The organism is Bradyrhizobium sp. AUGA SZCCT0222, from assembly GCF_018130205.1.
Classification (GTDB): domain Bacteria; phylum Pseudomonadota; class Alphaproteobacteria; order Rhizobiales; family Xanthobacteraceae; genus Bradyrhizobium.
Map to the genome: position 1 here is coordinate 1 of NZ_JAFCLX010000024.1, position 57,502 is coordinate 57,502.

At 63.0% G+C, this 57,502-nt stretch carries 53 protein-coding genes (1 of these 53 cut by a window edge); 36 read left to right on the forward strand and 17 right to left on the reverse strand.

Features of this window, described 5'->3' with window-relative positions; genetic code table 11:
• Positions 1-558 precede the first annotated feature (558 nt).
• The 7 genes from JQ629_RS20990 (at position 559) to JQ629_RS21020 (ending at position 8,085) form a co-directional block, all read left to right on the forward strand.
• Complete coding sequence (locus JQ629_RS20990) at positions 559-1,368, forward strand: ABC transporter permease (RefSeq protein WP_212414288.1); 810 nt, start codon at positions 559-561, stop codon at positions 1,366-1,368.
• 132 nt (positions 1,369-1,500) lie between these two features.
• A complete protein-coding gene (locus JQ629_RS20995; protein WP_409363626.1) occupies positions 1,501-2,487 on the forward strand; it encodes an ABC transporter substrate-binding protein in 987 nt (328 codons plus the stop codon).
• Between the two features lie 118 nt (positions 2,488-2,605).
• Positions 2,606-3,454 (forward strand): ABC transporter ATP-binding protein, encoded by an 849-nt coding sequence (locus JQ629_RS21000; protein WP_212414289.1) that lies wholly within the window; start codon positions 2,606-2,608, stop codon positions 3,452-3,454.
• Positions 3,455-3,467: 13 nt separating this feature from the next.
• Positions 3,468-4,871: a mandelate racemase/muconate lactonizing enzyme family protein gene (locus JQ629_RS21005; protein WP_212414290.1), complete on the forward strand. Its 1,404-nt coding sequence runs from the start codon at positions 3,468-3,470 to the stop codon at positions 4,869-4,871.
• Positions 4,868-6,019: a Gfo/Idh/MocA family protein gene (locus tag JQ629_RS21010; RefSeq protein WP_212414291.1), complete on the forward strand. Its 1,152-nt coding sequence runs from the start codon at positions 4,868-4,870 to the stop codon at positions 6,017-6,019. The genes JQ629_RS21005 and JQ629_RS21010 overlap by 4 nt, the downstream gene beginning before the upstream one ends.
• 9 nt (positions 6,020-6,028) lie before the next feature.
• The gene (locus JQ629_RS21015) at positions 6,029-7,222 is read left to right on the forward strand and encodes a dihydrodipicolinate synthase family protein (protein ID WP_212414292.1); all 1,194 of its coding nucleotides are present in this window, start codon (positions 6,029-6,031) and stop codon (positions 7,220-7,222) included.
• Positions 7,222-8,085, forward strand: a complete 864-nt coding sequence (locus tag JQ629_RS21020) for a sugar phosphate isomerase/epimerase family protein (RefSeq protein ID WP_212414293.1) — start codon at positions 7,222-7,224, stop codon at positions 8,083-8,085. The genes JQ629_RS21015 and JQ629_RS21020 overlap by 1 nt, the downstream gene beginning before the upstream one ends.
• Before the next feature lie 183 nt (positions 8,086-8,268).
• On the opposite strand, the gene JQ629_RS21025 is transcribed toward JQ629_RS21020, so the two are convergent.
• A complete protein-coding gene (locus JQ629_RS21025) occupies positions 8,269-8,760 on the reverse strand; it encodes a hypothetical protein (protein WP_212414294.1) in 492 nt (163 codons plus the stop codon).
• Between the two features lie 190 nt (positions 8,761-8,950).
• On the reverse strand, positions 8,951-9,088 hold the full coding sequence (locus JQ629_RS21030) for a hypothetical protein (protein ID WP_192737226.1): 138 nt from the start codon (positions 9,086-9,088) through the stop codon (positions 8,951-8,953).
• Positions 9,089-9,278: 190 nt separating this feature from the next.
• Here JQ629_RS21030 and JQ629_RS21035 point away from each other — a divergent pair, with 190 nt between their 5' ends.
• Positions 9,279-9,470 carry a hypothetical protein gene (locus JQ629_RS21035; RefSeq protein WP_211997564.1) on the forward strand — a complete coding sequence of 64 codons (192 nt, stop codon included), beginning with the start codon at positions 9,279-9,281 and terminating at the stop codon, positions 9,468-9,470.
• Positions 9,471-9,482: 12 nt separating this feature from the next.
• Here JQ629_RS21035 and JQ629_RS21040 read toward each other — a convergent pair whose 3' ends face one another.
• Positions 9,483-10,721 carry a cytochrome P450 gene (locus JQ629_RS21040; RefSeq protein ID WP_212414295.1) on the reverse strand — a complete coding sequence of 413 codons (1,239 nt, stop codon included), beginning with the start codon at positions 10,719-10,721 and terminating at the stop codon, positions 9,483-9,485.
• 336 nt (positions 10,722-11,057) lie between these two features.
• Between JQ629_RS21040 and JQ629_RS21045 the strand changes: the two genes are divergently transcribed.
• The 7 genes from JQ629_RS21045 to cnbZ all read left to right on the forward strand — a co-directional run bounded on the left by JQ629_RS21045 (position 11,058) and on the right by cnbZ (position 21,315).
• Complete coding sequence (locus JQ629_RS21045; protein ID WP_212268483.1) at positions 11,058-11,759, forward strand: TetR/AcrR family transcriptional regulator; 702 nt, start codon at positions 11,058-11,060, stop codon at positions 11,757-11,759.
• Between the two features lies 1 nt (position 11,760).
• Complete coding sequence (locus JQ629_RS21050; protein ID WP_212268481.1) at positions 11,761-12,954, forward strand: efflux RND transporter periplasmic adaptor subunit; 1,194 nt, start codon at positions 11,761-11,763, stop codon at positions 12,952-12,954.
• 98 nt (positions 12,955-13,052) lie between these two features.
• Positions 13,053-16,148 (forward strand): MexW/MexI family multidrug efflux RND transporter permease subunit, encoded by a 3,096-nt coding sequence (locus JQ629_RS21055; RefSeq protein WP_212414296.1) that lies wholly within the window; start codon positions 13,053-13,055, stop codon positions 16,146-16,148.
• A 121-nt stretch (positions 16,149-16,269) separates the two neighbouring features.
• On the forward strand, positions 16,270-18,855 hold the full coding sequence (locus tag JQ629_RS21060; protein ID WP_212414297.1) for an ATP-binding protein: 2,586 nt from the start codon (positions 16,270-16,272) through the stop codon (positions 18,853-18,855).
• Between the two features lie 60 nt (positions 18,856-18,915).
• Positions 18,916-19,305: a response regulator gene (locus JQ629_RS21065; protein ID WP_212268458.1), complete on the forward strand. Its 390-nt coding sequence runs from the start codon at positions 18,916-18,918 to the stop codon at positions 19,303-19,305.
• A complete protein-coding gene (locus tag JQ629_RS21070) occupies positions 19,302-20,552 on the forward strand; it encodes an adenylate/guanylate cyclase domain-containing protein (RefSeq protein ID WP_212414298.1) in 1,251 nt (416 codons plus the stop codon). The genes JQ629_RS21065 and JQ629_RS21070 overlap by 4 nt, the downstream gene beginning before the upstream one ends.
• A gap of 19 nt (positions 20,553-20,571) precedes the next feature.
• Positions 20,572-21,315 (forward strand): 2-amino-5-chloromuconate deaminase CnbZ, encoded by a 744-nt coding sequence (cnbZ, locus tag JQ629_RS21075; RefSeq protein ID WP_212414299.1) that lies wholly within the window; start codon positions 20,572-20,574, stop codon positions 21,313-21,315.
• Positions 21,316-21,449: 134 nt separating this feature from the next.
• Here cnbZ and JQ629_RS21080 read toward each other — a convergent pair whose 3' ends face one another.
• From JQ629_RS21080 to JQ629_RS21135, 12 genes are all read right to left on the reverse strand, one after another.
• The gene (locus JQ629_RS21080) at positions 21,450-22,337 is read right to left on the reverse strand and encodes an ABC transporter permease (protein ID WP_212414300.1); all 888 of its coding nucleotides are present in this window, start codon (positions 22,335-22,337) and stop codon (positions 21,450-21,452) included.
• A 3-nt stretch (positions 22,338-22,340) separates the two neighbouring features.
• Entirely contained in the window at positions 22,341-23,282 is a 942-nt protein-coding gene (locus JQ629_RS21085) for an ABC transporter permease (protein ID WP_192737237.1), read from the reverse strand.
• A 172-nt stretch (positions 23,283-23,454) separates the two neighbouring features.
• The gene (locus tag JQ629_RS21090) at positions 23,455-24,966 is read right to left on the reverse strand and encodes an ABC transporter substrate-binding protein (RefSeq protein ID WP_212414301.1); all 1,512 of its coding nucleotides are present in this window, start codon (positions 24,964-24,966) and stop codon (positions 23,455-23,457) included.
• A gap of 17 nt (positions 24,967-24,983) precedes the next feature.
• Complete coding sequence (locus JQ629_RS21095; protein ID WP_212414302.1) at positions 24,984-26,090, reverse strand: ABC transporter ATP-binding protein; 1,107 nt, start codon at positions 26,088-26,090, stop codon at positions 24,984-24,986.
• Positions 26,087-27,139 carry an ABC transporter ATP-binding protein gene (locus JQ629_RS21100; protein WP_249135186.1) on the reverse strand — a complete coding sequence of 351 codons (1,053 nt, stop codon included), beginning with the start codon at positions 27,137-27,139 and terminating at the stop codon, positions 26,087-26,089. Before JQ629_RS21100 ends, JQ629_RS21095 begins: the two co-directional genes overlap by 4 nt.
• Complete coding sequence (locus JQ629_RS21105; protein ID WP_212414303.1) at positions 27,136-27,855, reverse strand: DUF1028 domain-containing protein; 720 nt, start codon at positions 27,853-27,855, stop codon at positions 27,136-27,138. The genes JQ629_RS21100 and JQ629_RS21105 overlap by 4 nt, the downstream gene beginning before the upstream one ends.
• Before the next feature lie 28 nt (positions 27,856-27,883).
• Positions 27,884-29,689: a gamma-glutamyltransferase family protein gene (locus tag JQ629_RS21110; RefSeq protein ID WP_212414304.1), complete on the reverse strand. Its 1,806-nt coding sequence runs from the start codon at positions 29,687-29,689 to the stop codon at positions 27,884-27,886.
• Positions 29,690-29,777: 88 nt separating this feature from the next.
• The gene (locus JQ629_RS21115) at positions 29,778-30,776 is read right to left on the reverse strand and encodes an ABC transporter ATP-binding protein (protein WP_212414305.1); all 999 of its coding nucleotides are present in this window, start codon (positions 30,774-30,776) and stop codon (positions 29,778-29,780) included.
• The gene (locus tag JQ629_RS21120) at positions 30,773-31,771 is read right to left on the reverse strand and encodes an ABC transporter ATP-binding protein (protein ID WP_212414306.1); all 999 of its coding nucleotides are present in this window, start codon (positions 31,769-31,771) and stop codon (positions 30,773-30,775) included. The genes JQ629_RS21115 and JQ629_RS21120 overlap by 4 nt, the downstream gene beginning before the upstream one ends.
• Positions 31,768-32,739 (reverse strand): ABC transporter permease, encoded by a 972-nt coding sequence (locus JQ629_RS21125; RefSeq protein ID WP_212414307.1) that lies wholly within the window; start codon positions 32,737-32,739, stop codon positions 31,768-31,770. The genes JQ629_RS21120 and JQ629_RS21125 overlap by 4 nt, the downstream gene beginning before the upstream one ends.
• 14 nt (positions 32,740-32,753) lie before the next feature.
• Positions 32,754-33,734: an ABC transporter permease gene (locus JQ629_RS21130; RefSeq protein ID WP_212268443.1), complete on the reverse strand. Its 981-nt coding sequence runs from the start codon at positions 33,732-33,734 to the stop codon at positions 32,754-32,756.
• A 106-nt stretch (positions 33,735-33,840) separates the two neighbouring features.
• Positions 33,841-35,436 (reverse strand): ABC transporter substrate-binding protein, encoded by a 1,596-nt coding sequence (locus JQ629_RS21135; RefSeq protein ID WP_212414308.1) that lies wholly within the window; start codon positions 35,434-35,436, stop codon positions 33,841-33,843.
• A gap of 194 nt (positions 35,437-35,630) precedes the next feature.
• Between JQ629_RS21135 and JQ629_RS21140 the strand changes: the two genes are divergently transcribed.
• From JQ629_RS21140 to JQ629_RS21170, 7 genes are all read left to right on the forward strand, one after another.
• Entirely contained in the window at positions 35,631-36,884 is a 1,254-nt protein-coding gene (locus JQ629_RS21140) for an NAD(P)/FAD-dependent oxidoreductase (protein ID WP_212414309.1), read from the forward strand.
• Between the two features lie 99 nt (positions 36,885-36,983).
• Positions 36,984-37,238, forward strand: a complete 255-nt coding sequence (locus JQ629_RS21145; protein ID WP_209843454.1) for a DUF6489 family protein — start codon at positions 36,984-36,986, stop codon at positions 37,236-37,238.
• On the forward strand, positions 37,238-38,035 hold the full coding sequence (locus tag JQ629_RS21150; protein ID WP_212414310.1) for an alpha/beta hydrolase: 798 nt from the start codon (positions 37,238-37,240) through the stop codon (positions 38,033-38,035). Before JQ629_RS21145 ends, JQ629_RS21150 begins: the two co-directional genes overlap by 1 nt.
• 102 nt (positions 38,036-38,137) lie before the next feature.
• The gene (locus JQ629_RS21155; RefSeq protein WP_212385792.1) at positions 38,138-39,685 is read left to right on the forward strand and encodes a WS/DGAT/MGAT family O-acyltransferase; all 1,548 of its coding nucleotides are present in this window, start codon (positions 38,138-38,140) and stop codon (positions 39,683-39,685) included.
• A 9-nt stretch (positions 39,686-39,694) separates the two neighbouring features.
• On the forward strand, positions 39,695-40,690 hold the full coding sequence (locus JQ629_RS21160) for an alpha/beta fold hydrolase (RefSeq protein ID WP_212385791.1): 996 nt from the start codon (positions 39,695-39,697) through the stop codon (positions 40,688-40,690).
• 206 nt (positions 40,691-40,896) lie between these two features.
• A complete protein-coding gene (locus JQ629_RS21165) occupies positions 40,897-44,133 on the forward strand; it encodes a bifunctional cytochrome P450/NADPH--P450 reductase (protein ID WP_212414311.1) in 3,237 nt (1,078 codons plus the stop codon).
• 189 nt (positions 44,134-44,322) lie between these two features.
• Positions 44,323-44,997: a spermidine synthase family protein gene (locus JQ629_RS21170; protein WP_212414312.1), complete on the forward strand. Its 675-nt coding sequence runs from the start codon at positions 44,323-44,325 to the stop codon at positions 44,995-44,997.
• A 114-nt stretch (positions 44,998-45,111) separates the two neighbouring features.
• Here JQ629_RS21170 and JQ629_RS21175 read toward each other — a convergent pair whose 3' ends face one another.
• Positions 45,112-45,576 (reverse strand): nuclear transport factor 2 family protein, encoded by a 465-nt coding sequence (locus JQ629_RS21175; protein WP_212414313.1) that lies wholly within the window; start codon positions 45,574-45,576, stop codon positions 45,112-45,114.
• 104 nt (positions 45,577-45,680) lie between these two features.
• Positions 45,681-46,598 carry an alpha/beta fold hydrolase gene (locus tag JQ629_RS21180; protein ID WP_212414314.1) on the reverse strand — a complete coding sequence of 306 codons (918 nt, stop codon included), beginning with the start codon at positions 46,596-46,598 and terminating at the stop codon, positions 45,681-45,683.
• Positions 46,599-46,853: 255 nt separating this feature from the next.
• On the opposite strand from JQ629_RS21180, the gene JQ629_RS21185 reads away from it, so the two are divergent.
• From JQ629_RS21185 to paaK, 14 genes are all read left to right on the forward strand, one after another.
• Entirely contained in the window at positions 46,854-47,234 is a 381-nt protein-coding gene (locus JQ629_RS21185) for a hypothetical protein (RefSeq protein WP_212414362.1), read from the forward strand.
• Positions 47,231-48,316, forward strand: coding sequence for an alpha/beta fold hydrolase (locus tag JQ629_RS21190; RefSeq protein WP_212268425.1), 1,086 nt, complete (start codon positions 47,231-47,233; stop codon positions 48,314-48,316). The genes JQ629_RS21185 and JQ629_RS21190 overlap by 4 nt, the downstream gene beginning before the upstream one ends.
• The gene (locus JQ629_RS21195; RefSeq protein ID WP_212414315.1) at positions 48,313-48,906 is read left to right on the forward strand and encodes a GNAT family N-acetyltransferase; all 594 of its coding nucleotides are present in this window, start codon (positions 48,313-48,315) and stop codon (positions 48,904-48,906) included. Before JQ629_RS21190 ends, JQ629_RS21195 begins: the two co-directional genes overlap by 4 nt.
• Positions 48,907-49,153: 247 nt before the next feature.
• The gene (locus JQ629_RS21200; protein WP_212268421.1) at positions 49,154-49,630 is read left to right on the forward strand and encodes a phasin; all 477 of its coding nucleotides are present in this window, start codon (positions 49,154-49,156) and stop codon (positions 49,628-49,630) included.
• Positions 49,631-49,845: 215 nt separating this feature from the next.
• Positions 49,846-51,132, forward strand: a complete 1,287-nt coding sequence (locus JQ629_RS21205) for a DUF445 domain-containing protein (RefSeq protein ID WP_212268419.1) — start codon at positions 49,846-49,848, stop codon at positions 51,130-51,132.
• 188 nt (positions 51,133-51,320) lie between these two features.
• A complete protein-coding gene (locus JQ629_RS21210) occupies positions 51,321-52,091 on the forward strand; it encodes an esterase/lipase family protein (RefSeq protein ID WP_212414316.1) in 771 nt (256 codons plus the stop codon).
• Positions 52,092-52,173: 82 nt separating this feature from the next.
• Entirely contained in the window at positions 52,174-53,043 is an 870-nt protein-coding gene (gene paaX / locus JQ629_RS21215; RefSeq protein ID WP_212414317.1) for a phenylacetic acid degradation operon negative regulatory protein PaaX, read from the forward strand.
• Positions 53,044-53,118: 75 nt separating this feature from the next.
• On the forward strand, positions 53,119-54,111 hold the full coding sequence (gene paaA / locus JQ629_RS21220) for a 1,2-phenylacetyl-CoA epoxidase subunit PaaA (RefSeq protein ID WP_212414318.1): 993 nt from the start codon (positions 53,119-53,121) through the stop codon (positions 54,109-54,111).
• Positions 54,112-54,121: 10 nt separating this feature from the next.
• Entirely contained in the window at positions 54,122-54,409 is a 288-nt protein-coding gene (gene paaB, locus JQ629_RS21225) for a 1,2-phenylacetyl-CoA epoxidase subunit PaaB (RefSeq protein WP_192737264.1), read from the forward strand.
• Positions 54,409-55,185: a 1,2-phenylacetyl-CoA epoxidase subunit PaaC gene (gene paaC, locus JQ629_RS21230; RefSeq protein WP_212414319.1), complete on the forward strand. Its 777-nt coding sequence runs from the start codon at positions 54,409-54,411 to the stop codon at positions 55,183-55,185. The genes paaB and paaC overlap by 1 nt, the downstream gene beginning before the upstream one ends.
• Positions 55,179-55,682 (forward strand): 1,2-phenylacetyl-CoA epoxidase subunit PaaD, encoded by a 504-nt coding sequence (gene paaD, locus JQ629_RS21235; RefSeq protein ID WP_212414320.1) that lies wholly within the window; start codon positions 55,179-55,181, stop codon positions 55,680-55,682. The genes paaC and paaD overlap by 7 nt, the downstream gene beginning before the upstream one ends.
• A 2-nt stretch (positions 55,683-55,684) precedes the next feature.
• Entirely contained in the window at positions 55,685-56,764 is a 1,080-nt protein-coding gene (gene paaE / locus JQ629_RS21240) for a 1,2-phenylacetyl-CoA epoxidase subunit PaaE (RefSeq protein WP_212414321.1), read from the forward strand.
• Between the two features lie 168 nt (positions 56,765-56,932).
• On the forward strand, positions 56,933-57,385 hold the full coding sequence (gene paaI, locus JQ629_RS21245) for a hydroxyphenylacetyl-CoA thioesterase PaaI (protein WP_212414322.1): 453 nt from the start codon (positions 56,933-56,935) through the stop codon (positions 57,383-57,385).
• A gap of 29 nt (positions 57,386-57,414) precedes the next feature.
• Positions 57,415-57,502: the beginning of a phenylacetate--CoA ligase PaaK gene (gene paaK, locus JQ629_RS21250; RefSeq protein WP_212414323.1), read on the forward strand. Its footprint extends 1,244 nt past the window's final position; 88 of the gene's 1,332 nt are visible here — the first part of the coding sequence; it begins with the start codon at positions 57,415-57,417; its stop codon lies off the right edge, out of view.

Genomic DNA, 57,502 nt, shown 5'->3' on the forward strand with positions numbered 1-57,502 from the left:
GAAGACCGGGTGCGCGCTGCACCCGCGGTCTCGCGTGCGGTTTGCACAAAACAAAATGCACATGAGCATACAGGGCAGCGGAGAACATCCGACATTCCCTGCGCAATGGCTTTACGGCTTATGCCGTGCTCTCCCCGGAGACGAGTTCTTGGTTGACTCCGTCGCTGCCGTTCCCGCTTGCGCTTCTCCGACAGCTTGACGCCTGCAACGGGCGCCAGGACCACACGGTTTTGCCGTACGCTTATCCACGCCGTCGTCGAGGCGTAAACCAGCGTCCACCGCATCCCGCCGCGCGTTCGTGACGTGCGCACGCCCCTCTTGTCGGGCGGGACGCGACAATTCAAACCGCTGATTTGCCCGACGAGGGAAGCGGAATTTTGCCCGTCGGGTTAATTTGTCGCAGCGCGAGCAATCCATCCGCTGTCATTCCCCGATGCGCAATTGCGCATCGGGGAATGACGAAGAAACACGGCTCAAAATGTCACAGGGAAGCCACTGGACAGTATTTATCCAACGGGTTAATTTCTCGCCGACAAGAACCTGATCAGGGAGCGAGACGTGGCCGAACCGAAGGGCCCCAGCGGCGTGACCAAAGCGCTCAACGCGGCGTGGGTGCGGCCGTTTTTGTTCCTGATTTTCATCGTCGTGATCTGGGACCTGACCATCCGCGTGTTCCGGATTCCCGCCTACCAGATCCCGGCGCCCGGCGATGTCGTCGCCGTGCTGTGGACCGATTGGCCGGAACTGCTGCGGCAGGCCTGGCCTACCACCTACGCCACCATTTGCGGGTTCCTGCTCTCGGCCGTGTTCGGCATTCCCATCGCCATGCTGATCGCGGGATCGAAGACGGTGGAAAGCTACGTCTATCCGCTGCTGGTGTTCTCCCAGTCCGTGCCCAAGATCGCGATCGCGCCGCTGTTTGTGGTCTGGTTCGGCTTCGGCATCATCCCGAAAGTGATCTCGGCGTTTCTGCTGGGCTTCTTCCCGGTCGTGGTGTCGGCGGTGCAGGGCTTCAAATCGGTCGATCCTGACATGGTCGATCTGGCGCGCGCGATGCAGGGCAGCCGCTTCAGGGTATTCTGCGCCGTCAACCTGCCGCATGCGATGCCGGCGATCTTCTCCGGATTGAAAGTGTCGATCACGCTGGCCGTGGTCGGCGCGGTGGTCGGCGAATTCGTCGGTTCCAATTCCGGGATCGGCTATGTGCTGCAGCGCTCGATCGGCACCTTCGATTTGCCGACGATGTTCGCCGCGCTGGTGATTCTCGCGCTGATGGGCGTGATCCTGTTCTGGATCGTCGACCGGATCGAAAGCCTCGTCATTCCCTGGCATGTCAGCCAGCGCGAGGACATCATCTTTGCTTCGTAAGTGAGACAAGGGAGACGCCGTCATTGCGAGCGAAGCGAAGCAATCCATCGAGCCACAACGGAAGAATGGATTGCTTCGTCGCTAACGCTCCTCGCAATGACGAACACAAAATTAAAAGAGGGAGGAGAAGACATGATGAAATTTATTCTGGCGATTGTAGTCACGTTAGCGTGGACCGCCTCGGCATCCGCCGCCGACAAGGTGGTGCTGATGCTGAACTGGTACGTCTATGGCGAGCATGCGCCGTTCTATTACGGCAAGGCCAAGGGCATCTATGCCGCCGAAGGCATCGATCTCGAAATCCAGGAAGGCCGCGGTTCGGCGGCGACCACGCAGGCCGTTGCGGCCAAGACCGCCAATTTCGGCTATGTCGACGTGCCGACCATGATGCGCGCGGCAGTAAAGGGTGCGCCGATCGTCGCTACCGGCGTGCTGCTGCAGACCAGCCCGATGTCGGCGATGGGTTTCGTCGAGAAGAACATCAAGAAGCCCGAAGACATCAAGGGCAAGACGGTGGCGATCACGCCCGCCGATTCCATGACCCAGATCTGGCCGCTGTTCCTGAAGAAGACCGGCCTGAAGGAAAGCGATTTCCAGACCGTGGCCGGCGACGGCCAGACCAAGCTCAACGCCGTCATCAACGGCCAGGCTGATCTGCTGCTCGGCTACGTCATGGACCAGTCGATGAAGATCAAGGACGCCACCGGCAAGGACGTCAACGCGATCAAGTTCGCCGACTACGGCATCAACATGGTCTGCTCGGGCGTCGTCGCCAACACCGAGTTCGTCAAGGCCAATGCCGACCTCGTCAAGCGCTTCATGTCGGCGACGACCAAGGCCGTCGAGGCCGCCGAGAAGGAGCCGAAGGCCGCGGCGCAATCGATCCTGGACGCCAACCCCAAGGGCGGCAAGATCGAAACGCTGACGCAAGGCTTTGAGCTGACGATCCCGCTCTACCGCACGGCCGAAACCAAGGGCAAGCGGCCGTTCGAGGTCACCGACCAGAACATGACCGACACGGTCAATCTGATGGTCGAGTATGGCGGCCTCGAAGCCAAGGCCAAGGACAATCCGAAGGCGTTTTATACGAACGACTATCTGCCGAAGGGTGGGTCCTAACTGTACGTCGTCATTCCGGGGCGATGCGAAGCATCGAACCCGGAATCTCGAGATTCCGGGTCTGGTCCTTCGGACCATCCCGGAATGACGGGGGTATCTCGATAACGGAATTGTCTGAATGAGCGCAGCCACCAAAGCAACGAACCCCGATCAGCCCGCCGCGCATCTGCGCCTGGTGTCCGATCGGGCAGGCGCCGGCACGCCGGGGATCACGCTGTCAGGCGTGTCGAAGACCTATCGGTCGCGCGACGGCGATGTGCCGTCGCTGAAGCCGCTGGATTTTCATATCAACGAGGGCGAGTTCTTTGTCGTCGTCGGCCCGTCCGGCTGCGGCAAGTCCACGCTCTTGAAGATGATCTCGGGCCTGCTGGCGCCCTCGACCGGTGAAATCCTGGTCGAAGGCGAACAGGTGACAAAACCGCACGGCAATGTCGGCATCGTGTTCCAGAACGCGCTGCTGCTGCCATGGCGCAATATCCTCGGCAATGTGATGCTGCCGATCGACATGAAGCAGTTGCCGCGCGAGGAATATCTCGTGCGCGCCAAGGCGCTGCTCAAGATGGTCGGGCTCGAAGGCTTTGAGAAGAAGCTGCCCTGGCAGCTTTCGGGCGGCATGCAGCAGCGGGCCTCGATCTGCCGGGCGCTGGTGCATGATCCAAAAATCATGCTGATGGACGAGCCGTTCGGCGCGCTCGACGCCATGACGCGCGAGAAGATGAATGTCGAGCTGATGCGGATCCAGCGCGAGACCGGCAAGACCGTGCTGCTGATCACGCATTCGATTCCGGAAGCGGTGTTCCTGGCCGACCGCGTGCTGGTCATGACCGAGCGCCCCGGCGCGATCGCGGCGATCTATGACGTGCCGCTGCCGCGCCCGCGTTCGCTGGATTCGATGGCCGATCCCGCCTTCACCGAACTGGTGCAGCGGATCCGAAAGCACTTCTTCACCCAAAGCGCGCTGGACTAGAGTGGAGAACGCCATGCCTCCTCGCATCGCTGTGCGGGATATTTCGTTCTTCGAGCGGCCGATCCCGTTTGCGAAGCCGTTCCGGTTCGGCAGCGTGGTGATCACGTCGTCGGTGCAGGTTTTCGTGCGCGCCGAAATCGAGATCGAAGGCAAGGGCACTTCGATCGGCGCCAGCGCCGAAATGATGGCCTCGAAATGGTTCGACAAGCGGGCGCATCTTTCGCCGCAACAGACCATCGACGGATTGCGCCGCGCGCTTGCGATCGCACGCGAGCTTTATCTGGCGCGATCCGGCTTTGACACCGCGTTCGGACACCACGCTGCCATCATCGCCGCGCAGGTCGAGGCCTGTGCGAAAGAGGATATCCCGCCGCTCGCTGCCGGCTTTGGGCCGGCCGAGATCGACAAGGCGATCCTGGATGCGCTGCTGCGCGGGCTAGGCGCCAATTTCTTTGACGGCATGGCCGCAAATGTGGCCGGGATCGATGCGCGGCTCGCGCCCGATCTCGGAGATGACGCCGTCGCGCAATTCCTTGCGGGTCGCCGGCGGCTGGAGCGCGTCGCGATCCGGCACACGGTCGGCATGGACGACAAGGTCGAGGGCGAGGGCGGCGTCGCCGACGCAAAGGAAAACGCCGGCGCGCGTTATTTCAAGCTGAAACTGAACGGCGATCCCGCGGCGGATGCGGCGCGCCTGATCCGGATCGGCGATGAACTTGCGAAGCTGCCGTATGCGTACAAGGTGACGCTGGATGCCAACGAGCAATATGCCGATCTCGGTGCGCTTGGCGCGCTGGTCGAGCGCCTCGACCGTGACGGCGCGTTGAAGGCGATCGCGGGAAAACTTCTGTATATCGAGCAGCCGATGCCGCGCGATATCACGCGGCAGTCGCCGCTCGGTGCGCTTGCCGGCCGCGATTTCATCATCGACGAAGCCGACGATTCCTACGATGCCTTCCCGGCCGCCCGCGCGCTGGGCTATCGCGGTATCTCCTCGAAGTCGTGCAAGGGCATCTACAAATCGGTCATCAACGCCGCTCGCGCGGCCAAATGGAGCGCCGACGGCGGACGGTATTTCATCTCGGGCGAGGACCTGACCTGTCAGGCCGGGCTCGGTGTGCAGCAGGATCTGGCGCTGGGCGCGCTGATCGGCGTCACCCATGCCGAGCGAAACGGCCACCATTACGTCGATGGATTCGCCGAGACGCCCGCTGCCGAGGCCGACGCGTTTCTTGTCGCGCATCCCGATCTCTACATCCGCGACGGCAACATCATCCGCCTGTCGATCCACGACGGCGATCTGCTGACGGGATCGCTGGCAGCGCCGGGCTTCGCGACATCAGCACATCCGGAGTGGTCGGCTTTGCCGCCGCTTCAACAACCAAAAGCAAAAACCTTGCAGGAGCAAGCGATATGACGACCAAACGCCTCGGCCTGATCATGAACGGTGTGACCGGCCGCATGGGGCTCAACCAGCATCTGATCCGCTCCATCGTCGCGATCCGCGACCAGGGCGGCGTGGTGCTTGGCAATGGCGACCGCATGATGCCGGACCCGATCCTGATCGGCCGCGATGCAGACAAAGTGGAACGTCTCGCCAAGCGCTTCAACGTCGAGCGCTGGTCGACCGATCTCGACAAGGCGCTGGCCGACAAGAATGACACCATCTTCTTCGATGCCGCGACCACGCAGGCGCGGCCCTCGCTGCTGACCAAGGCGATCAATGCCGGCAAGCACGTCTATTGCGAGAAGCCGATCGCGACCAATCTCGATGAGGCCGTTGCGGTGTTACGCCTCGCTGCTTCAAAAGGCGTCAAGCACGGCACGGTACAGGACAAGCTGTTCCTGCCGGGCCTCAAGAAGCTCGCCTTCCTGCGCGACTCCGGCTTCTTCGGCCGCATGCTCTCGGTGCGCGGCGAGTTCGGCTATTGGGTGTTCGAAGGTGGCTGGCAGGAGGCGCAGCGGCCGTCCTGGAATTACCGCAGCGAGGATGGCGGCGGCATCATCCTCGACATGGTCTGCCACTGGCGTTACGTGCTCGACAATCTCTTCGGCGAGGTCGAGAGCGTGAGCTGCACCGGCACCACGGACATTCCCGAACGTTTCGACGAGAAGAACAAGCAATACAAGGCGACCGCCGACGACTCCGCTTACGCCACCTTCCGCCTCAAGGGCGGGGTGATCGCGCATATCAACATGAGTTGGGTGACGCGGGTCTATCGCGACGATCTCGTCACCTTCCAGGTCGACGGCACCCATGGCTCGGCGGTCGCGGGGCTGACCGATTGCGTCATTCAGGCGCGGCAGGCCACGCCGCGGCCGGTGTGGAACCCGGACGAGAAACGCACGCATGATTTTTATGCCGATTGGCAGACGCTCCCCGAGAACGTCGTCTACGACAACGGCTTCAAGGAGCAGTGGGAAATGTTCATTCGCCACGTTTGCGAAGACGCGCCCTACAAGTATACGCTGATGGAAGGCGCCAAGGGCGTGCAGCTCGCGGAATGCGCGTTGCAGAGCTGGCGCGAACGGCGCTGGATCGACGTCGCTCCGATCAAGGTGTGAGGTGAAGCCATGAACAAGCCGGTAATGCCTGTCTCGTCGCTGTCGCTGAAACTGCCGACCGCGAACCGCTCCATCGAGACCTATCGCCTCGCGGCGTCGCGGGTCTTTCCGGCGAAGCTCGAAGGCACGCTGAACCGCGTGGCGTTTTCGGCGGCGCATGTGGTCGCCGATCCCTTTGCCGACAATGATCCGTGGCTGACATCAGCCGTCGACTGGGACAAGACCATCGCGTTCCGCGAACACATCTGGGACCTCGGCCTCGGCGTCGCCGAGTCGATGGACACCGCGCAGCGCGGCATGGGGCTGGACTGGCCGACCTCGCTGGAATTGATCCAGCGCTCGGTGAGGGCTGCCAGGGCGAGGAGCAATGCGCTGGTGTTCTCCGGCGCCGGCACCGACCACCTCGCGGTGGAGGATGCGAAGAGCATCGATGACGTGATTCGCGCCTATGAAGAGCAGATCGCGGCGGTCGAGAAAGCCGGCGGGCGCATCATCCTGATGGCCTCGCGCGCGCTGGCCAAGATCGGCCGCAATGCCGACGATTACGCCAAGGTGTACAATCGCGTGCTGTCGCAGGTCCGCGAGCCCGTGATCATTCATTGGCTCGGCGACATGTTCGACCCGGCGCTGGCAAATTATTGGGGCACGTCGAGCCTCGATGAGGCCATGGACATCGCGGTCGGCATCATCAACGCCAACGCCGCCAAGGTCGATGGCGTCAAGGTCTCGCTGCTCGACAAGCAGCGCGAGATCGACATGCGCCGCCGGCTCGACGGAGGCGTGAAAATGTATACCGGCGATGATTTCAACTATGCCGAACTGATCGCCGGCGACGACAAGGGCTTTTCGCACGCGCTGCTCGGCATCTTCGATGCGATTGCGCCGGCAGCGTCCTATGCGCTATCGCGGCTGGCGGCCGGCGATGAGGCCGGCTTCCACGATGTGCTCGGGCCGACGGTGCCGCTGTCGCGGCACATCTTCAAGGCGCCGACGCGGTTCTACAAAACGGGAATCGTGTTCATGGCCTATCTCAACGGCCACCAGGACCATTTCACCATGGTGGGCGGGCAGGAGAGCACGCGCTCGACGCTGCATCTGGCCGAACTGTTCAGGCTGGCCGACCAGGCGGGCCTGCTCGCCAATCCGGAACTGGCAACACGGCGGATGAAGACCGTGCTCGCGACGCGCGGCGTTGAGCCCTGATGCGGGATTTTTCGCAAGACCATCGCTGGCTGTCGCTGAACACGGCAACGGTCCGCAAGCAGGGCGACCTCGTTGCGATCATCGAGGCCTGCGCGCGGCACGGCATCCGCGCCATCGACCCCTGGCGCGATCAGGTCGCCGCCGTCGGCCTCGAGCGTGCCGCGCGTGCGGTGCGCGACGCCGGGCTGGAACTGACAGGCTATTGCCGCGGCGGCATGTTCACGGCGGATACCGCGCATCGCGCCCAGGCGCGCGACGACAACCGCCGCGCCGTCGATGAAGCCAAGGCGCTGGGCGCGCCCTGCATCGTGCTGGTCGTGGGCGGACTGCCGCAATATTCGCGGCCGGGCAGCGCGGCCTCAAAGGACATCATTGAAGCCCGCAGCCAGGTTCACGACGGCATCGCCGAGATGTTGGAATATGCCAAGGGCGCAAATATGCCGCTGGCGATCGAGCCGCTGCATCCCGCCTATGCCGGCGACCGCGCCTGCGTCAACACGACAAAGCAGGCGCTGGATCTTTGCGACGCGCTCGATCCGAAACGATCAGGCGCGCTCGGCGTCGCGCTCGACGTCTATCACATCTGGTGGGATCCGGAATTGCTGCCGCAGATCGCGCGCGCCGGCAAGGATCGGCTATTGGCGTTCCACGTCTGCGACTGGCTGGTGCCGACCAGGGACATGCTCAACGACCGCGGCATGATGGGCGACGGAATCATCGACATCAAATCGGTGCGCGCAGCCGTCGAGGCGCAGGGCTTTGAAGGGTATTCCGAGATCGAGATTTTTTCGGAGGAGTGGTGGAGCAAGCCGATGGATGAGGTGCTGCGGACCTGCATCGAGCGGCACCGGTCGGTGGTTTAGGGTTCTCGTCGTCCCGGCCAAGCGAAGCGCGATCTCAGATGCGCAGTTGCGCATCGGGGGACCCATAACCACCGATGTTGATTGTTGAGAAGAGCTGGAGCACCAGCTTGGACTAACCACAAAAGCCTGTGGTTATGGGTCCCGGCGTTCGCCGGGACGACGATGGAAAGCGTACCAAACCGCTCAAACAAGCCGCTTGCGGATCATGTCCTCGATGGCGGCGAGTTCGCGGTTGGCTTTGTGAAGCTGGGCCTCGGCGGCCTGCGCGCGGAACTCGGCTCCGATCGCATGATCCTCGGCGCTTACGATACGCTTTTCGGCCCGCTGCATGGCTTTCGCCATTTCCTCGAGCCGGGCATTGAAATCATTGATCAGTTCGCGGCGCGCGCGCTCGGAAGCGTCGCGCTGTTTTTCGGCCAGCCGCAGCCGCTCGGTGGCGCTCTTGCACAGCGACTGGGCGCGGGCTTCGGTCTCGCGGGCCTGGTTTTCGATGCCCTCGAACATCTCAGTGGCCTGCTGCATCAGGCTGAGCGCGGTGGTGCCGGGTCCTTTCGCGGGTTGCCGGGCAAAATTGACGACTTTCTCTTCTTCTTCGTCAGGCAGCGGGGCGGGCGCGGAGGGGTAGCGGTAATCCCAGATGTCCTCACGAAGCTGCTGATTTGCGCGGTACGCCATACGGGAGGCCCTTTTTCGAAACGCCGGTGCGAAAAAGGTACGCAAACATGGTAAACCGGGGGTTAATTAACGGCCCAGGACAGAAAGACGGTGAAGGCCGGAATCGCTGATCGGGGCGGCGCAAACCCCGACGCCGGCGCAGGTGAGGAGGATCGGTCCAACACCGAAGCTTGTCAGACAGCCTTGCTGACTATTTCTTTTTGCCCGAGCCAAAACCCGACTGCAGGCTTCCGACGCCCTTCTGGCTCGGCGCCGCCGCGATCGTCTTGATCTTTTCCTTCTTGGGCTTCTTCGCCTCGCGATTGTTCTTTTGCTCGCCCTTGGCCATGCCGGTCACTCCCTGGAGTTGATGCTTCGAAAGCATCGTGCCGGGCGAGGGTAGCAACTTGGCGAAGGATAGATACAGGGCGATCGTCCGAAAGCTGATTTAATTTGGGTCCATTGGCCTTGCTATGCCCTATGGTCACGCCGCGAATCCCTGGCAGAGCCTGATACAGCCAACAGCAAAGCGAGCCCGCATGAGCGATCGACTGGACAATTTGAAGAAGGCGAGGGATCGCATGCTCGAAGACCGCGATGCGCACGCCAAGGTGCTCGCGGCGCCGTTCGACCGCGACAAGGCCGAGCGGGCGCGCGCCAAATTCCTGGAGATGCAGGTGCTGATCGATGCGATCGACCGCGCGATCGCTGGAGAGCCGGCGACGGCGTAAGCAGGCTGCCGCCTACGACGCCCGCGTGCTTTCGCCGACCTGGCACGGCACGCTCAGAAATCCGCGGAAGCGGACGCGGCCGCCGCGCACCGGCTCGCCGTTCAGCGCATAGTCCGGAAACCGCGCCAGGAAGCGGGAGATCGCGATCGCGCCCTCCAGCCGCGCCAGCGCCATGCCGGCGCATTGATGCGCACCGGTGCCGAAGGCGAGATGCCGGTTCGGTGTGCGGCCGATATCGAGGTTTTCAGGGTCGGCGAACTGCTGCGGATCGCGGTTGGCGGCGCCGATGCACAGCGTCACCGGCGTGCCTGCCGGCATTGCGATGCCGCCGAGTTCGACCGGCTCGACCGTCATGCGGTTGCCGAGCTGGTTTGAGCTTTCGAAGCGCAGCATCTCCTCGATCGCGGTTTTGATCAGGGCGGGGTTTTCGATCAGCCGCGCCTTCTGGTGCGGATAATGCGACAGCGCCACCAGCCCGTTGCCGATCAGATTGGTGGTGGTCTCATGGCCGGCATTGAGCAGGAAGATGCAATTGTGCAGCAGTTCCTTCGAGGTCAGCCGCTCGCCATTATCCTCCCCCTGAATGAGCCGCGTCAGCACGTCGCGTTCGGGGTTGCCGGGTTTTGCGCGCCGCCGCTCGACCAGGATTTCGAGATAGCCAAGAAAATCCTTCACCGCCTTGTTGCCGCGCGCAAACGCCTCCGGACTGATCACGGGCTCCAGCGCGCCGAGAATGGCGAGCGACCAGTCGCGCAGCGGCTCGCGCTCCTCCATCGGCACGTCGAGCAGATTGCCGATCACCTGGATCGGGATGGCGGAGGCGAAATCCTCGATCAGTTCGACGTCGCCCCTGGCGGCGAGGCCGTCGAGCAGGCGGTCGACCAGCCTGATCAAATCGGGCTCCATCTCCGCAATCGCGCGCGGTGACAGCGCGCCCATGATCAGCCGCCGTACCCTTGTGTGGGCGGGGGGATCGTTGAAGACGAGGCTGGTGGTGTGGTGCTCGTAGAGCAGGCTGTCGCCGTATTTCGGCGCAAACTCCTTTCTCTTGTCGGACGAGAACACCTTGGTCGCCTTGTAGGCCGCGACCAGATCGTCATAGCGGGTCAGGAAGTAGCAGCCGTTCGGCAGCCGCTTGACCGGCTCGTTCTCGCGCAGGGCCCGATAGGTCGGATAAGGGTTGGCATAGAAGTCCGGCGTCAGTTTCTCCAGATCGAAACTGGCCGACAGCTCCCGTGCATCCCAATTCATGGCGCGTCTTACTCTTTGCGAGACAGAGAAGGTGTGAAGCCCGGCGAGGTCGCGTGTATTAAATTAGTCGCACCTGCAACTAATTTAAACTCCGTCCCGGGGGCCGGGTCAACTCAAATTGAAGCGGGTAGGCGGCTTATGCGCTTTTGTCAGGCGCGGCCTGCGGTCTACAGTCCTGTCCGATATGCACCCTGACAGGCAAATGCATTCCCGCGCCGATGCCCCCGGAGAGAACACCCGAGGGGCCTTGGATTGCAGCCGATTTAGGCCGAAATGTCCGGTTTGCGCTGCAATAAATCCTTGACTTGGTCAAGGTGAGTGATTACTCACACCCCCATGTCCAGCCTTCGCATGACGAGTGATTTACGGCGTCAATTGATATTGAGCGCCGCCAAGCGGTGCTTCGCCCGCAACGGCTTTGCCGGAACCACGACCAAGAGCGTGGCGGCGGCTGCTGCCATTTCGGAAGGGCTGCTGTTCAAGCACTTCCCGTCCAAGGCGGCGCTCTATGCGGAAATCCTGGCGGAGGAGTGCGAGGCCGATCCGGATCTGGCGCATCTGCTAGGCCAGGCGCCCTCGACCGCGACGCTGGTTGAACTGATCAAGGGCATGGTCGGGCACTTCATGCAGATCTCCGACGGCCCCGACGAGGAAGAGGCGCAGCGGCTGCGGCTGATGACGACGAGCCATCTCGACGACGGTGAATTCGCGCGGCTGCTTTACGCCAAGGTCAGCGATCTGATCGGCACCGTGTTCACGGCATCGCTCGAAAGCGCCGTGGCGGCCGGCGATGCGTCGAAGATCGGCGATGAACCGCTCAACCTGTTCTGGTTTGCGCACCACACCGTGCTGATGGCCGCGCTGTCGCGGCTTCCGGCGGTGCCTGTTCTTACTTATGGCAACGCCGCCGATCTCGAACGGCAGCTTTGCCAATTCATCCTTCGCGGCATCGGACTCAACGAAGCCGCAATTGCTACGCATTTGGACCACGAGCCGTCGCCGAATTCGGGACAATCGGTAACTGCAGAAAGTGCATGAAATGAATATCGTAACCGAAAGCCACCTCAAAGGTCAGCCGATCGGCGACAAGGCGCGCAAGCGTCCGGTCCGGATGGTGCGCTGGTTCATCGTCGTCGGGCTGTTGCTGAGCCTGCTGGTCGGCGGCCTGGTCTGGTTCAATTATTTCCGCGGCAAGATGATCGCGCAGTTCTTCGCGAACAACAAACCGCCGCCGACCAGCGTCAGCGTTGCCGACGCGAAGTCCGAAGTCATACCCAACCTGTTGACCGCGGTCGGCGATCTCGCCGCCGTGCATCAGGTCAATGTCACCTCGGATTTGAACGGCCGTATTACCGAGATCATGTTCACCGCGGGTGCTGCCGTGAAGGAAGGCACCCCGCTGGTGCAGTTGTTCGATGGTCCCGAGCAGGCCGACCTCGCCAGCTTCAAGGCGCAGGCCACGATGGCGCAGCTCTCGCTCGAGCGCGCCAAGCAACTGGCAAGCCGCCAGTTCGGGCCGCAGGCAACTGTCGACCAGGCGCAATCGGCGTTCGACCAGGCCAATGCCGGGATCGCCAAGACCCAGGCCATCATCTCGCAAAAGCAGGTGCGGGCCCCGTTCGACGGCGAGCTCGGCGTTCGCAGGGTCGAGGTCGGTCAGTATCTGACGGCGGGAACGCAGATCGTTTCGTTGACCGATCTGTCGCGGCTCTATGCCAACTTCACCGTGACGGAAAAGGACTCAGGCGCGCTCAAGGTCGGACAGATCGTCCGTATCGCGGTCGACGCCTATCCGGGCCGCAAGTTCGAGGGCAAGATCACGACCATCGAGCCGCAGATCGCTACCGACACGCGCAACATTCGCGTGCAGGCGACGATCGACAACCCGGACCGCATCCTCAAGCCGGGCATGTTCGCGACCACCACTGTGGTGCTGCCGGACAAGCCGCCGGTCGTCACCATTCCCGAGACCGCGGTCGACTACACGCTGTATGGCGACTCCGTCTATCTCCTCACCGAGAAGAAAGAGGATGACGGCAAGACCAGCCTGACGGCGGTGCGCACCTTCGTGCAGACCGGCAACCGCATCGACGGGCGTGCCGAGATCCTGAAAGGGCTGAAGTCCGGCGATCGTGTCGTTGCGGTCGGACAGCTCAAGCTGCAATCGGGTGCGGCAGTGACGATTTCGGCCGATCCGGCGCCTGTGATTCCGGCGAAGCCGCCGCGCTATTGAACGTGACGGGGCCGGTAGGGCAGCGTTTGCAACATCAGGATTCAGGCATCGGTCTCGTGAAGGGACCGTGCCCACATGTTTGAACTGGATAACCAGCGATGGCCTTAACTGATATCTTCATCAAGCGCCCGGTTTTGTCGGTCGTCGTCAGCCTGCTGATTCTTTTGCTCGGTCTGCGGGCCGCCAGCGTCCTGCCGATCCGGCAGTATCCGAAGCTGTCGAACACGGTGATCAACGTCACCACCGTCTATCCGGGCGCGTCGGCGAATTTGATTCAGGGCTTCATCACGACGCCGATCGAGCAGGCGATCGCCTCCGCCGAAGGTGTCGACTACATCACGTCGTCGTCGGTGCAGGGCACGAGCACGATCCAGGTCTACATCAAGCTGAATTTCGATCCGAACCAGGCGCTGACCGAAGTTCTCGCCAAGACGAACTCGGTCAAATATCTGATCCCGAAAGAATCCAACGATCCGATCGTGACCAAGACAACCGGTCAGACGACGGCCGTGATGTATCTCGGCTTCTCCAGCGAGGAGTTGTCCGGTTCGGCGATCTCGGACTATCTGACGCGCGTGGTCCAGCCGGTGCTGTCGACCGTCGACGGCGTGGCGTCGGCCGACATTCTGGGCGGCCAGACATTCGCGATGCGGCTGTGGCTTGATCCGATCAAGATGGCCGGGCGCGGCGTATCGCCGAGCGATGTCCAGGCGGCGATCCAGGCCAACAACTTCCAGGCTGCCGCCGGCCAGGCCAAGGGCTACTTCATCGTCTCCAACATTACGACCAATACCGACTTGCGGAGCCTTGATCAGTTCAAGCGGATGATCGTCAAGTCAAAGGACGGCGGCTTTGTTCGGGTCGAGGATATCGCGACCGTCGAACTGGCGGCGCAAAGCACCGACGCGAGTGTCGCGTTCAGCGGCGAGCGCGCGATCTTCATCGGCGTGCAGGCGACCCCGCAAGGCAATCCGTTGACGCTGGTCAAAGGCGTGCGTGCGCTGTTTCCGGAGCTGGAACGCAACTTGCCGCCTTCGATGAAGATGAAGGTGGCCTACGATTCCACCAAGTTCATTCAGTCGTCGATCGACGAGGTGCAGAACACGCTGATCGAGGCGATGCTGATCGTCGTGGTCGTGATCTTCCTGTTCCTGGCATCGTTCCGTTCGGTCATCATTCCCGTCGTCACTATACCGTTGTCGCTGATTGGCGTCTGCAGCCTGATGCTGGCGCTGGGCTTCAGCTTCAACCTGCTGACGCTGCTGGCGATGGTGCTCGCCATCGGGCTCGTGGTCGACGATGCCATCGTGGTGGTCGAGAACATCCATCGCCATCTGGAAGAGGGAAAAACACCGGTACAGGCGTCCCTGCAGGGTGCGCGCGAAATCGTCGGTCCCGTGATCTCGATGACGATCACGCTGGCGGCGGTGTATGCACCGATCGGATTCCTCGGCGGCTTGACCGGCTCGCTGTTCCGCGAATTTGCCTTCACGCTCGCGGGCTCGGTGATCGTGTCCGGCGTGATTGCGCTGACACTGTCGCCGATGATGTGCTCGGTCCTGCTCAAGAGCGCCGAAGAGGGGCGTTTCGCCAGGATCGTCAACCGGGTGTTCGGCGCGATGACGCGCTGGTACGGAAGGCAACTCGATCGCTCGCTCGACTATCGCCCGATCACCGGCGTATTCGCGCTGACGATGCTCGGTCTGGTCGGGTTCCTCTATATGAACACGGCCAAGGAACTCGCGCCCGAAGAGGATCAGGGCATTGTGTTCTCGGTGACCAAGGCGCCGAAATACGCCAACATCGACTATGTCGACTTCTACGGCGACAAGCTCGACAAGGCGTTTGCCAAATTTCCCGAAACCGACCTGCGCTTCGTCCTGAATGGCATTAATGGCCCGCAGGGCGGGATCGCCGGCATGCTGCTCAAGCCGTGGGACGAGCGTGAACGTTCCTCGATCAAGCTGAAGCCGCTGGTACAGGCGGAGATCAGCAAGATCGAAGGTGTCCAGGCGTTCGCGTTCAACCTGCCGCCGCTCCCGGGCGGGCCCGGTGGTCTGCCGGTGCAGATGGTGATCAATTCGACCGCCGGCTTCCAGGCCGTCTATGAGGAGATGAACAAGCTAAAGGACGCGGCGCGCAAGAGCGGCCTGTTCATCGTCTCCGACAGCGACCTCGACTTCAATCAGCCGGTGGTGCGGGTCAACATCGACCGTTCCAAGGCAAGCGATCTCGGCATCAACATGGCGCAGGTCGGCGCCACGTTGCAGACTCTGCTGGGCGGCAATTACGTCAATCGCTTCAACCTCGAGGGGCGCTCGTATCAGGTGATCCCGCAGGTGCCCCGCGGCATGCGGCTGTCGCCGGAATCGCTCGGCGGTTACTATGTCCCGACCAACACGGGGCAATTGGTGCCGCTGTCGACCATCGTGTCGATCGAGACCGCGACCGATCCGAATTCGCTGACGCATTACAACCAGCTGAACTCCGCGACCTTCCAGGCGGTGCCGATGCCGGGCGTGACGGTTGGGCAGGCGGTGGACTTCCTCGAAGGTGAAGCCAAGAAGTTGCCCGCCGGCTTCGGTCACGACTATCTGGCCGATTCCCGTCAATATGTGCAGGAGGGCAATCAGCTCGCGATCACCTTCGGTTTCGCGCTGATCATCATCTTCCTGGTGCTGGCGGCGCAATTCGAAAGCCTGCGCGATCCGCTGGTGATCATGATCAGCGTTCCCATGGCGATCGTCGGTGCGCTGATCCCGCTGTTCTTCGGCGTGGCGACGATCAACATCTATACCCAGGTCGGATTGCTGACCTTGGTCGGCCTGATCACCAAGCACGGCATCCTGATGGTGGAGTTCGCCAACGAACTGCAGCTCAAGGAAGGTCTCGACAAGCGTTCGGCGATCGAGATGGCGGCCCGGATCCGGCTGCGTCCGATCCTGATGACGACGGCGGCGATGGTCACCGGCCTGATCCCGCTTCTGACGGCAACGGGCGCAGGTGCGGCGAGCCGCTTCTCGATTGGTCTCGTCGTGGTCTCCGGCATGTCCATCGGTACGCTGTTCACGCTGTTCGTGCTGCCGGCGGTCTATGTCTGGATGGCCACCGACCACCAGGCCAAGGCTGGTTCGCAGCGGACAAAGGAAATCGCAGATTTCGATCTGGGAACGCCTGGGCTCAAACCGACCTGAGCATGGCAGGCGAATAGGACGAAGGCGGCGGCGGTCCTGATCGCCGCCGTTTCGTTATGAGCTCCGGCTTGCCGCGGTGCGGCAAGAGACAAGCTCAAGGCTTCTTGATACCTTGGCCGGGATGAGCATTTCCCTGCATCCCGGCACCCCAGAGGGGCGCACGCTGGCGGCTGCTTCGCCCGCGGAGAATGCTGTGCCCGCGCAGGGGGCGCCCGGGACCAAAACCCGCAACCGGCTGTTCACCAAATACGTCGCGCTGTTCGTTGCCGTGGTGGGCGTGGCGCTGCTTTCCAACGGGATTTTCGAGGTTTTCTTCTATTATCGGGAGCACAAAACCTCCCTGATCCGGATCCAGCACGAGCAGGCCGAAGCCGCCGCTGCCAAGATCGGCCAGTTCATCAAGGAAATCGAAAGCCAGCTGGGCTGGACCACCCAATTGCCCTGGTCGGCCGGATCGCTGCAGGATCGCCGGTTCGACGCGCTCCGCCTGCTGCGGCAGGTGCCGGCCATCACCGAGCTGTCGCAGATCGATTCCACCGGCAAGGAACGCCTGCGGGTGTCGCGGCTGGCGATGGATGTCGTCGACTCCGGCCTCGACCTTTCCAAAGACCCGAAATTCACGGAAGCCGTCGCCAACAAGGTGTTTTACGGGCCGGTGTATTTTCGCCGGGAGTCCGAGCCCTACATGACGCTATCGCTGGCCGGCACCCGCAAGGATGCCGGTGTCAGCATCGCCGAGGTCAATCTGAAACTGATCTGGGACGTGGTCTCGCAAATCAAGGTCGGCGAGCGCGGCCACGCCTATGTCGTCGGCTCGGCGGGACGCCTGATTGCCCATCCCGACATCAGCCTGGTGCTACGCAACACCGACATGTCGAAGCTGACACAGGTGCAGGCCGCCGCCCGCACCGGCAGAACCAGCGAAGCCGTTGAATTGCAGGGCGCGCTGAACATCCAGGGGCAGGAGGTGCTGACGGCATCCGCGCCGATCGCCCCGCTGGGATGGACGATGTTCGTCGAACTGCCGGTCAACGAAGCCTACGCCTCGCTGTACCAGGCGTTGCAGCGGCTTGCCTTGCTGCTCGCGGCGGCATCGATCGTTGCGGTGCTCGCCGGAATTTTCCTGGCTCGTCGCATGGTCGGCCCGATCCAGGCATTGCGGGCCGGCGCCGAACGCATCGGCGGCGGCGATTTCGCCCAGCGCATCAACATCAAGACCGGCGACGAACTCGAAGGCCTCGCCAATCAGTTTAACGACATGGGCGCGCGGCTGCAGGAATCCTATGCGGACCTGGAGAAGAAGGTCGAGACACGGACTGCGGAACTGAGAGAAACGCTCGAACAGCAAACCGCAACATCGGAAGTCTTGGAAGTCATCAGCTCATCTCCGGGCGAACTGGATCCGGTGTTCCAGAAGATGCTCGAAAACGCTACCCATATCTGCGGCGCGCATTTTGGCACGATGAATCAGTACGACGGCAACAGCTTCCGCAACGTTGCGCTCTTCAATGTACCGCAAGCGTATGTCGCCCAGGCGGATGAGCCGATCTATCCGCACCCGAAGAGCGGTCTTGGCATGATTGTAAGAACGCATCAGGCGGTTCAAATCGAGGATCTTCGGACACAACAGCCCTATCTCGAAGGCCATCCAGCCGTTGTTGCGATGTCCGATCTTGCGGGGGCCCGGACCATTGTCATCGTTCCCTTGCTCAAGGAAAACGAGTTGATTGGCACGATTGCGATCTATCGCCAGGAGGTCCGGCCGTTTACCGACAAGCAGATCGCGCTTGTCAGCAGTTTCGCCAACCAGGCGGTGATCGCCATTGAGAACACGCGGCTGCTCCGCGAATTGCGCGAGCGTACCAAGGATCTGAGCGAGTCTCTCGACGAATTGCGCACCGCGCAGGACCGCCTGATACAGACCGAGAAACTGGCTTCGCTGGGCCAGCTCACCGCCGGGATCGCCCACGAGATCAAGAATCCGCTCAATTTCGTCAATAATTTCTCGGCGCTGTCGGCGGAACTGATCGACGAGCTGAACGATGTGCTGAAGCCCGCCGCACTCGACGACAAGACCCGCGAGGAGATCGACGAACTCACCCATATGCTGAAGGGAAATCTCGAAAAGGTCGTGCAGCACGGCAAGCGCGCCGACTCGATCGTCAAGAACATGCTGCTGCATTCGCGCGAGGGATCAGGCGAACTCCGCTCCGCCGACATCAATGCGATCATCGAGGAGAGCCTCAACCTCGCCTATCACGGCGCGCGGGCGGAAAAATCCGGATTCAACGTCACGCTCAAGCGCGATTTCGATCCCGAGGCCGGCATGGTCGATCTCTATCCGCAGGAAATCACGCGGGTGTTCCTCAATCTGATCTCGAACGGTTTTTACGCCGCGACCAAGCGCAAGGAGACGGGCGAGGAGGGCTTCGAGCCTGTTCTGACGGCGACGACGAAAAACCTCGGCAACAAGGTGGAAATCCGGATTCGTGACAATGGTACGGGTATCCCTTTGGAAGTGAAGGAGAAAATGTTCAATCCCTTCTTTACGACGAAACCCGCGGGCGAGGGAACCGGGCTCGGATTATCGATGAGTCACGACATCGTGGTGAAACAGCACGGCGGCAAGATCGACGTACGGACCGAGCCTGATGTATTCACGGAATTCATTATTACGCTGCCGCGAAAAGGCGTAGCGCAGGCATGATCCCGAAAAGTGGAGACCGGTTTTCGGGTAAGGTCATGCCCAATGATACTGGAGGCAAAATTGAGCGTTTACATCCTCGTCGTGGATGACGAGCCCGATGTCGAAACGCTGTTTCGGCAGCAGTTCCGGCGCGACCTCAAATCCGGTCGCTTTACGATGGAGTTCGCGCCGTCGGCGCCTGCGGCGCTGGAGCGTGCTGCGGAAGTTCGTGACCCGTCGCTGATCCTGATCCTGTCCGACATCAACATGCCCGGCATGAGCGGGCTTGAAATGCTGCCGAAGGTGCGCGCGGCGCGGCCTGATGTGCCCGTCATCATGATCACCGCCTATGGCGATGCCGAAACCCGCCGCAAGGCGATCGAGCGCGGCGCGATCGGCCTCTTGACCAAGCCGATCGATTTTGCGCTGCTGCGCCACGAGATCGATACCCGGCTCGGGCAAGCCGCATGACCGCAACGATCCTCGTCGTCGACGACGAGCCCGATCTCGAGGCTCTGGTGCTGCAGAAATTCCGTCGTCAGATCCGCGACGGCATCGTAGCCTTTGTGTTCGCCCATGACGGGATCGAAGCGTTGGCCTCGATCGAGCAGAACCCGCATGTCGACATGGTGGTATCCGACATCAACATGCCGCGCATGGACGGGCTGTCGCTGCTCGCCAGGCTGCAGGAGGCCGAAGACAAGAAATCCACCATCATCGTGTCCGCCTATGGCGACATGAGCAACATCCGCACCGCGATGAATCGCGGCGCGTTCGATTTCCTGACCAAGCCGATCGATTTCGGCGATCTGGAAATGACGATCGACAAGACCATCCGCCATGTCGAGATGATGCGCGAGGCGCGCCGCCGCCAGGCCGAGGCCGAGCGCGCGCACGCCTCGCTGTCGCGTTATTTCTCGCCGCAGATTGCGAGCCGTCTTGCCGCCATCGGCGACAGCGACGGCATGGAGGTGCATTGGCGCGAGGTCGCGGCGATCTTCACCGACATCACCGGTTTTACCTCGCTGGTGGAAACCGCCGCACCCGACGTGCTGGGTACGCTGCTCGGCGACTATGTGGGCGGCATGACCGACGTGGTGTTCGCGCATGAGGGGACGGTCGCCAAGATCATCGGCGATGCGATCCAGATTCTGTTCAACGCGCCGGGGGATCAGCCTGATTACACCAGGCGCGCGATCGCCTGCGCCCACGATCTCGATCTCTGGGCGCAGGAGTTTCGCCTGCGCTGGAAGGAAAAGGGCGTGAATTTCGGGGCCACGCGCGTCGGCGTTCACGCCGGTCCCGCGCTGGTCGGCAATTTCGGCGGCAGCAGGTTTTTCGACTACACCGCCTATGGCGACACCATCAACACGGCGGCGCGGCTGGAGGCCGCCAACAAGTTCCTGGGCACGCGGATTTGCGTCAGCGCGGTCGCCGCTGATGGCGCCGGGGATTTCCGCGGCCGGCCGGTCGGCGACCTCGTGCTGCGCGGACGCAGCGAGCCGCTGCGCGCCTATGAGCCGTTGACGGCGACAGCGTTTGAGAGCCCCGCGACGTCGCAATATTCCGAAGCCTTCGCCAAGCTCGAGGCCGGTGACCCGGCGGCAATGCCGGCCTTTGCGGCGCTGGTCGGCGCGCATGCCGACGATGCGCTCGCCGGCTTTCATTTGAAGCGGCTGCTCAACGGCGCCAAGGGCGTCTGCATGCAATTGGAATAACAAGAAACGGAGAGCGGATATGACGACCGACTTTGTGGCAGGCAATTACCGGTTCATCCCGGCGGTGTTTCAGTATTCGGCCGGCGCAGCAGCCAACCCCGGTTTTGAGATCGAGCGGGTGCGGTTCGACAAACCGGTGGCGCTGGCCGAAGGTTTTGCCCGGATCGCCAAATACATTCAGGCCGCGGGCAGGCCGTTGACGTCGTTCTGCGCCTGCGAGCTGCGTTCGCCTGCGGCGTTCACCGACGAGGGCTTCCGTAACTTCAACCTGCACTATGTCAAGACGCTCGCCGAATGGGAGATCTATGACGGCACCACCAACCCGGTGGCGCGCAGCAATGTCTGTCCCGAGATCGACCCGCCGGCCGAGCCGTCGTTCCATGCCTTCTCGTTCACGCGTCCGAGCGGGAACATGGCGCCGAGTTTCGTGATCGCGGGGAGCGGCGAATCGCTCGAAGGCGGTGCGACCTATGCCGAGCGCACGGTGCGCTACCGCGACCTCAGCCCGGAGGGGATGAAGGAAAAGATCCGTCATGTGGTCGCCACGATGGAAAAGCGCATGGGCGAGTTCGGCTTCGGCTGGAAGGATGCGACGGCGGCACAGACCTACACGATCCACGACTTCCATCCGGTGTTTGCCGAAGAGCTGGTCCGCCGCGGCGCCGCGCGTTCGGGCGTGACCTGGCATTTTGCAAGGCCCCCGGTGATCGACCTCGAATACGAGATGGATTGCCGGCGGGTGTTGCGGGAGCTGGTGATTTAAGCGGGGAGTTCTTTAGGACTTTATTTTCGTCATTGCGAGGAGCAAAGCGACGAAGCAATCCATGCTTTCCGCTTGGACGGATGGATTGCTTCGCTGCGCTCGCAATGACGGCGGTCAAAACCGCCCGCCTCCGCCTAACGCTCCCTTGGGTCGAGCGCGTCGCGCAGGCCGTCTCCGACCAGGTTGAACGACAGCACCACGAGGAAGATCGCAAGTCCCGGCCAGATCGCCATCCAGGGCGCGTTGGTCAGGAAACGTTGCGCGGCGTTGAGCATGCTGCCCCAGGACGGCGAGGGCGGCTGCTGGCCGAGGCCGAGGAACGACAATGCGGCCTCCGCAATGATGGCGGCCGCGATCGACAGCGTCGCCTGCACCAAAAGCGCCGGCATGATGTTCGGCAGGATATGGAACAGCGCGATGCGCCAGCGCGGATTGCCCATCGCACGCGCGGCCTCGACATAATCCTCGACCTTGACGCTCATCACCTGGCCGCGGGTCAGCCGGACGAAGATCGGCGTCGCCGAGATGCCGATCGCGATCATGGCATTGCCGAGGCTCGGGCCGAGAAACGCCGCCAGCGCAATGGCGAGGATCAGGAACGGGCAGGCCAGCATCGCATCGGTGATGCGGCTGATCAGGCCGTCGATGAAGCCGCCGCGATAGCCCGACAGCAGGCCGAGCGGCACGCCGATGCCGAGCGCAATCCCGACCGAGATCGCGCCGGCCATCAGCGAGGCCCGCGCGCCGTAGACCACGCGGGCCAGGATATCGCGGCCGAGATCGTCGGTGCCGAACCAGTGCTGCAGCGTCGGCGGCTTGCGCACCAGCGACCAGCTGGTTGCGATCGGGTCATAGGGCACGATCAGCGGCGCGAACAGCGAGAGCACCACGAACAGCGCGATGACAATCAGGCCGACCACGGCGCCCTTGCGTTTGAACAGCCGCCGCAGCGCGCGCCGGGTCGGGCTCTCCAGTTCATCGGAGGCGACTTTTGAAAGGGTGCCGAGGGCGACGTCGGTCATGGGTTATGCCCTCAGCCGCGGGTTGACGAGGACATAGGCGATATCGGCGACAAGATTCAGCGTGATGTAGATCGTCGCCGTCGTCAGCACGACGCCCTGCACGACCGCGTAGTCGCGGTTGAACACCGCGTCGACGATCAATTTTCCAAAACCCGGAATCGAAAAAATCTGCTCGGTCAGCACCGCGCCCGACAGCAGCGTGCCGAGTTCGAGCGCGCCGAGCGTGATCACCGGCGTCAGCGCGTTGCGCATGGCGTGCTTGAGGATCACCGAGCGTTCGGAAAGGCCCTTCGCGCGGGCTGTGCGGACGTAGTCGCTTTCCAGCACCTGCAGCATGGCGCTGCGGGTGTGCCGCATCAGGATCGCGGCAATCGCATTGCCGAGCACGAAAGCAGGCATGATGGTGGACGCGAGGCTGGCGCGCCAGTTTTCCGACAGCGGCACATAGCCGGAGGCCGGAAGCCAGCCGAGCTCGATCGAGAACAGGAAGATCAGCATGATGCCGAGCCAGAAATTCGGTGTCGAGATGCCCCACAGCGCGAACAGGTTGGCGCCGTAGTCCCACGCCGTACCTTTCTTTACGGCCGATACGATTCCGGCGGGAATGCCGATCAGGAAGGCGATCACGATAGCCATCGAGCCGAGCTGGATCGTCACCGGCAGTTTCTGCGCGATCAGGCTCAGCACCGGCACCTTGATGCGCAGCGACTCGCCGAAATCCCCCGACAGCACGCCCTTGACCCAATAGACGTACTGGATCGGGATCGGCTGATCGAGCCGGTATTGCGCGCGGATTTGCGCGATCACCTCGGGATCGCGCTCCTCGCCGGCCATGACCAGCGCGGGATCGCCGGGCAACAGATGCTGCAGCGAAAAGATCAGGACCGACACGAAGAACAGCGTCGGGATCAGTTGCAGGATACGCTGGCCGAGGAAGTTCAGCATGGCTTTCCCCGTGTCCCGGGCGCGGCGCAACATGCAATGTTGCGCTGCTGAACCGGGACCCAGTCTGGCCGCACGGTAGATCCCGGCTCTGCGGAGCAGCGCCGGAGTCGCGCGAAGCGCGATCCCGAGCGCGCTGCACCGCGTTCGGGACACGTGAGCATGGGTCGGCCTCTCACTTCAGCGTCAACCCGGTCACGCGCACCAGCCCGTCCGGCATCTGCTTGTAGCCCTCGAGTTTTGTACTATGCGCGATCAGGATCTTGCGGTGATAGATGTAGAGCAGTGGCTTTTCCTCGAGCACGAGCTTGGCCAGCTTCTCATAGATGGCTTTGCGCTGCGCCTGATCCGTCACAAGACGTCCGTCGTCGAGCGCCTTGTCGGCTTCGGCATTGGACCACGCGCTGTAGTTCTGCGGCGCGTTGGATTTCTGGAACACGTAGGAATTGCCGTCGGGGTCGATCCGGCCGCTCCAGGCCAGCATGAAGGCCTGGTATTCGCCTGATTCAGCCAGCTTCAGCGAGGTTGCGAATTCGGTGACCCTGATCTTCATGTCGAAGCCGGCTTCGGAGGCCATCGACTGGATCACCTGCGCCACCGCTTCGGTTTCCGCGCCCTTCGGCACCATGAAATCGACGCTGACGGGCGCCGTGACGCCGGCTTCCTTCAGCAGCGCCTTGGCCTTGGCGATGTCGCGGCCGCGGACCGGAAAGGCTTTCTGGTAATAGGGATGATCGGAATTGACCCATTGGTTGCCGGGCTTGAATTCGCCGTTGAACACCACCTGGTTGATGGCCTCGCGATCGAGCGACAGATCGAGCGCCTGGCGGACCTTTGCGGATTGGCTGAGCGGCCCCTTGGCCTTGTCCTTGCCGACGTTCAGCGTCACGCCCTGATAGCCGAGCTCGATGGCGCTGGATAATTTCAGCTTCGGGTCGCTCTGCACCGCCTTGATGTCGGTGGCGAGCAGGCGCTCGATCAGATCGAGGCCGCCGGATTTCAGATTGGCGAGACGCACGGTGGCGTCGACCAGCGGCAGATAAACGATGCGGTCGATCTTGATCGCGTCCTTGTTCCAGTAGTCGGCGAATTTCTCGAACACGATACGGTCCTGCTGCACGCGCTCGACGAACTTGTATGGCCCTGCACACACCGGCTTCAAGCCGAACTTGTCGCCTTCGGCCTTCGCGGCCTTGGGCGAAACCATCATGCCGGCGCGGTCGGTGAGCTGGGCGATCAGGGGCGAGAACGGCGTCTTCAACACCAGTTTGATGGTGAGGGGATCGACCACGTCGACACGGTCGAGCTGCGCCAGCTCCGGCTTGCGGAACGAGGTCGGCATGGTCAGATGGCGGTCGAGCGAGAATTTCGCGGCCTCGGCGTCCAGCGGCTCGCCGTCGTGGAATTTCACGCCCGGCCGCAGCTTGATGATGACCTCCTTGCCGTCGGCCGAGGTCTCATGCGACAGCGCGAGCTGCGGCACGATGTTGATCTTTTCGTCGATGTCGAACAGCTTGTCGCACAATGATGCGAACACGATGCGGCCGACATAGGTACGCCCGAGCGTCGGATCGAGAATGTCCGGGTCCTCGGCCAGGCCGATGCGCAGCGTGGTCTGGGCCTGAACACTCGCCTCGAACGACAACAACAGAGCTGCCGCAGTTACCGCTAAACGCAAGATTTTCATCGCAACAATCCCCTTGATTACACTGCTGCCGGTCGTGTTCCTGATATATCAACCCCGTTACGGCCCGCACCTTCCGCCCGCCCAAAGGCGGCGACCAGTTTTTCCAGCACCGGAGAAAAGCCGCCATCACTGGGAACGATGCTATCAGGCGCCGGCAGTTCCGCCATCCGATGGCAAGCGGTGGCGTGCCCCGTGCTGTCGGCCAAGAGCTGCGGCACGTCGGTGCGGCAGCGCTCGACCACGTAGGGGCAGCGGGTATGAAAGCGGCAGCCGGACGGCGGATCGAGCGCGCTCGGCATCTCGCCCTGCAGCACGATGCGGCTGCGTTTGGCCTGCGGCTTGGGTACGGGAATAGCTGACAACAGAGCCCGGCTATAGGGATGCCGCGGGGCGGCAAACAATGCCTGCGCATCCGCGGTCTCGACGATGACGCCGAGATTCATTACCGCGACGCGGTCGGCAATGTGCTTTACGACGGCAAGGTCGTGCGAAACAAAAATGTACGCAAGACCCAGCCGGTTCTGCAAATCGCGCAGCAGGTTCAGGATTTGCGAGCGGATCGAGACGTCGAGCGCCGACACCGGCTCGTCGCAGATGATCAGTTTCGGTTCCACCGCCAGCGCCCGTGCAATCGCGATGCGCTGGCGCTGGCCGCCGGAAAATTCATGCGGATAACGGCGCGCAAAGCGCGGCTCCAGCCCGACCAGCCGCAGCAATTCCTCGACCCGCTCGCGGCGGCGCGGCGCCGGCACCAGATCATGCAGCGCCAGCGGCTCGGTCAGGATCTGGCTCACCGTCATGCGCGGGTTGAGCGAGGCGTAAGGGTCCTGAAAGATGATCTGCGCGTCGCGGCGGAAGTTGCGCAGTTCATTGGCGCCCAGCGCGAGGAGATCGCGGCCCTCGAAGCGAACGCTGCCGGCGTCCGGTTCGATCAGCCGCAGCACCAGCCGGCTCACGGTGGATTTGCCGCAGCCGGATTCACCGACCAGCGCCAGCGTCTTGCCGGCCTCGACGCGGAAACTGACGCCGTCGACGGCCTTGACGAAGGCAGTGGCGCGGCCGAACACCGAACGTCCCGCGACGAAATGTTTTACAAGTCCTTCGACTTCGAGCAGCGCGGTCATGACACCAGCCGCTCCAGCGGCGCCCTGATGCAGCGCGAGGCGTGGCCGGGGCTGAGGATCGCCAGCGGCGGCGGCGCCGCGACGCAGATGTCGGCGACAAAAGGACACCGCGCCGAGAAGCGGCAGCCGGGCGGCGGACTGGCCATGTTCGGCACCATGCCCTCGATGGTGGCGAGATGCGAGGCGCGGCGGTCGAGCCGCGGAATCGAGCCGAGCAGGCCGACGGTGTAGGGATGCTGCGGATTGGCGAACAGCTCATCAACCGGCGCGCGCTCGACGATCTCGCCGGCATACATCACGGCGACCTCGTCGCAGACCTCGGCGACCACGCCGAGATCGTGGGTGATCAGGATGATCGCGGCGCCGCTCGCGGCCTTCAGCTCGCGCATCAGATCGAGGATCTGCGCCTGCAGCGTGACGTCGAGCGCGGTGGTCGGTTCGTCCGCGATCAGGAGGCGGGGATCGCAGGCCAGCGCCATCGCGATCATCACGCGCTGGCGCATGCCGCCGGACAGCTTGTGCGGATATTCGTCGACGCGCTTGTCGGGCGAGGGGATGTGGACGCGGCGCAGCAGTTCGATGGCGCGCTCGCGCGCCTGGCGCTTCGATCCGCCGCGATGGCGCAGGATGGTCTCGATGATCTGGTCGCCGATGGTGAAGCTCGGATTGAGCGAGGTCATCGGTTCCTGAAAAATCATCGCCAGCCGGTTGCCGCGCAGGTCGCGCAGGGTTTCGTCGGGGACGTCGAGCAGATCAAAACCGTCGAAGCGGATCGAGCCGGAAACTTCCGCCGAATGCTTCGACAGGAGCCCCATGATGGCGAGCGACGTCACGCTCTTGCCGCAGCCGGATTCGCCGACCAGTCCGAGTGTCGCGCCATTGGCCACGCTGAGATCGACGGCATCGACCGCGTGCGTCGAGCGGCCGTCGTCGCCATGGAAAACGACGCGCAGTCCCTCGATCTCGATCAGCGGGCTGGATTCTGGATTTGACGCGTTTTCTTGACGCGAACCGGTTCCCACTTCGCTTGAAAACGCTCTTGAGGTCATGCCTTGCCCGCGGCCGCTTTGATGCTGGCTTCGATCCCGGCGTCGATGGTCGCGCGATCGGTGATCCCGGCGGGATTCTTGCGCGTCGGCATGAATGCGCGGAAATGCACCCAGCGCTCGCGGCTCACTTCTTCGAGCCGCTCGAGCTCGCGCAGCGGATCGGTGTGGTCATCGACACGCAAATTGAGCTCGGACCATTCCTCCTCGCCATGGATCAGCAGCGCCGCGGACTGCTTACCGCGCTTGTCGCCGCCCGCCGCTTCGCCCGCATGCATTGCCGCGATCAGCCGTCGGGGAAAGGGTAGCCCAGCGTTGGCCACATAGGCTTTTGCGGTGTCGTCGAGCACGGCGGCGCCGGCCAGCATGTTGCCCGCGATCGAGAAGCCGTCGCCCTGAATGTGTCCGCACCAGTCGACGCAATCGCGGCCGGTATGCGCGGCGATGCGGCCTTTCGCGTCCATGATGTGCAATTGCCGGCTTTCGCGGCCGTCGTCTGTGGCGATCAGGGTCTTGAGGATGTCGTCCGGTGCACGTCCCTGGCTCAACAGTTTCACGCCGTCGATGCCGTAATAGGGATTGACCAGCGCCTGGGTCGCGATGCCGCCGATGCCGGCCACGACATGCGGTACGCGCGCGCCGACTGCGAAGAATTTGGTCGCGACCGCGATGCCGAACTGGCCGGTTGCGGGATCGCGCGCGATGATCGACCAAGTCATCTCAAACCTTACAAGTCATCTGAAGCCCTTATCGTCCGGCCGCGTAGCCTTGCATGCCCCGGGGATTGGCGGCCGCACGGCGGCGGCGGCCGACCTTGGAGGCGGCGGTGAGGCGGCCTTCCGACCAGTCGGGGCCGACCTCGACGACATGGCCGCGGCTCTTCAAGGTATCGATAGTCGCCTTCGGCACGCGGTTTTCAACGACCAGCACGCCGGGCCGGGCGGTGCGCGGCCAGAACGAGATCGGGAAATGTTCGGAGTGCCATGCCGGCGCGTCGATCGCTTCCTGCAGGTTCAGATTGGCGTGAACGTGGCGCAGGAAGAATTGCGTGGTCCATTGATCCTGCTGGTCGCCGCCGGGCGAGCCCCAGGCCATGTACGGTTCGCCGTCGCGTAGCGCCATGGTCGGCGATAGCGTGGTGCGCGGGCGTTTGCCCGGCGCCAGTGCCGCGGGATGGTCTTCCTCGAGCCAGAACATCTGGGCGCGGCTGCCGAGGCAGAAGCCGAGTTCGGGAATCACCGGCGAGGATTGCAGCCACCCGCCGGACGGCGTCGCCGAGATCATGTTGCCGGCCTGGTCGATGATGTCGAAATGCACGGTGTCGCCGCGCACTTCGCCGAAGCGGCCGACGGTCGGCTCGCCGGCGCCCATGGCGCCAACCGCCTCGCGATGGCCTTCGGCGCGGCGCATCTTGACGACCGAGCCAAAACCCTCGACGGAGCCCGGGAGGAAATCGAGCGAAGCCTTGTCCCTTGAGATCAGCTTGCGACGTTCGTCGTTATAGGCGTCCGACAGCAAGGTCGCGATCGGGATGTCGGTGAACTTTGGATCGCCATAGAATTTCTCGCGGTCGGCGAAGGCGAGCTTGGCGCATTCGATCTGCAGATGGATGAATTCGGGCCCAGTTGGATCGAGCCCGTCGAGTTCAAAACCCTTGAGCAGCGCCAGCTGCTGCAGCATGACAGGGCCCTGGCTCCAGACGCCGGGCTTGCACACGGTGTAGCGGCCGTAGTCATAAGTCAGCGGCGCCTCGACGGTCGGCTGCCAGCGCGCCATGTCGTCGGCACGGAGCACGCCGCGATGCGGTGAGCCGCTGACGTCCATGACGTCCTGCGTGCGGCAGAACTTGTCGATCGCCTCCGCGACGAAGCCGTGCGACCAGGCCTTGCGCGCGGCTTCGATCTGCGCGACGCGATCGCCGCCGGCGCTCTCGGCTTCTTTCAGGATGCGGGCGTAGGTTTCCGAGAGCTGCTTGTTGGTGAAGAGCGTGCCGGGTTTTGGCACTTCATTGTTCGGCAGATAGACCGCAGCCGATGTCTTCCAGTGATTGCGGAACAGTTTTTCGACGATCTGAATCGTCGCCGCCGCGCGCTCCACCAGGGGATAACCGTCGCGGGCATAGGCGATCGCGGGTTCCAGCACGTCGCGCAGCCGCATCGTGCCGTAATCGCGCAAGAGCAGCATCCAGGATTCGAACGTGCCGGGCACGCAGGCCGCGAGCAAGCCGGTGCCGGGCACCATCTCCAGCCCCTCGCTGCGGTAATGCGCGATGGTGGCGCCCGCCGGCGCCGGGCCCTGGCCGCAGATCACTTCGGTGCGGCCGCGCTTGGTGTCATGCACGATGATAGGCACATCGCCGCCCGGACCGTTGAGATGCGGCTCGACCACTTGCAGCGTGAAGGCGGTGGCAACGCCCGCATCGAACGCATTGCCGCCCTTTTCCAGGATGCCCATCCCGACCGCGGTGGCGATCCAGTGGGTCGAGGTCACGACGCCGAACGTGCCTTCGATTTCAGGCCTGGTGGTGAACGGATCGGGATTGATGTTGCTCATGGGAATCCGATGCTGCACTGGTATTTGGTGCGCCACTTGACCACAGTGAGAGCTTGCTGCCAACCGTTTGGTTGACCCATCCCTGTGATCAGGCAGGCACGGCCTCGGCCGGCGAATTGACGGCGTGGCAGGCGACGCCGTTGATCAGTGCGGGCGCCTGCTGGCGGCAGAGATCGTAGACCAGCGGGCAGCGCGGGTTGAAGGCGCAGCCGGGCGGTGGGTTGATCGGATTGGGGATCTCGCCCTTGACCGGAATCCGCTGGCGGCCGGACATCGCCAAATCAGGAACCGCACCCAGCAGCATCTTGGTGTAGGGCATCCGCGGATTGCTGAAGAGTTCGCGTCCTTCCGCGATTTCGACGATGCGGCCGAGATACATCACGCCGATGCGGCTCGCCATATGGCGCACCACGGCAAGGTTATGGCTGATGAAGAGATAGGTCAGGCCGAACTTGTCCTGCAGGTCGCGCATCAGATTGAGGATCTGCGCCTGCACCGAGACATCAAGCGCCGAGGTCGGCTCGTCGCAGACGATGAATTCGGCTTCCGAGGCCAGCGCGCGGGCGATCGCGATGCGCTGGCGCTGGCCGCCGGAAAACTCATGCGGAAATTTCAGGCCGTCGTCGGCATGCAGGCCGACGAGACTCAGCAATTCACCGACGCGTGCGGCGATGTCGCGCTCGCCCGCGATCAGGTCGAAGGCGCGGATCGGCTCGGAGACGATGGCATCGACCCGGAAGCGCGGGTTGAGGCTCGCATAGGGATCCTGGAAGATCATCTGGATGCGGCGGCGCAGCTTCTGCCGTACCTGCGCCTGCCTTGCATCGGTCATCGAGACGCCGTCGATGACGACTTCGCCGGAGCTCGGCGGCAGCAATCCGACCACCATCCGTGCCACGGTGGTCTTGCCCGAACCGGATTCGCCGACGAGGGCAAAAGTCTCGCCCTTCTTGATGCCGAAGGTCACGCCGTCGACCGCTTTCAGGAATTCCAGGTGCCCGCCTTCAAGCACGCGGTTGAGCCACGGCTTTGAGACGTCGAACTCGCAGCGCAAATTCCTGACGTCGATGAAGGGTGCCGCGCTCATGCCGCGGTCTCCTTGATCGCCGTCTTGGCCGCGTCATCATAGAGATGACAGGCCACGGCCTGCGTACCGTGTGCGATCGGCTCCGGACGCTCGACGCGGCAACGGTCGAAGACGAAGCCGCAGCGCGGATTGAACGAGCAGCCTTTCGGGATCGCCGACAGCCGCGGCATCGAACCGGGTATCTGCACCAGCCGCTTGTCTTCGCCCGCCAGCGTCGGGATCGCGCCCATCAAGCCCTTGGCGTAGGGATGCAGCGGGTTCTGCACGACGTCCTGAACCGGGCCGATCTCGGCAATCCTACCCGAATACATCACCGCGACGCGGTCGGAGGTTTCGGCGATCACGCCCATGTCGTGCGTCACCAGCATCACGGCGGTGCCATGGTCGCGGCCGAGGCGCTTGATCAGCGAGATGATCTGCGCCTGCACGGAGACGTCGAGGGCCGTGGTCGGTTCGTCGGCGATGATCAGATCCGGTTCGGCGCAGATCGCAAGCGCGATCACGACGCGCTGGCGCATGCCGCCGGAGAATTCATGCGGATAGGCGTCGATGCGTTTTTCCGGCGCGGGAATTCCGACCTCCGCCAACAGGTCGATGGCGCGCTTGCGCGCCGCGGTTTCCGAGAGATTGAGATGGGTCCGGATGGTTTCGACGATCTGGTCGCCGATCTTGTAGAGCGGATTGAGGCTGGTGAGCGGATCCTGGAAGATCATCCCGATGCGTTTGCCGCGGATGCGGCGGATCTCTTCCGGCGGCAGATGATCGATCCGCATCCCCGACAGATGGATCTCGCCGCCCGAGATGCGTCCGGGCGGATCGATCAGGCCGATCACGGCAAGGCCCGTCACGGATTTTCCCGCGCCGGATTCGCCGACCACGCCGAGCACCTCGCCCTTGGCGATGTCGAAGGAGATGCCGTTGATGGCGTGCAACACGCTGCGGCGGGTGTGGAACTCCACCTCGAGGTTACGCACGGAAAGGACAGGAGTCGTCATCGGAGCTTCGGGTTGAGCGCGTCGCGCAGCCAGTCGCCGAGCAGATTGATGGAAAGGATCAGTCCGGCCAGCGCAAAGCCGGGGAAGGCCACGATCCACCATTCGCCCGCAAACAGATAATTGTTGCCGATCCGGATCAGCGTGCCCAGCGACGGCATGGTATCGGGCATCCCGGCGCCGAGGAATGACAGCGTGGCTTCCGTAATGACGGCGAGCGCCAGGTTGATGGTGGCGATCACCAGGATCGGACCCATCGTGTTCGGCAGCACGTGACGCAGCATGATGATGGGGGCGGGGAGTCCGATCAATTGGGCGGCCGCGACATAATCCTTGTTCTTCTCGACCATGACGGAGCCGCGCACGGTGCGGGCATACTGCACCCAGAAACTCAGTCCGATCGCGATCACCAGCACCACCAGCGTACTCATGGCGTCAAGCCGGTTGCCGAACACCGACTTGGCGACGCCGTTGACCAGGAGCGCGATCAGGATGGCCGGGAAGGTGAGCTGCACGTCGGCGATGCGCATGATCAGGCCATCGACCGCGCCGCCGACATAGCCAGCGATCAGCCCAAGCGTAATTCCGAGCGTGCCGGCCAAGACGACGCCGAGCACGCCGACGACGAGCGAGATCCGAAGCCCGTAGAGAATGGCGGAGAACACGTCGCGGCCCTGTTCGTCGGTTCCGAGCAGGAACGGGCTCTGGCCGTCGGCGGTCCACAGCGGCGAAATGCGCGAGTTCATCAACTGAAGCTGCGCCGGATCGAACGGGTTCTGCACCGAAAGGACCGAAGCGAAGATCGCCAGCAGGAAAAACAGGAGCGTAACGGCTGCCGCCACCATCGTCAGCTTGGAACGGCGGAACGAATAGAAGATGTCGCTGTCGAGCGCGCGTCTGAACCAGCCCGTGCCGGCGCGCGTAACTGCTGCGCTTGGCTCGGCTTGGTGGGGAACGACGGCGTCGGACATCGATAATCTTTCTTTCAAGCCGGACGGCGGATGGTCGAGCGCAAGCGCGGATCGACGACGGTGTAGAGAATATCGACCACCAGGTTGATGGTGACGAAGATCAGCGACACCATCAAAAGGTAGGCGGCCATGATCGGGATATCGACGTTTTGCACTGCCTGCACGAACAGCAACCCCATGCCCGGCCACTGGAATACGGTCTCGGTGATGATGGCAAATGCAATAACCGAGCCAAATTGCAACCCGGCCACGGTGATGACGGGAACCAGCGTGTTCTTGAGCGCGTGGCCGAAATGGATCGCCCGCGTGGTCAGGCCGCGGGCACGCGCGAAGCGGATGTAATCGGTGCGCAGGACTTCCAGCATTTCAGCGCGCACCAGCCGCATGATCAGGGTCAGCTGGAACAGGCCGAGCGTGATGGACGGCAGGATCAGCGCCTTGAGGCCGGAAAGAGTCAGGAGGCCCGTGGTCCACCAGCCCACCCGCACGACATCGCCGCGGCCGAACGAGGGCAGCCAGCCCAGCGTCACCGAGAACAGATAGATCAGCAAAATACCGATCAGGAAGGTCGGTAGCGAAATTCCGATCAGCGATACGGCCTGGAATATTTTGGCAAGCGCGCTGTCGCGTTTGAGCGCCGAATAAACCCCCATCAGGATGCCGAACACCATCGCGAAGATGGTGGCGCAGATCGCGAGTTCCAGCGTCGCCGGCATGCGCTCGGCGAGCAGGCTCGAGACCGGCTGGCGGAATTGATAGGAAACGCCGAATTTGAACTGGGCGGCATTGCCGAAATAACGCGCGAACTGCATCACCACGGGATCGTCGAGACCAAGCGACTTGCGCACCGCTTCGCGTTCGGCCGCAGACGTATCCAGTGAGACGATCTGGTTGACGGGGTCGCCGGCGAACCGGAACATCGAAAACGAGATGATCCCGACCGCAAGCATGACGCCGATCGCCTGAATCGCCCGGCGAAGAGTGAAAGCGAGCATGTGATCCTTTCACTTCTCTCTTTACGCTGTGGCGGACGTCACTGTCCGCCGGAAACGAAAAGTCCCGGGGGCGCGAAGCCACCGGGACCTGGGTCGTTGGGCCTGCCTACGGTTCTTTGACCATCCAGTAGGGCAGGACCTGGTTGTCGGCGCGCTGCACCACTTTGAGCTTTTTCGACACGCCCCAGGCCAGCGCCTGCTGATGCAGCGGGATGTAGGCGTAATCCTTCGCCGCGATCTCGAACGCTTCCTTGATCAGCTGATCGCGCTTGGCAGGATCGGGTTCGACCAGCACCTTGTCGGTGATCTCGTCCATCTTCTTGTTGCAGTAGCCGGAAACGTTGGCTTCGCCGCGTGAGGATTTCGGGTCGTCGCGGCAGCCCATGATGTCATAGAGCACATTGTGCGAGTCCGACGTGCCTGGCGTCCAGCCGAGCAGATAGAACGATGACTGGTAGCCGCCGGGTTTCAGGATCTTGGCGAAATACTGCGCCTTGGGCTGCGCCAGCAGATCGACCTTGACGCCAATGCGCGCCAGCATGCCAACCACCGCCTGGCAGATCGCGGCGTCGTTGACATAGCGGTCGTTGGGGCAATCCATCGTGACCTGGAAACCGTCGGGATAGCCCGCTTCCGTCAAGAGCTTCTTGGCGCCGTCGGGATCGAATTTCGGGCGGGTAAAGTCCTTGGAAAGCGGAAACAGTTGCGGCGCAATCATCAGGGCCGAGGGCGTCGAGAGCCCACGCATCACGCGGGTCTTGATCAGTTCGATATCGATCGCCTTGAAGAAGGCCTCGCGGACCTTGATGTCCTTGAATGGATTCTTGCCCTTGATGTTCGAATACAGCAATTCGTCACGGGCCTGGTCCATGCCGAGGAAGATGGTGCGCAGCTCAGGCCCCTTCATCACCTGGGTGGTCGGGGTAGAATCGACGCGGCCGATGTCCTGGGTCGGAACCGGCTCCATGATGTCGACTTCGCCCGACAGCAGGGCGGCGACGCGCGTGGCGTCGGACCCGATCGGCGTGAAGACGATTTCCTTGAGATTGTGCTCGGGCTTGCGCCACCAATTCGGGTTCGCCTTGAACACGGTCTTGACGCCGGGCTGATGGCTCTCGACGGTGAAGGCGCCGGTGCCGTTGGCGTTGAGCGAAGCGAAGCTCGGCGTTGTCGCTGCGGCCGGCGTCGGTGCCGTGGCGTTGTTCGCCTCGGCCCACTTCTTGTCCATGATGTACCAGGTATCCCATTGGTAGTGCAGAATGGGATTGGGCGAGGTCAGGATGAAATCGACGGTGTTGTCGTCGACCTTGACGACCTTTACGTCGGCGGCGATGCGGGCCTGTACGTTCGAACCCTTGGCGCGAGCGCGGTCGGCCGAGAACACCACGTCGTCGGCGGTGAAGGGGTCGCCGTTCTGGAACTTGACACCCTTGCGCAAATGAAAGCGCCAGCGGGTCGGCTCCGGGGTTTCCCAGCGTTCGGCCAGCCCCGGTATGATCTTCAGGTCCTTGTCGCGCGCAATCAGGCCTTCATAGACCTGCCCAAGATGCGCATGCGTGGTGGATTCGTTGAGCGTATACGGATCCAGCGATTTGAGGTCGCCCTGGTTGGCGTAGCGCAGGGTCTGGGCCGATGCCGGCGCAACCGCAAAGCCGAGCATTGTAACCGTAGCCACTGCAAGCAAACTCTGACGTAACGACATTTGTTCGATTTCCCCGCTTTGATCAGCCCAATTCCGGAATAGCGGCGGATATTGCCGATCCATGTTGCCAAAGTCCAGCCACCGCGCAAGCGCGATCCCCTTCAGCGGACCGGTTTGCACCGCGATGCGGCAACGTCTAGCTTCACCTTAAGCCGAGCGCGAGACCGCGTTACATTAAACTTTCGGAGTGCGGGGTGGCGGAACTGAAGGCTGACGTTCTTGTGTTGGGGGCGGGCATGGTCGGCGTCGGCGCTGCCCTGCACCTGCAGAAAAAGGGCCGCGATACGGTCCTGATCGACCGGCACGAACTTGCCGGCGAGGAGACCAGCTATGGCAATGGCGGACTGATCGAATGCGCGTCGGTCTTTCCCTACATGTTTCCCCGCGATCTGCGCCAGATCCTGCAATATGCAACCAACCGTACGCCGCAGCTGCGTTATCATTTCGCCGATCTGCCGTCCTTCCTGCCCTGGCTGATGCGTTACTTCCTGGCGTCTTCGCCGGAGCGTGCGCTGCACAGTGCAATGGCCGAACTGCCGCTGATCCAGCGCAGCCTGGTCGAGCATGAGGCGCTGATCGCGGAAGCCGATGTGCCGGAGCTGTTGCGCCGCACCGGCTGGATCAAGCTCTATCGCTCCGATGCGACGCTGGCGAAAGCGGTGAAGGAACTCGAACGCGCCAAGCAATATGGCGTCGCGGGCGACATCCTCGACGCATCTGCTATCGCGGCGCGCGAGCCGAATTTGACCGGCGATTTCGCCGGCGCGGTGCATTTTCCCGATCCCGGTTTTGTCCCCGATCCCGGCGGCCTCACCAAGGCCTATGCGGCGCTGTTCGGCCGCAAGGGCGGCCGGTTCCTGGTCGGCGATGCGCGAACGCTCGAACAATCCGGTGCGCGCTGGCGCGTCGCAACCCAGAAAGGGTCAATCACCGCGCGCGAAGTCGTCGTCGCGATGGGGCCGTGGTCCGATCAGATCTTCGCCCCGCTCGGCTATTCGATCCCGCTCAACGTCAAGCGCGGCTATCACATCCATCTGGCGCCGCGCGGCAACGCCGTGCTCAATCATCCCGTGCTGGACACCGATCAGGGCTTTCTGCTGGCGCCGATGAACCGCGGCATTCGCCTGACCACCGGCGCCGAGATGGCCCGCCGCGATGCGCCGCCGACCCCGGTCCAGGTCGAACGGGCCATGCCAAAGGCGCATAAGTTGTTTCCCCTGGGGGAGCCGGTCGACGCCCGGCCATGGAAGGGGGCGCGGCCCTGTTTGCCGGATATGCTGCCGGTGATCGGGAAGGCGCCCCGCCATCCCGGTTTGTGGTTCGATTTCGGCCACCAGCACCACGGCCTGACGCTCGGACCCGCAACCGGCCGGCTGCTGGCGGAAATGATGACCGGCGAGACCCCGTTTGCCGATACTACCCCTTTTGCTGTCGAACGTTTTGGTTGACCATAGGGGGCGAATGGGGGCCCCGGAAGGCGGTCTTGTCCTTGCGTGACTCAGCCAGTCACGGTGATACTGCGGCAAGCCATTAATGAAGGAGCGGCCATGAAGGTAAACGTCGAAATTGATTGCACGCCGCTCGAGGCCCGGCAGTTTTTCGGCCTTCCGGACGTTCAGCCGATGCAGACGGCGGTCATGGACAAATTGCAGCAGCAGATGATGGCCAACATCGACAAGGTCTCGCCGGAATCGCTGATGCAGTCCTGGTTCACGTTCGACCCCAAGATCGCTGAACGCTTTCAGGACATGTTCGTGACCATGGCCGGTCTCGGCGGCATGGCCAAGAAGGACAAGAAATAGTGGCCGTCGCGGAGGACTCGCCGGCGGCAGAACGCAAGCTTCGTCCGCCGAGCCTGTTCCTGATGCTCGCCGAAGCCAGAAGCGTGTTCGAACTGAATTCGAGTCTGCTGCTGTCGCCGCTGTTGATGCGCGCCCCGAAGGGCGACGGTCATCCGGTGCTGACGCTGCCGGGATTCCTCGCCAGCGATTTGTCGATGGCGCCGATGCGGCGCTACCTGAAGGAGCTCGGCTACGACAGCTATGCCTGGAACATGGGCCGCAATTTCGGCGGCGTCGCCAGCAAGCGCGGTGCGCTGCGCGACCTCGTCAAGCGAATCCACGAGACCACGGGACGAAAGGTCAGCATCATTGGCTGGAGTCTCGGCGGCATCTACGCACGCGATCTCGCGCTGCAACTGCCGGACCTGGTGCGATCGGTGATCACGCTCGGCAGCCCGTTCGCCAACGACATCACCGCGACCAATGCGACGCGACTGTACGAAGCGCTGTCGGGGGAAGGCATCAACGACAATCCAGAGATCCGGGAAGCGATCGCCGGCGACCTGCCGGTGCCCGCGACCTCGATCTATTCCCGCACCGATGGCATCGTGAACTGGCGTACCAGCCTGCTGCGCCCCTCCAGCACGGCCGAAAATATCGAGGTGCATCTCGCAAGCCATATCGGCCTTGGCGTCAACCCGGCCGCCTTGTGGGCGGTGGCCGACCGCCTGGCGCAGCCGGAAGGCGAATTTAAGCAATTTGACCGATCGGGGCCGTTTGCCATTGCATATGGGGCCCCGGAAAATGCACTATCCTGACCAAGGTCGTTGAAGACCGGGGACACCCAACCCCCGTCTTCAGGACCATCTGAACGCCAGAAGCGCCATCAAGGCGTCGCGTGATCTCTGCGGGAGGAAAACATGACTGACGCCAAGAAACTGTCCTCGATGGACGCGTCGTTTCTGTATCTGGAAACGCCGGAAATGCCGATGCATGTCGGAAGCATGGCGATCTTCCGCCTGCCTGAGAATTACAACGGCAACTTCTTCGAAGAGTTCAAGGCGATGATCGGCTCGCGGCTGCATCTTGCGCCGATCCTGAAGGCGCGCCTGGAAAAGGCGCCGCTCGACATCGATCATCCGTCCTGGGTCGAGGACGACCAGTTCGACATCGACCGCCACATTTTCCGCGGCAGCCTGCCGGCCCCCTACGACCGCGCGACGCTGGAGCGCATCGTCGGCTGGATGCATGCCAAGCTGCTCAACCGCGCGCGCCCGCTCTGGGAGTTCTATGTCTTCGAGGGCATGAAGGACAACGAGATCGGGCTTTATTCCAAGATGCACCACGCCTGCATCGACGGCGGCGCCGGTGCGGCGCTCACCAACATGATCTACGATCTGACGCCGGTGCCGCGCCAGGTCGAGCCGCCGACCGCGCGCAAGGTCGCGCAGGAGCCGCGCGATATCGCCGCCAACCTGATCGATTCCTATCAGCAGCTCTGGCGCCAGCCGTTCGATTCCTCCACCGCGCCGAAGAGCCTGGAATTGCCGCGTTCGGGCAAGAGCGATCTCGGATCGATCCTGTTCGACAACGCCATGTTCCAGATCGAGAGCGCGGTGAAATTCGCCGCCAGCGTGCCGACGATGCTCAAGAGCGTTTCCGAAGTGGTCGGCAAGATTTCCGATCCGAAGTCGCGCGACAGCATCGCCAGCATGGTTTCGCCGCCGACCATCCTGAACAAGGCGATCTCGTCGGAGCGCAGCTTTGCCGGCACCTCGATCTCGCTGTCGCGGGCCAAGGCGGTGGCGAAGGCCTCCGGCGGCAAGCTCAACGACGTCGTGCTGGCGCTGTCCTCCGGCGTGGTGCGGCGCTATCTGCTGCAGCAGGGCGCGCTGCCGACCAAGTCGCTGACGGCGGCGGTGCCGATTTCGCTGCGCGAGGAAGGCAACACCGAGGCCAACAACCAGGTGTTCGGCATGATCTGCTCGATCGCCACCAACGTCGAAGATCCCAAGGGGCGGCTGGAGGCGATCATCGCGCAATCCACCAAGTCCAAGGAAATGTCGCACCCGCTGCGGGCCTTGATGCCGCAGGTGTCCAACATCTCGATGCTGGGCGCGCCGATCGTGGTGCAGATCCTGGCGCTGCTCTACAGCCGTTCCGACCTCTCGAACGTGCTGCCGCCGGCGGCGAACATCACCGTGTCCAACGTGCCGGGGCCGCGGCAGACGCTCTATGCGGCCGGCGCGGAGTTGCTGCACATCTTCCCGGTGTCGATCTCGACCCACGGGCTGGCGCTCAACATCACCGTGCAGAGCTATCGCGACCAGCTCGATTTCGGCTTCATCGCCGGCGCCAACATCATCCCGCATGTCCAGGTCTTGTGCGACATGCTTCCGCTGGAATTTGAAGCGCTGGAGGCGGCCTATGCGCCGCCGCCGTCCAAGATGACCAGCGCGGCTGAATAGGGTTTTGCAATGATTGAAATGCCGCCGCTGCAGTTCGCCGAGACGAACGGCATTCGCATGGGTTACTACGAGGCCGGGCCGAAGACCGACAAGCCGCCGGTCATACTGTGCCACGGCTGGCCGGAGATCGCGTTCTCCTGGCGTCACCAGATCAAGGCGCTAAGCGAGGCCGGGATCCGGGTGATCGCGCCGGATCAGCGCGGCTATGGTTCGACCGACCGGCCCGAGCCGGTCGAGGCCTATGACATCGAGCACCTGACCGGCGATCTCGTCGGCCTGATGGACCATCTGAAGATCGACAAGGCGATCTTCGTCGGCCACGACTGGGGCGGCTTCATCATCTGGCAGATGCCGCTCCGCCACATTGACCGCGTTGCCGGCGTGGTCGGCATCAACACGCCGCATCACGATCGCCCGCCGGCCGATCCGATCGAGCTGTTCCGCAAACGGTTCGGCGACAGCATGTACATCGTGCAGTTCCAGGATCCGGCCCGCGAGCCCGACAGGATTTTCGGCAGCCGGGTCGAGCAGACGTTTGACGCCTTCATGCGCAAGCCGGTGCCGCGGCCCGCCGACACGCCCGCCGATCAGGTGGTTGCCGGCGTCGGTGCTTCACCGCGACTCAATTTGGCGTTTCCGCAGATGATTGCGGGTTACGACGCCAAACATGATCCGCGCACACCAATCCTGTCGCCGGAAGAGAAGAAGGTGTTCGTCGATACGTTCACGAAGTCAGGTTTCACGGGCGGGATCAACTGGTACCGCAACATGTCGCGCAACTGGCAGCGTTCGGCCGCGATCGATCACACGGTGAAAGTACCGGCGCTGATGATCATGGCCGAGAACGACCATGTGCTGCCGCCGTCGTCGGCTGACGGCATGGAAAAGATCGTTCCCGATCTCGAAAAATATCTGGTGCGCGACAGCGGCCATTGGACGCAACAGGAAAAGCCGGACGAGGTCAGCGCCAAACTGATCGAATGGCGCAGGAAGCGGTTTGGGTGAGAAACGTAAACGTCGTCATTACGAGCGAAGCGATTTGAGCCGTCATTCCGGGGCGATGCAAAGCATCGAACTACGATGTGCTATTGCACATCGGAGAATCTCGAGATTCCGGGTCTGGTCCTTCGGACCATCCCGGAATGACGAAGAGAGCAATGACGGGATGAGCGCGGCGCATTAAGACAATTGAGGCAGGGGTAATATCGACAATGGCGTCACCGAACAAACTCAGTCCGATTCCGCATCCGCCGAAAAAGCCCGTTGTCGGCAACATGCTGTCGCTGGATCCGAACGCGCCCGTTCAGCATCTGGTGCGGCTGACCAAGGAGCTCGGGCCGATCTTCTGGCTCGACATGATGGGTGCGCCGCTGGTGATCGTGTCGGGCCACGATCTCATCGACGAACTGTCCGACGAGAAGCGCTTCGACAAGGCGGTGCGCGGCTCGCTGCGCCGGGTGCGCGCGGTCGGCGGCGACGGGCTTTTCACCGCCGATACGTCAGAGCCGAACTGGAGCAAGGCGCACAACATCCTGCTGCAGCCGTTCGGCAACCGCGCGATGACGTCCTATCATCCGAGCATGGTCGATATCGCCGAACAGCTGGTCAAGAAGTGGGAGCGGCTGAACGGCGACGAGGAGATCGACGTCGTCCACGACATGACGGCGCTGACGCTGGATACGATCGGCCTTTGCGGCTTCGACTACCGCTTCAATTCGTTCTACCGCCGCGACTATCATCCGTTCGTGGAATCGCTGGTGCGCTCGCTCGAAACCATCATGATGACCCGCGGCATCCCGCTCGAAGGCCTGTGGCTGCAGAAGCGCCGCAAGGATCTGGCGCTGGACGTCGCCTTCATGAACAAGATGGTCGACGAGATCATCGCCGAGCGCCGCGGCAACGCGGAAGCCGCCGAGGGCAAGAAGGACATGCTCGGCGCCATGATGACCGGCGTCGACCGCGCCACCGGCGAGCAGCTCGACGACGTCAACATCCGCTACCAGATCAACACCTTCCTGATCGCGGGCCATGAGACCACCAGCGGCCTCTTGTCCTGCACGCTCTATGCGTTGCTCAAGCATCCCGACGTGCTGAAGAAGGCCTATGAGGAAGTCGACCGCGTGCTCGGTCCCGATGTCGACGCGCGGCCGACCTATCAGCAGGTCACGCAGCTGACCTACATCACGCAGATTCTGAAGGAGGCGCTGCGGCTGTGGCCGCCGGCGCCGGCCTATGGCATCGCCCCGCTCCAGGACGAGACCATCGGCGGCAAATACAAGCTGAAGAAAAACACCTTCGTCACCGTGCTCGTCATGGCGCTGCACCGCGATCCCAGCGTGTGGGGCCCGAACCCTGACGCGTTCGATCCGGAGAATTTCAGCCGCGAGGCCGAGGCCAAGCGTCCGGTCAACGCCTGGAAACCGTTCGGCAACGGCCAGCGCGCCTGTATCGGGCGCGGCTTTGCGATGCACGAGGCGGCGCTGGCGATCGGCATGATCCTCCAACGATTCAAGCTGATCGACGTCAACCGCTACCAGATGCATTTGAAAGAAACGCTGACGATCAAGCCGGACGGCTTCAAGATCAAGGTGCGCCCGCGTGCCGACAAGGAGCGCGGCGCGTTCGCTGGTCGCGCCGCTGCCGCGGTGGCGGCCTCGAACACAGCCGCAGCACCAGCCCGCAACCGCCCCGGCCACAACACGCCGCTGCTCGTGCTCTACGGTTCCAACCTCGGCACCGCGGAAGAACTCGCGACCCGCGTTGCCGATCTCGCCGAGGTCAACGGATTTTCGACCAAACTCGGCGCCCTCGATGACTACGTCGGCAAGCTGCCCGAGCAGGGCGGCGTCCTGATCTTCTGCGCCTCCTATAATGGCGCCGCCCCCGACAACGCCACGCAATTCGTCAAATGGCTGGACAGCGGCTTGCCCAAGGATGCGCTGGCCAAAGTCCGCTACGCGGTGTTCGGCTGCGGCAACAGCGACTGGGCGGCGACCTATCAGTCGGTGCCTCGTGCCATCGACGAGCAATTGGCCGCGCACGGCGCGCGCAGCGTCCATAAGCGCGGCGAGGGTGATGCCCGCAGCGATCTCGACGGCCAGTTCGAAAAATGGTTTGCCGCCGCCGCCGCCGCGGCAACCAAGGAGTTCGGCCTCGCGTCGACCTTCACCCGCAGCGCCGACGACGCGCCGCTCTACACGATCGAGCCGGTGGCGCCGACCGCCGTCAACGTGATCGTGGCGCAGGGCGGCGTTTCCCCGATGAAGGTGCAGGTCAATTCCGAGCTGCAGAACAAGGCCGGCGACAATCCGTCCGACCGCTCGACGCGGCATATCGAAGTGCAACTGCCACCGGGCGTTTCCTATCGCGTCGGCGATCACCTCAGCGTGGTGCCGCGCAACGATCCGGCGCTGGTCGATTCCGTCGCGCGCCGTTTCGGCTTCCTGCCCGCCGATCAGATCCGGCTCGCGGTCGCCGAAGGCCGCCGCGCGCAACTGCCGACCGGCGACGCCGTGTCGGTCGGGCGGCTCTTGACCGAGTTTGTCGAGCTGCAGCAGATCGCGACCCGCAAGCAGATCCAGATCATGTCGGAAAACACGCGTTGTCCGATGACCAAGCCGAAGCTGCTGGCCTATGTCGGCGATGACGCCGCCTCGACCGAGCTCTATCGCAATGATGTACTGGCGAAACGCAAATCGGTGTTCGACCTGCTGGAGGAATACCCGGCCTGCGAGCTGCCGTTCCATGCTTATCTCGAAATGCTGTCGCTGCTGGCGCCGCGCTATTATTCGATCTCGTCGTCACCGGCGGGCGATGCTTCGCGCTGCAGCGTCACCATCGGCGTGGTCGAAGCGCCTGCGAGTTCGGGCCGCGGCGTCTACAAGGGCGTCTGCTCGAACTATCTCGCCGGCCGCCGCGCCGGCGACACCATCCATGCCACGGTGCGCGAAACCAAGGCGGGCTTCCGCCTGCCGGACGATGCGTCGGTGCCGATCATCATGATCGGACCCGGCACGGGGCTGGCGCCATTCCGCGGCTTCCTGCAGGAGCGCACCGACCGCAAGGCCAAGGGCGCGAGCTTAGGCGCGGCGATGCTGTTCTTCGGCTGCCGCCATCCCGAGCAGGACTTTCTCTACGCCGAAGAACTGAAGGCGTTCGCCGCCAACGGCATCGCCGAACTGCACACCGCGTTCTCGCGCGCCGACGGGCCGAAGACCTATGTGCAGCATCTGGTCGCGGCGCAAAAGGATCAGGTGTGGAATCTGATCGAGAAGGGCGCGATCGTCTATGTCTGCGGCGACGGCGGCAAGATGGAGCCGGACGTCAAGGCCGCGCTGGTGTCGATCTATCGCGAACGCACCGGCGCGGACGAAGCAGCAGGCCTGCGCTGGATCGACGATCTCGGCGCCAGGAACCGCTACGTGCTGGATGTGTGGGCGGGAGGATAGTCTTTCATCCGTCGTCCCGGCGAACGCCGGGACCCATAACCACAAATATGCGTTGTTGGAACTGCGCTGTGGCTCCAGCCTGGCGCGACAATTGCCTTCGGTGGTTATGGGTCCCGGATGCGCAATTGCGCATCTGAGATCGCGCTTCGCTTGTCCGGGACGACGAAAAAATCGTGCTAGAACCCCCAGATGATTCCCTGGGAAAAGCTCGACACCGCACATATTCCCGGCACCGATGCGGAACTCCGCCTGATGAAGCGCGGCGCCGAGTTTTCCATCATGCTCGGCACCAACGAGCTGATGAACAGCCGCCTCTCGGGTTCCGAAGCGGCACTTGCCACGCTCACAGTCAAGAAGCTGGAAGCGAACAAGAAGCCGCATCTGCTGATCGGCGGATTGGGCATGGGCTTTACGTTGCGGGCGGCGCTTGCGGTGCTCGGCGCCGGGGCGCGGATCGTGGTGGCTGAACTGGTGCCGGCCGTCGTCGCCTGGGGGCGAGGCCCGATGGCGGAGATTGTTGGCGGCAGCCTGAACGATACGCGCGTCAGCATTCAGGAGGTGGACGTCACCGAGATTATTCGATCCAGCCGATCGAAATTCGATGCGATTCTGCTCGACGTCGACAACGGCCCGGAAGGCCTGACCCGCAAGGCCAATGATGGGCTCTACAGTTCAGCCGGATTGGGCGCGGCACATACCGCGCTTCGTCCCGGCGGCGTCCTGGCCGTCTGGTCGTCCGGACCCAACGCGCCGTTCTCAAAGCGGCTGCGTGCCGCCGGTTTCGATGTGAACGAGGTTGCCGTGCGCGCCACCGGAAGAGGCGGCGGCGCGCGCCATGTCATCTGGATCGCGACGAAGAGCTGAGTTTCGATTCGTAGGGTGGGCAAAGCGCAAGCGTGCCCACCATCTCTCCAGGTGTTCCAAATAGCGATGGTGGGCACGGCGCAAGCGCGCCTTTGCCCACCCTACAGCCGGTCCTCAGAACATCGTGTTGCTGTTCGCCGGATTCTCGGGGATCGGCTGGACGGCGTCCCAATGCTCGACGATCTTGCCGTTCTCGAGCTTGAAGATGTCGATGATCGCGCTCCCCCTCGTGCCCGGCTCGCGAATGGCGTGGACATGCAGGATGACGTAATCGCCGTCCACGAACGAGCGCTTGATCTCGCTGCGGGAGTTCGGGAATTTCTCGCGCAGGAATCCAATGAACTTGCGGAAGCCCTCGGGACCGTCAGCGGCATTCGGGTTGTGCTGGACATAGCGGTCGCCCATATAGGCGATCGCGCCGTCGGCATCTTTTTGGTTTAGCCCCTTCTCATAGAAGTCGAGCACCGCTTTTCTGTTGGCTTCCTGCTGCGCCGCGGAGGCGGCCCAGGCGCTCGGAGAGGCGAGGGCTAACAGGACGACGGTGGCCAGGGCGATGCGTGGCCGAAAAAAGAGATCCATGATCGGGCTCCATCTGACGATAGCGGTGTGCCGTCTATAGTGCCCGGCCCCGCCGGCCGTAAGAGGGCACCCGATACTCACGAAGTCACCTCGAGGTAACCTGATCAAGCCGCCTTCGCCGCCGCACCATGGGCGTGCTTGTCGATGGCATCAATGATCTGCGGCCACATCGGGATCGGCAACGCGTGGCCCATGCCGTCGATCATCACAAGCTTCGCGCCTGGCACAGAGGCCGCGGTATCCTTGCCGCCCTCGGGCCGCACCAGGGGATCGACGGTGCCGTGGATGACCAGCGTCGGCGCCTTCACGGCACTGAGCCGTTGCTTGCGGCTGCCGGAGGCGAGCACCGCGCGCAGCTGGCGGCCGACGCCGGCCGGGTTGAGGCCGCGCTCATAGGTGCGTTCGGCGCGCGAGCGGTCGAGCGCTTCGTCTTCCGGGAATGAGCCGACGCGCAGGATCTTCCAGGTTTTCGCAAACCGCTCGAAATACTCTTCCTTGGTCGCGGGCGGCGGCGCCATCAGCATGGCGGCGGCTTCCCGTGTCGGCCCCGGCACCCTGGGATTGCCCGTCGTCGACATGATCGAGGTCAGCGAGCGCACCCGTGCCGGAAACGAGATCGCGACTTCCTGCGCGATCATGCCGCCCATCGATGCGCCGACCAGATGCGCCGACTTGATGCCGAGCACGTCCATCAGGCCGACCGTGTCCTTGGCCATGTCGATCAGTCTGTAGGGCGCGGCAACCGGGATCTTCAGGAATTTGAGCTTGAGCAGTTCGAGCGCGGTCAGACGCTTGCCGCCGGTCATGCGGGAGGATTTTCCGATATCGCGGTTGTCGAAACGGATGACGCGAAAACCGCGCGCGGCAAGCTGGCGGCAGAAATCATCGTCCCAATGGATCATCTGGGCGCCGAGGCCCATGATCAGCAGCAGCGGTTCCGCGCCGGGATCGCCGAAGCTTTCGTAGCAAATGTCGATGCCATTGGCGTGGGCGATCTGCGGCGGCTGATGGGCAAGCGTCACGTTGGCGGTCCTTTGGATCAGTCCTGCGATGGTACCTTGATGGGGTCTTGTATGGCACGGTTTACCGCATCGCAGAAGGCTTTGCTGCTCACTGTTAACCAGTGCCTTGTTCTGACGCGTTTTCCAGAGGCGAACCGCTACCCGCTTCGCTTGAAAACGCGACGTCGCCCGGTTGACCGCCACGCCGCAACGGTGTGGTATGGCGGAATAATATCCGAGGCGTGGCAAAGCGCTCGTAACCAAGGGAGGGCGCCAATGGCCGACAAAGGCAATGATCCTGCCGTGATCTGGCAGACGATGATCGGGGAGATGGAGAAGGGGTTCAACTCCTTTGCCAACCAGGCGATGGCTTCGCCCGAATTCTCAAAAGTGATGAATCAGGTCGGCGGCGTCTCGGCCGGCGCGCAGAAGCAGCTCGGCGAGCTGATGGAGAAGTATCTCGTCAGCATGAACCTGCCGAGCCGGGCGCAAATGGTCGGCATGGCCGAGCGCATCCAGGGAATCGAAGGCCAGCTCAACGAGATCAAGGCGATGCTGCACCAGATCCATCACAATTCGCTGGCGCCTGAAGGCGGCTATGGCGCGACGCGGCCGCCGCGCACCAAGCGTCCTCCGTCGGAGGGAGAGCAAAAATGAACGCGCCCGCAGCAGCCCTCGATCTGGCGTCGATTCCCGAGCGGATCCAGTCCGAGGTGCAGCGCGCGATCCAGCGCAGCATCAAGGGCGTCGAATACATCTCCTCGTCGGGCCCCGCTCTGGGTTCGACGCCGAAGGACGTGTTGCTCAGCCGCGGCACGCTGAACCTCTATCACTACCGGCCCATCGCGGACGAAATCTACCGCGTGCCGATCCTGATCGTGATGGCGACCACCAACCGCGGCTACATCCTCGACATGGTGCCCGGCCAGAGTTTTATCGAATTCCTGCTCAAGCGCGGCTACGACGTCTACATGATGGACTGGACCGCGCCGAAACCGGAGGAAAAATCGCTGCGGATGGAGGATTACGTCCTCGACTTCATCCCGGATTGCGTCCGCCGCGTGCAGCAGGATTCCGGTGAAACAGACGTCACCGTGATCGGCTATTGCTTCGGCGGCGTGCTGTCGCTGCTGTACGGCTCGATCTTCAACGACGGGCCAATGAAGAATCTGATCTGCTTCACGACGCCGATCGATTTCCGCGAGATGAAGCTGTTCTCGAATTTCTCGGATCGGCGCTATTTCGATGTCGATCGCCTCGTCGACAGCATCGGCAATGTGCCGCCGGAAATGATCCTGTCTTCGTTCGAAATGCTGCGGCCGGCGTCGCGCGCGGTCAGCCAGGTGAATTTGTGGGAGAACATCTGGAACGACGAATACGTCAAGGCCTACCGGATGATGGATCGCTGGGGCACCGACACGTTGCCGCTGGCGGGCGAGTATTTCCGCGCCATCACCAAGGACCTGATGTGGGACAACAAGCTCTACAACGACACCATGACGGTCGGCGGGCGTGCGGCCAATATCGCTGACATCAAGGTGCCGATCCTGCACGCGGTCGCCGAACACGATCACATCGTGCCCTATGACGCGGCCAAGCACCTGATCGCCAAGGTCGGTTCGTCCGACAAGGAAGAGGTGGTCCTGAAGGGCGGCCATGTCAGCGTCGTCGCCGGCGCCAACGCGATCAAGCGGCTATGGCCGAAACTGGACAACTGGTTAGGTAAGAGATCAACATGAGCGAAACACGTTCCTATCCGCGCCACGCCAAGACCGACGCCGGCGACATCGAATTCCGCCTGATGTCCCGCGCCGACGAGGCCGCGGTGCTTGCCTTCGCGCAGAAGCTGCCGACCCATGATCTGCTGTTCCTGCCGCGCAACATCAGCCAGCCCAAGGTGCTGTCGGCCTGGATCAACGAGATCGAGCGCGGGCAGATCACGAGCCTGCTGGCCGTGAAGGGCGACGCGGTGGTCGGTTGCGGCACGCTGGTGCGCGACCCGCATTCCTGGTCGCAGCATGTCGGCGAGATCCGGATGGTGGTGTCGCAGGACGTGCGCGGGCAGGGCGTCGGCCGGGCGCTGTCGCAGGAGACCTTCGCACTTGCGCTGGGCGCCGGCCTGGAAAAGCTCTCGGTGCAGATGACGGTCGACCAGCAGGCAGCGATCGCGCTGTTCGAGAGCCTCGGTTTCAAGGCCGAGGCCCTGTTGCGGGACCACGTTCGGGACGTCGACGGCAAGAAGCATGACATTGTCGTGCTCGGACACAATGTGGCGCAGGTGCGAGCCCAGCTGGAGGCCTACGGGCTTCCGGGCGCCGTCCAGCATTAGAGGGTGGCCGCCCGGCACTAAAGCGGGCCGTCTGGCACCAAAGCCGGCCGTTCTGCATTAGACGAAAGTAGAACTTTTGCCGGTTCCCTAGGCAAATCGCTCATCATTGAGGCTCATCACGTATTCGTGATGTCGCGATGCAACATCGATATTGCGCCGCAACATTAACTATGGCACAACGATCTCGCCCCGGGCCGAACCGGACGGGGTGAGCCCATAGCTCAAACCCGAGGATGGAGAGACCCACATGACCACCGAAACCAATTCCGTGCTGAACACCGTCAAGGAAGCCTTCGCGCCCGTCACCGAGGCGTTCACCAAGCTCCAGAACCTGGAAGTTCCGGAAGCTGCCCGTGAGTTCGTGAAGAAGCAGGCCGAGACCGCGAAGGTTCGCGCCGCCGACATGCATGCCGGTTCCGAGAAGGTGACCGCTGCCATCGAGACCGCCGTTGCCGGTTCGGTTTCCGAGGCTGCCAAGATCAGCCGCAACATCCAGCAGGCGTTTTATCAGGACGCGGAAGCGTTCTTCGCCGGCATCGACAAGCTCGCTTCGGCCAAGTCGCTGAGCGAAGCCGCCCAGATCCAGTCGGACATGGTCCGTGCGCGTGGCGAAGTGTTCGTCTCGCGGGCGAAGGCCACGTCAGAATATCTCGGCAAGCTCGTCGCCGACAGCGCCAAGACCGCTCAGGACAACTTCTCCAAGGTCTACAGCAAGACCGCCTGATAGCGATCTGCCAACTGCCCTTTTGGAAGGCCCGCCTAGGCGGGCCTTCTTTTTGTCTGAAGCCTCCATAAATCAATGGTCTCTCCTCCGTCATTGCGAGGAGCGAAGCGACGAAGCAATCCATGCCGGGTTTTGCCGAGGCGTGGATTGCTTCGCTGCGCTCGCAATGACGGAAGCTGCTATCCTCGATCCCGAGGAGTCTTCCGAAAGCCGCCATGACCGTCCCCCGCACATTCGTCGTAGACACGCCTGCCGACGCGCAGCGGGCCGCCGAACTGCGGCGCGTCAAACTGCTGGCGACGCTGGTGCTGGCGGCGACGTTTGCGATCTTCATTGCGGCGAGGGCGCTGCTGCCGATCCACCCGGCGTTCGGCTTCGTCGCAGCCTTTGCGGAAGCCGCCACCATCGGCGGCCTTGCCGACTGGTATGCGGTTGTGGCCTTGTTTCGCAGGCCTTTGGGGCTGCCGATCCCGCACACCGCGATCATCCAGAGCAACCAGCACCGCATCGCCGACAAGCTCGGCGAATTCATCGAGCAGCATTTTCTGGAAGCGGCCCCGGTTGAAGCAAAATTGCGGCAGATCGATTTCGGCTCGTTCATCGCCGACTGGCTGCGCGACCGCAAGCGCAGCGAGGATCTGGCGCGCTTCGCACTGCGGCTGCTGCCGGAAGCGGTGGCCGCCACTGAGAATTCCGGCCTGATGACCTTTGTCAGCCGCCGCATCACCTCGCAATTGATGTCGATTGATCTTGCGCCGCTCGCGGCTGGCACGCTGCGCACCTTCGTCAAGGAAGGCCGGCACCAGGGCCTGCTCGACGACATCATGCGCGCGGTGCATCAATCGCTGACACAGGCCGAGACCATGGCGATGATCCGCGAGAAGATCCGCGACGAATTGCCGACACTGCTAAAACTCTATCGCGCCGACAGGTTCCTCGTGAACAAGATCGTGGCGTCGGCGACCGCGTTCTTCGAGGAAGTGCGCAACGATCCCAAGCATCCGTTCCGCGACGAGTTCGACCGCATGGTGCTGACCTTCGTCGACCGGCTCGGCAGCGATCCTGCCTATGCCGAGCGCATCCAAGGGCTGAAGCGCGATCTCCTGGCGCGCCCCGAACTGAACAGCCTCGCGCGCCACATCTGGGAGAATGCGCGATCGTTCTTCGAGCGCAGCGCGTCAGGCGAGACGCAGGTGCTGGAGCAATATCTCGTGCGCATGTTCGTAACGGCAGGCGAGGCGCTGGCTGCCGACGCCGAGATGCGTGCCGAGATCAACCAGGGTCTGGTTGCGGTGCTTCGAAGTGTGGTCGCCGAACAGAAGAGCGGCGTCTCGACCTTCATCTCCGATCAGGTCAAATCCTGGGACATGGGGCAGTTGATCGCGCTGATCGAAATCAACATCGGCCGCGACCTGCAATACATCCGTTTCAACGGCTCGCTGATCGGCGGGCTTGCAGGACTGGTGCTTTACACCCTCGAGTACCTGCTGCGGCTCGTGTGACTAATTAATCACGTCCACGCTTTTAGTTGTCACAAGTGTGAAGTGGGCCGTTGAAAGAAGAATTCCGGTTCCTTAGCTTTTTACGAAATAATGTTGCGTTGCGGAACGATTCTACCAGGCTTTCGTCTTCCCACTGAACCAGTGGCCGGCTGCCGCAACTTAAGGGGCCGAGCCCGAGAGGAGATATGATGTCCGTTGCTGCGCAGACGCTTCGTCCGCCGTCCAGAACCCTGATGTTTCTGGAGGGGCGGGCGATTTCCGAATTAGGCGCTTTTCTTGGTGCCTTGCCGCTCCTGAGTCTGGCGCCGAGAGGCGACGGGCATCCGGTGCTGGTATTGCCCGGCCTCGTTGCGTCCGACACCTCGACGCGCCCGTTGCGCAGCTTCCTCAAGGGCCGCGGCTATGCCGTCAGCGGCTGGCGCCAGGGCCGTAATCTCGGCCTGCGCCAGGGCGTGCAGCACGCGATGGTCGATCTCGTCCACGAATTGAATGACACGTATGGCCGCAAGGTCAGCCTCGTCGGCTGGAGCCTCGGTGGCCTCTACGCGCGTCAGCTTGCCAAGATGATGCCGGAGCGCGTGCGCTCGGTGATCACGCTCGGCAGTCCGTTCGCATCCGGACCGAAGGCGACCAACGCCTGGCGCGTCTATGAAATGGCGAGCGGCCGCCGCGCCGACGAAGATGACGGGCGTTTCGGCGGGTCGCTGGCGGGCACGCCGCCGGTGCCGACCACCGCGATCTTCAGCCGTACCGACGGCATCTGCGCCTGGCAGGGCTGCAGGGAGCAGACCACCGCGACCTCGGAGAGCATCGAGGTCGAAAGCAGCCATTGCGGCATGGGTCATCACCCCGCCGCGGTCTATGCGGTCGCCGACCGTCTGGCGCAGGCGGAAGGCAAATGGGCCCCGTTCGACCGCAGCGGCTGGCGCAGCATGGTGTATCCGAACCCGGATCGGTAATCGGGTTACCGATAGCTAATTCAGAACGCCGGCCTCGCGCCGGCGTTTTCGTGAATCCGCAAAACGCGCTATGCCTTGACGCATGCCGCAGCCGCTCGCCCGCATTGTCGAACAGCTCAAGCGCGAACCCTCGCGCACCGGCTCGATCGTCATTACCGTATTCGGCGATGCCATCGTGCCGCGCGGCGGCTCGGTGTGGCTCGGCACGCTGCTGGAATTCTTTGCCGCGATCGACATCGACAGCGGCGTCGTGCGCACCGCGATGTCGCGGCTCGCGAGCGACGGCTGGCTCGAGCGCAACAAGGTCGGCCGCAACAGTTTTTACCGGCTCGACAAGAAGGGGCGGCAGACCTTCGATACTGCCACCAAACACATCTACGATCCGCCGCCGTCCGACTGGACCGGGCGGTTTGAGCTGCTGCTGATCGGCAATGGCGGGGACCGCGACGCTTCGCGCGATGCGCTGAAGAATGCAGGCTTCGGCAGTCCGCTGCCGGGCGTCTGGGTCGCACCGTCCGGCGTGCCGGTTCCGGAGGAGGCGGCGGGCGCCATCCGTCTCGAAGTCTCCGCCGAGGACGACAGCGGCCGGCGCCTGCTCAGCGAAAGCTGGCCGCTTCAGCGCACCGCCGACGCCTATCTGAAATTCATGAAAACCTTTGAGCCACTCCGCGCCTCGCTCGGCCGCGGCGAGATTCTTTCCGACACGGATGCCTTCACCGCGCGGATCCTGCTGATCCACCATTACCGCCGCGTCGTGCTGCGCGATCCGCTGCTGCCGGCACCGCTTTTGCCCCGCGACTGGCCGGGCAGGGCGGCGCGACGGCTCTGCGGCGAGATCTATCGCGGGCTGCTTGCTGCGTCGGAACAATGGCTTGACGACCATGCGACCAACGAAAACGGGCCGTTGCCGAAGCCGGGCGGGGCGCTGGCGCGCCGGTTCGAAGGGACGTAAACATGTTACAAAAATAACTTGCATTCGTATTTTTATGTTATATGTTGGAGAAAAGAACATACGGGGAGGTCGGCCATGTACACGCAGGCGCTCAATACGTCCGATGGCGATAACAGCCACATCGAGGACGCCGCACGTTCCGCACAGTTCCAGGCGCGCATCGATGCCGACGAGCGCATCGAGCCCAACGACTGGATGCCGGCGGCCTATCGCAAGACACTGACGCGGCAGATTTCCCAGCACGCCCATTCCGAAATCGTCGGCATGCTGCCCGAAGGCAACTGGATCACCCGCGCGCCGTCGCTGCGCCGCAAGGCCGCTTTGCTCGCCAAGGTGCAGGACGAATGCGGCCACGGGCTTTATCTCTATGCTGCGGCGGAGACGCTCGGCACCTCGCGCGAAGAGCTGGTCGATTTGATGCTGGCGGGGAAAGCAAAATATTCCTCGATCTTCAACTATCCGACGCTGACCTGGGCCGACATCGGCGCGATCGGCTGGCTGGTCGATGGCGCGGCGATCATGAACCAGATTCCGTTGTGCCGCTGTTCCTATGGACCCTATGCGCGCGCGATGATCCGCGTCTGCAAGGAAGAATCCTTCCACCAGCGCCAGGGTTTTGAGATCATGGTGACGCTGTCGAAGGGGACCGAAGAACAGAAGGCGATGGCGCAGAGCGCGCTCGATCGCTGGTGGTGGCCGGTGCTGATGATGTTCGGCCCACCCGACAAGGCAAGCCAGCACTCGGACACCTCGACCAAGTGGAAGATCAAGCGCTTTTCGAACGACGAACTGCGCCAGAAATTCGTCGATGCCACCGTGCCGCAGGCGCAATTCCTGGGCTTAACGATTCCCGATCCCGGCATGAAACAAAATGCCAACGGCAACTGGGAATACAGCGCGATCGACTGGGAAGAGTTCAATCAGGTGCTGGCCGGCAACGGCCCCTGCAATCGCGACCGATTGGCGGCGCGGCGCAAGGCGCATGACGACGGCGCCTGGGTGCGCGAAGCGGCGACTGCCTATGCGGAGAAGCGCAAGCAGCGCCAGCACGCGCAAGCGGCGGAATAGGGAGATCACCATGGCCACGCCGAACATGCCGCTCTGGGAAGTCTTCATCCGCAGCCGCAATGGGCTCGCGCACAAGCATGTCGGCTCGCTGCACGCCGCCGACACCACGCTGGCGTTGCAGGCCGCGCGCGACATCTACACCCGCCGCGGCGAGGGCCTCTCGATCTGGGTGGTGCCGTCGAACGCGATCACGGCATCCGATCCCTCCGAGAAGGGCATGATGTTCGAGCCCGCGGAATCCAAGATCTACCGGCACCCGACCTTTTACGACGTGCCTGACGAAGTCGGGCATATGTGATGGCTGTCGCCTCGATCCAGGTCTCCGAAACCCCGCTGGTGCTCTACACGCTGCGCCGCGCCGACGATGCGCTTATTCTGGGCCATCGGCTGTCGGAATGGTGCGGCCACGCGCCGATGATGGAAGAGGACATGGCGCTCGCCAATATGGGCCTCGATCTGCTCGGGCAGGCGCGCGAGCTTTATGCTTACGCCGCCAAGGTCGAAGGCCGGGACAATGACGAGAACAAGTTCGCTTATCTGCGCGACGTCCGGCAGTACCGCAATCTGCTGCTGCTGGAACAGCCGAACGGCGATTTCGCGCGCACCATGGTGCGGCAGTTCTTCTATGCGGCCTTCGCCGATCTTTATTGGCGCGCGATGATGCAATCGAGCGATCCGACCCTGGCTGCGATCGCGGCGAAGTCCGAAAAGGAAAGCGCCTATCACGTCAGGCATTCTTCGGAATGGATGGTGCGGCTCGGCGACGGCACCGAGGAGAGCCACCGCCGCGCGCAGAGCGCGATCGACGATCTCTGGGCCTATACCGGCGAGATGTTCCATCTCGACGACAGCGAGCGCGGCTTGATCGACGCCGGCATCGCGATCGATCCCGCCAAATTGCACGCGCCATGGCTCAAGACCGTGTCCGGCGTCGTTAATGAGGCAACACTGGCGTTGCCTGACAACAACTGGATGCAGCAGGGCGGCCGCGACGGGCGGCACAGCGAACATCTTGGCCATCTTCTCAGCGAATTGCAGTCGCTGCCGCGCACGTTTCCGGGGGCGACATGGTAACCGCCTTGCTCAGCGATGCTGATTTGCGCCGGCGCGCCTGGGATGCGGCCGCCCAAGTGGTCGATCCCGAGATTCCGGTGCTCACCATTGCCGATCTCGGCGTGCTGCGTGAGGTCGCCGTCAGTGACGGCCATGTCGAGGTCGCGATCACGCCGACCTATTCCGGCTGCCCGGCGATGAACATGATCGCGCTGGAAATCGAGCTGGCGCTGGAACGCGCCGGCATTGCGCGGCCCAAGATCCGCACCGTGCTGTCACCGGCCTGGACCACCGACTGGATGAGCGAGGACGGCCGCCGCAAGCTAAGGGAATACGGCATCGCACCGCCACAGGCTTCAAGTTCGCGCCGCGCGCTGTTCGGTGAGCAGCAGGTTTCGTGTCCGCAATGCGGCTCGGGAAATACGGAAGTTCTCTCCGAGTTCGGTTCGACCTCCTGCAAGGCGCTGTGGCGCTGCAAGAGCTGCCGCGAACCGTTCGACTATTTCAAGTGTCATTGATCATGTCCCTGACACCCCGTTTTCACCGTCTTGCCGTCAACGACCTGCGCCGCGAAGCGCCGGATGCGGTATCGCTGAGCTTTGCGATACCTATGGAGCTATCAGGCGACTACAGTTTTACACCCGGTCAATATCTGACCCTGCGCACGACCATGGACGGCGAGGAAGTGCGCCGTTCCTATTCGATCTGTTCCGGCCCCGACGACGGCGAATTGCGCATCGCGGTGAAGAAGGTCGATGGCGGTGCGTTTTCGAATTGGGCGGCGGATGAACTGAAAGCCGGCGACGAGCTCGACGTGATGACGCCGACGGGGCGCTTCGGCGTCGCGCATGCGCCCGATCAAGCACGGGTCTATGTCGGCTTTGCCGCGGGATCGGGCATCACGCCGATCCTGTCGATCGTCAAGGGTGTGCTGGCGCGCGAACCGAACAGCCGCTTCTTCCTGTTCTACGGCAACCGCTCGACATCGAGCATGCTGTTCCGCGAGGCGCTGGAGGAACTGAAAGACCGCTTCATGCAGCGGTTCTCAGTCTTTCACGTGATCTCCGGCGAGGAGCAGGACATTCCGATCCTGCACGGCCGGCTCGACGGCGAAAAGGTTCGCGTGTTGCTGCGTTCGCTGGTGCCGGCGTCGAGTGTTGATCACGTTTTCGTTTGCGGTCCCTTGGGCATGAGCGAGGATATCGAAAACACCTGCCGCGAGATCGGCATTGCCGATGATCGCATTCACGTCGAGCGCTTCGTCTCCGAGTTTGGCGGCAAGCCGCGCGCTAAAAAGATCGTCGAGACATCCGCGCCGCCGAAGGCGCTGGCCTCGCTCGTGATCGACGGCAAGCGCCGCGAGGTGCCGGTCGCGGAGGACGAATCCATTCTGGACGCCGCGCTCCGCGCCGGCATGGACCTGCCGTTCGCCTGCAAGGGCGGCATGTGCTCGACTTGCCGCGCCAAGCTGGTCGAGGGCGACGCACAGATGGAAGTGAATTATTCGCTGGAGCCGTGGGAACTGAAGGCGGGGTTCATCCTCACCTGCCAGGCGCGGCCGGTGTCGGACAGGGTTGTGGTGGATTACGACCACGTTTGAGCGTCATTCCGGGGCGCGAAGCGAACCCGGAATCTCGAGATTCCGGGTCTGGTCCTGCGGACCATCCCGGAATGACGGAGGGAGCGTTGACACCCTGGGTGCTCCGCTTCAACACTAACGCGTATTAATGAGGCCGGTTGCAACAGGCCCGACGACAGGGAGACTGCAGTGAACGTCAATGCCGCGCTTTCGCCCGACGACCTCGCGCGCGCCTGTGCGGACGCGATGTGGAAGGAGGACGACGCCAGCAAGGGCCTCGGCATGCAGATCGTCGAGATCGGGCCGAGCCGGGCAACGCTTTCGATGACGGTCAGGCCGGAGATGGTCAACGGCCAGCGCATCGCCCATGGCGGCTTCATCTTTACGCTGGCGGATTCCACTTTTGCTTTTGCCTGCAACACCCATAATGAGCGCGCGGTCGCGGCGCAGTGCCATGTCACGTTCATCCGGCCCGGCAAGCTCGGCGATGTGCTGGTGGCGAGCGCGCGCGAGATCTCTCGCAGCGGCAGATCGGGCATCTACGATGTGCAGGTCACCGCTGGTGACGTTGTGATCGCGGAATTCCGCGGTCATTCGCGCACCATCGGTGGCGCGTGGCTGCCCGGTACCACGATAAAATAAAACAAAAGCGATCTTTGAGGAAACGCGCGATGGCTTCGACCAGGCTTCAATCCAGTGCAGGCGGCTACCGCGCCGAGTTGGACTCGGCGGAGCGCGCCTCCCGCGACGAGATCGTGG

Excerpts from the sequence above, each read along its gene's own strand:
- JQ629_RS20995 (WP_409363626.1), top strand. The coding sequence starts at position 1,501 with ATGATGAAATTTATTCTGGCGATTGTAGTCACGTTAGCGTGGACCGCC.
- JQ629_RS21000 (WP_212414289.1), top strand. The coding sequence starts at position 2,606 with ATGAGCGCAGCCACCAAAGCAACGAACCCCGATCAGCCCGCCGCGCAT.
- JQ629_RS21005 (WP_212414290.1), top strand. The coding sequence starts at position 3,468 with ATGCCTCCTCGCATCGCTGTGCGGGATATTTCGTTCTTCGAGCGGCCG.
- JQ629_RS21010 (WP_212414291.1), top strand. The coding sequence starts at position 4,868 with ATGACGACCAAACGCCTCGGCCTGATCATGAACGGTGTGACCGGCCGC.
- JQ629_RS21015 (WP_212414292.1), top strand. The coding sequence starts at position 6,029 with ATGAACAAGCCGGTAATGCCTGTCTCGTCGCTGTCGCTGAAACTGCCG.
- JQ629_RS21020 (WP_212414293.1), top strand. The coding sequence starts at position 7,222 with ATGCGGGATTTTTCGCAAGACCATCGCTGGCTGTCGCTGAACACGGCA.
- JQ629_RS21025 (WP_212414294.1), bottom strand. The coding sequence starts at position 8,760 with ATGGCGTACCGCGCAAATCAGCAGCTTCGTGAGGACATCTGGGATTAC.
- JQ629_RS21030 (WP_192737226.1), bottom strand. The coding sequence starts at position 9,088 with ATGGCCAAGGGCGAGCAAAAGAACAATCGCGAGGCGAAGAAGCCCAAG.
- JQ629_RS21035 (WP_211997564.1), top strand. The coding sequence starts at position 9,279 with ATGAGCGATCGACTGGACAATTTGAAGAAGGCGAGGGATCGCATGCTC.
- JQ629_RS21040 (WP_212414295.1), bottom strand. The coding sequence starts at position 10,721 with ATGAATTGGGATGCACGGGAGCTGTCGGCCAGTTTCGATCTGGAGAAA.
- JQ629_RS21045 (WP_212268483.1), top strand. The coding sequence starts at position 11,058 with ATGTCCAGCCTTCGCATGACGAGTGATTTACGGCGTCAATTGATATTG.
- JQ629_RS21050 (WP_212268481.1), top strand. The coding sequence starts at position 11,761 with ATGAATATCGTAACCGAAAGCCACCTCAAAGGTCAGCCGATCGGCGAC.
- JQ629_RS21055 (WP_212414296.1), top strand. The coding sequence starts at position 13,053 with ATGGCCTTAACTGATATCTTCATCAAGCGCCCGGTTTTGTCGGTCGTC.
- JQ629_RS21060 (WP_212414297.1), top strand. The coding sequence starts at position 16,270 with ATGAGCATTTCCCTGCATCCCGGCACCCCAGAGGGGCGCACGCTGGCG.
- JQ629_RS21070 (WP_212414298.1), top strand. The coding sequence starts at position 19,302 with ATGACCGCAACGATCCTCGTCGTCGACGACGAGCCCGATCTCGAGGCT.
- cnbZ (WP_212414299.1), top strand. The coding sequence starts at position 20,572 with ATGACGACCGACTTTGTGGCAGGCAATTACCGGTTCATCCCGGCGGTG.
- JQ629_RS21080 (WP_212414300.1), bottom strand. The coding sequence starts at position 22,337 with ATGACCGACGTCGCCCTCGGCACCCTTTCAAAAGTCGCCTCCGATGAA.
- JQ629_RS21085 (WP_192737237.1), bottom strand. The coding sequence starts at position 23,282 with ATGCTGAACTTCCTCGGCCAGCGTATCCTGCAACTGATCCCGACGCTG.
- JQ629_RS21090 (WP_212414301.1), bottom strand. The coding sequence starts at position 24,966 with ATGAAAATCTTGCGTTTAGCGGTAACTGCGGCAGCTCTGTTGTTGTCG.
- JQ629_RS21095 (WP_212414302.1), bottom strand. The coding sequence starts at position 26,090 with ATGACCGCGCTGCTCGAAGTCGAAGGACTTGTAAAACATTTCGTCGCG.
- JQ629_RS21100 (WP_249135186.1), bottom strand. The coding sequence starts at position 27,139 with ATGACCTCAAGAGCGTTTTCAAGCGAAGTGGGAACCGGTTCGCGTCAA.
- JQ629_RS21105 (WP_212414303.1), bottom strand. The coding sequence starts at position 27,855 with ATGACTTGGTCGATCATCGCGCGCGATCCCGCAACCGGCCAGTTCGGC.
- JQ629_RS21110 (WP_212414304.1), bottom strand. The coding sequence starts at position 29,689 with ATGAGCAACATCAATCCCGATCCGTTCACCACCAGGCCTGAAATCGAA.
- JQ629_RS21115 (WP_212414305.1), bottom strand. The coding sequence starts at position 30,776 with ATGAGCGCGGCACCCTTCATCGACGTCAGGAATTTGCGCTGCGAGTTC.
- JQ629_RS21120 (WP_212414306.1), bottom strand. The coding sequence starts at position 31,771 with ATGACGACTCCTGTCCTTTCCGTGCGTAACCTCGAGGTGGAGTTCCAC.
- JQ629_RS21125 (WP_212414307.1), bottom strand. The coding sequence starts at position 32,739 with ATGTCCGACGCCGTCGTTCCCCACCAAGCCGAGCCAAGCGCAGCAGTT.
- JQ629_RS21130 (WP_212268443.1), bottom strand. The coding sequence starts at position 33,734 with ATGCTCGCTTTCACTCTTCGCCGGGCGATTCAGGCGATCGGCGTCATG.
- JQ629_RS21135 (WP_212414308.1), bottom strand. The coding sequence starts at position 35,436 with ATGTCGTTACGTCAGAGTTTGCTTGCAGTGGCTACGGTTACAATGCTC.
- JQ629_RS21145 (WP_209843454.1), top strand. The coding sequence starts at position 36,984 with ATGAAGGTAAACGTCGAAATTGATTGCACGCCGCTCGAGGCCCGGCAG.
- JQ629_RS21155 (WP_212385792.1), top strand. The coding sequence starts at position 38,138 with ATGACTGACGCCAAGAAACTGTCCTCGATGGACGCGTCGTTTCTGTAT.
- JQ629_RS21160 (WP_212385791.1), top strand. The coding sequence starts at position 39,695 with ATGATTGAAATGCCGCCGCTGCAGTTCGCCGAGACGAACGGCATTCGC.
- JQ629_RS21165 (WP_212414311.1), top strand. The coding sequence starts at position 40,897 with ATGGCGTCACCGAACAAACTCAGTCCGATTCCGCATCCGCCGAAAAAG.
- JQ629_RS21170 (WP_212414312.1), top strand. The coding sequence starts at position 44,323 with ATGATTCCCTGGGAAAAGCTCGACACCGCACATATTCCCGGCACCGAT.
- JQ629_RS21175 (WP_212414313.1), bottom strand. The coding sequence starts at position 45,576 with ATGGATCTCTTTTTTCGGCCACGCATCGCCCTGGCCACCGTCGTCCTG.
- JQ629_RS21185 (WP_212414362.1), top strand. The coding sequence starts at position 46,854 with ATGGCCGACAAAGGCAATGATCCTGCCGTGATCTGGCAGACGATGATC.
- JQ629_RS21190 (WP_212268425.1), top strand. The coding sequence starts at position 47,231 with ATGAACGCGCCCGCAGCAGCCCTCGATCTGGCGTCGATTCCCGAGCGG.
- JQ629_RS21195 (WP_212414315.1), top strand. The coding sequence starts at position 48,313 with ATGAGCGAAACACGTTCCTATCCGCGCCACGCCAAGACCGACGCCGGC.
- JQ629_RS21200 (WP_212268421.1), top strand. The coding sequence starts at position 49,154 with ATGACCACCGAAACCAATTCCGTGCTGAACACCGTCAAGGAAGCCTTC.
- JQ629_RS21205 (WP_212268419.1), top strand. The coding sequence starts at position 49,846 with ATGACCGTCCCCCGCACATTCGTCGTAGACACGCCTGCCGACGCGCAG.
- JQ629_RS21210 (WP_212414316.1), top strand. The coding sequence starts at position 51,321 with ATGTCCGTTGCTGCGCAGACGCTTCGTCCGCCGTCCAGAACCCTGATG.
- paaX (WP_212414317.1), top strand. The coding sequence starts at position 52,174 with ATGCCGCAGCCGCTCGCCCGCATTGTCGAACAGCTCAAGCGCGAACCC.
- paaA (WP_212414318.1), top strand. The coding sequence starts at position 53,119 with ATGTACACGCAGGCGCTCAATACGTCCGATGGCGATAACAGCCACATC.
- paaB (WP_192737264.1), top strand. The coding sequence starts at position 54,122 with ATGGCCACGCCGAACATGCCGCTCTGGGAAGTCTTCATCCGCAGCCGC.
- paaC (WP_212414319.1), top strand. The coding sequence starts at position 54,409 with ATGGCTGTCGCCTCGATCCAGGTCTCCGAAACCCCGCTGGTGCTCTAC.
- paaD (WP_212414320.1), top strand. The coding sequence starts at position 55,179 with ATGGTAACCGCCTTGCTCAGCGATGCTGATTTGCGCCGGCGCGCCTGG.
- paaE (WP_212414321.1), top strand. The coding sequence starts at position 55,685 with ATGTCCCTGACACCCCGTTTTCACCGTCTTGCCGTCAACGACCTGCGC.